General features: G+C 71.1%; 51 protein-coding genes (1 of these 51 cut by a window edge). 23 read left to right on the forward strand and 28 right to left on the reverse strand.

Going from position 1 to position 56,511, the window contains the following annotated elements:
• Nucleotides 1–215: the 5' portion of a nucleoside hydrolase gene (locus ACFT32_RS22315; protein ID WP_382491864.1), read on the reverse strand. 742 nt of this gene lie to the left of the window's left edge; the window shows 215 of its 957 coding nt (coding positions 1–215); it begins with the start codon at nt 213–215; the stop codon falls past the left edge of the window.
• A 196-nt stretch (nt 216–411) separates the two neighbouring features.
• On the opposite strand from ACFT32_RS22315, the gene ACFT32_RS22320 reads away from it, so the two are divergent.
• Nucleotides 412–969, forward strand: a complete 558-nt coding sequence (locus ACFT32_RS22320) for a pyridoxamine 5'-phosphate oxidase family protein (RefSeq protein WP_382491867.1) — start codon at nt 412–414, stop codon at nt 967–969.
• 7 nt (nt 970–976) lie between these two features.
• Here ACFT32_RS22320 and thrS read toward each other — a convergent pair whose 3' ends face one another.
• The gene (thrS, locus tag ACFT32_RS22325) at nt 977–2,206 is read right to left on the reverse strand and encodes a threonine--tRNA ligase (RefSeq protein WP_382491870.1); all 1,230 of its coding nucleotides are present in this window, start codon (nt 2,204–2,206) and stop codon (nt 977–979) included.
• 345 nt (nt 2,207–2,551) lie between these two features.
• Here thrS and ACFT32_RS22330 point away from each other — a divergent pair, with 345 nt between their 5' ends.
• The gene (locus ACFT32_RS22330) at nt 2,552–3,340 is read left to right on the forward strand and encodes a hypothetical protein (RefSeq protein ID WP_382491872.1); all 789 of its coding nucleotides are present in this window, start codon (nt 2,552–2,554) and stop codon (nt 3,338–3,340) included.
• A 44-nt stretch (nt 3,341–3,384) separates the two neighbouring features.
• Here the strand turns inward: ACFT32_RS22330 and ACFT32_RS22335 are convergent, their stop codons facing one another.
• From ACFT32_RS22335 to ACFT32_RS22350, 4 genes are all read right to left on the reverse strand, one after another.
• Complete coding sequence (locus ACFT32_RS22335) at nt 3,385–4,155, reverse strand: GAF and ANTAR domain-containing protein (RefSeq protein WP_382491874.1); 771 nt, start codon at nt 4,153–4,155, stop codon at nt 3,385–3,387.
• Between the two features lie 215 nt (nt 4,156–4,370).
• Nucleotides 4,371–5,120, reverse strand: coding sequence for a TIGR03943 family putative permease subunit (locus tag ACFT32_RS22340; protein WP_382492733.1), 750 nt, complete (start codon nt 5,118–5,120; stop codon nt 4,371–4,373).
• Complete coding sequence (locus ACFT32_RS22345) at nt 5,117–6,127, reverse strand: permease (protein ID WP_382491877.1); 1,011 nt, start codon at nt 6,125–6,127, stop codon at nt 5,117–5,119. The genes ACFT32_RS22340 and ACFT32_RS22345 overlap by 4 nt, the downstream gene beginning before the upstream one ends.
• 100 nt (nt 6,128–6,227) lie before the next feature.
• The gene (locus tag ACFT32_RS22350; RefSeq protein WP_382491879.1) at nt 6,228–7,571 is read right to left on the reverse strand and encodes a tetratricopeptide repeat protein; all 1,344 of its coding nucleotides are present in this window, start codon (nt 7,569–7,571) and stop codon (nt 6,228–6,230) included.
• Nucleotides 7,572–7,699: 128 nt separating this feature from the next.
• On the opposite strand from ACFT32_RS22350, the gene ACFT32_RS22355 reads away from it, so the two are divergent.
• Together ACFT32_RS22355 and ACFT32_RS22360 are read left to right on the forward strand one after the other, a co-directional pair.
• Nucleotides 7,700–7,852: a hypothetical protein gene (locus ACFT32_RS22355; RefSeq protein WP_382491882.1), complete on the forward strand. Its 153-nt coding sequence runs from the start codon at nt 7,700–7,702 to the stop codon at nt 7,850–7,852.
• A 130-nt stretch (nt 7,853–7,982) separates the two neighbouring features.
• Nucleotides 7,983–9,032: a YncE family protein gene (locus ACFT32_RS22360; RefSeq protein WP_382491885.1), complete on the forward strand. Its 1,050-nt coding sequence runs from the start codon at nt 7,983–7,985 to the stop codon at nt 9,030–9,032.
• Here the strand turns inward: ACFT32_RS22360 and ACFT32_RS22365 are convergent.
• Together ACFT32_RS22365 and ACFT32_RS22370 are read right to left on the reverse strand one after the other, a co-directional pair.
• Entirely contained in the window at nt 8,990–9,193 is a 204-nt protein-coding gene (locus ACFT32_RS22365) for a DUF397 domain-containing protein (protein ID WP_382491887.1), read from the reverse strand. The two genes, ACFT32_RS22360 and ACFT32_RS22365, sit on opposite strands and share 43 nt — an antisense overlap.
• A complete protein-coding gene (locus ACFT32_RS22370) occupies nt 9,153–10,001 on the reverse strand; it encodes a Scr1 family TA system antitoxin-like transcriptional regulator (RefSeq protein WP_382491889.1) in 849 nt (282 codons plus the stop codon). The genes ACFT32_RS22365 and ACFT32_RS22370 overlap by 41 nt, the downstream gene beginning before the upstream one ends.
• An 86-nt stretch (nt 10,002–10,087) precedes the next feature.
• Here ACFT32_RS22370 and ACFT32_RS22375 point away from each other — a divergent pair, with 86 nt between their 5' ends.
• Complete coding sequence (locus ACFT32_RS22375) at nt 10,088–10,531, forward strand: ATP-binding protein (protein WP_382491891.1); 444 nt, start codon at nt 10,088–10,090, stop codon at nt 10,529–10,531.
• 208 nt (nt 10,532–10,739) lie between these two features.
• On the opposite strand, the gene ACFT32_RS22380 is transcribed toward ACFT32_RS22375, so the two are convergent.
• The 5 genes from ACFT32_RS22380 to ACFT32_RS22400 all read right to left on the reverse strand — a co-directional run bounded on the left by ACFT32_RS22380 (nt 10,740) and on the right by ACFT32_RS22400 (nt 16,849).
• On the reverse strand, nt 10,740–11,171 hold the full coding sequence (locus ACFT32_RS22380) for a hypothetical protein (protein ID WP_382491893.1): 432 nt from the start codon (nt 11,169–11,171) through the stop codon (nt 10,740–10,742).
• A gap of 159 nt (nt 11,172–11,330) precedes the next feature.
• A complete protein-coding gene (locus ACFT32_RS22385) occupies nt 11,331–12,731 on the reverse strand; it encodes an extracellular solute-binding protein (protein WP_382491896.1) in 1,401 nt (466 codons plus the stop codon).
• A complete protein-coding gene (locus ACFT32_RS22390; protein WP_382491898.1) occupies nt 12,731–15,319 on the reverse strand; it encodes a substrate-binding domain-containing protein in 2,589 nt (862 codons plus the stop codon). The genes ACFT32_RS22385 and ACFT32_RS22390 overlap by 1 nt, the downstream gene beginning before the upstream one ends.
• 4 nt (nt 15,320–15,323) lie before the next feature.
• On the reverse strand, nt 15,324–15,659 hold the full coding sequence (locus ACFT32_RS22395; RefSeq protein ID WP_382491900.1) for a hypothetical protein: 336 nt from the start codon (nt 15,657–15,659) through the stop codon (nt 15,324–15,326).
• Between the two features lie 125 nt (nt 15,660–15,784).
• Entirely contained in the window at nt 15,785–16,849 is a 1,065-nt protein-coding gene (locus ACFT32_RS22400; protein ID WP_382491903.1) for a hypothetical protein, read from the reverse strand.
• Nucleotides 16,850–17,020: 171 nt separating this feature from the next.
• On the opposite strand from ACFT32_RS22400, the gene ACFT32_RS22405 reads away from it, so the two are divergent.
• Both ACFT32_RS22405 and ACFT32_RS22410 read left to right on the forward strand, forming a co-directional pair.
• Nucleotides 17,021–17,461 carry a hypothetical protein gene (locus ACFT32_RS22405; RefSeq protein WP_382491906.1) on the forward strand — a complete coding sequence of 147 codons (441 nt, stop codon included), beginning with the start codon at nt 17,021–17,023 and terminating at the stop codon, nt 17,459–17,461.
• Between the two features lie 103 nt (nt 17,462–17,564).
• Entirely contained in the window at nt 17,565–18,524 is a 960-nt protein-coding gene (locus tag ACFT32_RS22410) for a hypothetical protein (protein ID WP_382491909.1), read from the forward strand.
• Here the strand turns inward: ACFT32_RS22410 and ACFT32_RS22415 are convergent.
• Nucleotides 18,430–19,785: a PLP-dependent aminotransferase family protein gene (locus ACFT32_RS22415; protein ID WP_382491912.1), complete on the reverse strand. Its 1,356-nt coding sequence runs from the start codon at nt 19,783–19,785 to the stop codon at nt 18,430–18,432. The genes ACFT32_RS22410 and ACFT32_RS22415 overlap by 95 nt on opposite strands.
• 79 nt (nt 19,786–19,864) lie before the next feature.
• On the opposite strand from ACFT32_RS22415, the gene ACFT32_RS22420 reads away from it, so the two are divergent.
• Together ACFT32_RS22420 and ACFT32_RS22425 are read left to right on the forward strand one after the other, a co-directional pair.
• On the forward strand, nt 19,865–20,692 hold the full coding sequence (locus ACFT32_RS22420) for an alpha/beta fold hydrolase (RefSeq protein ID WP_382491914.1): 828 nt from the start codon (nt 19,865–19,867) through the stop codon (nt 20,690–20,692).
• Between the two features lie 43 nt (nt 20,693–20,735).
• Nucleotides 20,736–21,749 carry an endonuclease/exonuclease/phosphatase family protein gene (locus ACFT32_RS22425; protein ID WP_382491917.1) on the forward strand — a complete coding sequence of 338 codons (1,014 nt, stop codon included), beginning with the start codon at nt 20,736–20,738 and terminating at the stop codon, nt 21,747–21,749.
• On the opposite strand, the gene snpA is transcribed toward ACFT32_RS22425, so the two are convergent.
• Nucleotides 21,746–22,405, reverse strand: coding sequence for a snapalysin (snpA, locus tag ACFT32_RS22430; RefSeq protein ID WP_382491920.1), 660 nt, complete (start codon nt 22,403–22,405; stop codon nt 21,746–21,748). The two genes, ACFT32_RS22425 and snpA, sit on opposite strands and share 4 nt — an antisense overlap.
• A gap of 171 nt (nt 22,406–22,576) precedes the next feature.
• Between snpA and ACFT32_RS22435 the strand changes: the two genes are divergently transcribed.
• On the forward strand, nt 22,577–23,536 hold the full coding sequence (locus tag ACFT32_RS22435) for a LysR family transcriptional regulator (protein ID WP_382491922.1): 960 nt from the start codon (nt 22,577–22,579) through the stop codon (nt 23,534–23,536).
• Nucleotides 23,537–23,556: 20 nt separating this feature from the next.
• Here ACFT32_RS22435 and ACFT32_RS22440 read toward each other — a convergent pair whose 3' ends face one another.
• Nucleotides 23,557–25,659, reverse strand: a complete 2,103-nt coding sequence (locus ACFT32_RS22440; RefSeq protein ID WP_382491924.1) for a PhoX family protein — start codon at nt 25,657–25,659, stop codon at nt 23,557–23,559.
• 280 nt (nt 25,660–25,939) lie between these two features.
• Here ACFT32_RS22440 and ACFT32_RS22445 point away from each other — a divergent pair, with 280 nt between their 5' ends.
• The 4 genes from ACFT32_RS22445 (at nt 25,940) to ACFT32_RS22460 (ending at nt 31,052) form a co-directional block, all read left to right on the forward strand.
• Nucleotides 25,940–27,805: a VWA domain-containing protein gene (locus tag ACFT32_RS22445; protein WP_382491926.1), complete on the forward strand. Its 1,866-nt coding sequence runs from the start codon at nt 25,940–25,942 to the stop codon at nt 27,803–27,805.
• Nucleotides 27,806–27,916: 111 nt separating this feature from the next.
• Nucleotides 27,917–29,533, forward strand: coding sequence for a methionine--tRNA ligase (gene metG, locus ACFT32_RS22450; protein ID WP_382491928.1), 1,617 nt, complete (start codon nt 27,917–27,919; stop codon nt 29,531–29,533).
• A 133-nt stretch (nt 29,534–29,666) separates the two neighbouring features.
• A complete protein-coding gene (locus tag ACFT32_RS22455; RefSeq protein ID WP_382491931.1) occupies nt 29,667–30,032 on the forward strand; it encodes a PH domain-containing protein in 366 nt (121 codons plus the stop codon).
• Between the two features lie 105 nt (nt 30,033–30,137).
• A complete protein-coding gene (locus ACFT32_RS22460) occupies nt 30,138–31,052 on the forward strand; it encodes a hypothetical protein (RefSeq protein WP_382491933.1) in 915 nt (304 codons plus the stop codon).
• Nucleotides 31,053–31,115: 63 nt separating this feature from the next.
• On the opposite strand, the gene ACFT32_RS22465 is transcribed toward ACFT32_RS22460, so the two are convergent.
• The 3 genes from ACFT32_RS22465 to aspS all read right to left on the reverse strand — a co-directional run bounded on the left by ACFT32_RS22465 (nt 31,116) and on the right by aspS (nt 35,515).
• Nucleotides 31,116–32,471 (reverse strand): MFS transporter, encoded by a 1,356-nt coding sequence (locus tag ACFT32_RS22465; protein WP_382491935.1) that lies wholly within the window; start codon nt 32,469–32,471, stop codon nt 31,116–31,118.
• Between the two features lie 164 nt (nt 32,472–32,635).
• Nucleotides 32,636–33,628 carry an intradiol ring-cleavage dioxygenase gene (locus tag ACFT32_RS22470; RefSeq protein WP_382491938.1) on the reverse strand — a complete coding sequence of 331 codons (993 nt, stop codon included), beginning with the start codon at nt 33,626–33,628 and terminating at the stop codon, nt 32,636–32,638.
• 123 nt (nt 33,629–33,751) lie between these two features.
• Nucleotides 33,752–35,515 carry an aspartate--tRNA ligase gene (gene aspS, locus ACFT32_RS22475; protein WP_382491939.1) on the reverse strand — a complete coding sequence of 588 codons (1,764 nt, stop codon included), beginning with the start codon at nt 35,513–35,515 and terminating at the stop codon, nt 33,752–33,754.
• A 157-nt stretch (nt 35,516–35,672) separates the two neighbouring features.
• Here aspS and ACFT32_RS22480 point away from each other — a divergent pair, with 157 nt between their 5' ends.
• Nucleotides 35,673–37,811, forward strand: a complete 2,139-nt coding sequence (locus ACFT32_RS22480) for a SpoIIE family protein phosphatase (protein ID WP_382491942.1) — start codon at nt 35,673–35,675, stop codon at nt 37,809–37,811.
• Here the strand turns inward: ACFT32_RS22480 and ACFT32_RS22485 are convergent.
• The 3 genes from ACFT32_RS22485 to ACFT32_RS22495 form a co-directional block, all read right to left on the reverse strand.
• Nucleotides 37,766–38,860, reverse strand: a complete 1,095-nt coding sequence (locus ACFT32_RS22485; protein ID WP_382491945.1) for an AI-2E family transporter — start codon at nt 38,858–38,860, stop codon at nt 37,766–37,768. The two genes, ACFT32_RS22480 and ACFT32_RS22485, sit on opposite strands and share 46 nt — an antisense overlap.
• Nucleotides 38,861–39,280: 420 nt before the next feature.
• Nucleotides 39,281–40,258: a pirin family protein gene (locus ACFT32_RS22490; protein ID WP_382491946.1), complete on the reverse strand. Its 978-nt coding sequence runs from the start codon at nt 40,256–40,258 to the stop codon at nt 39,281–39,283.
• Nucleotides 40,259–40,441: 183 nt separating this feature from the next.
• The gene (locus tag ACFT32_RS22495; protein ID WP_382491948.1) at nt 40,442–41,941 is read right to left on the reverse strand and encodes an MFS transporter; all 1,500 of its coding nucleotides are present in this window, start codon (nt 41,939–41,941) and stop codon (nt 40,442–40,444) included.
• Nucleotides 41,942–42,083: 142 nt separating this feature from the next.
• Between ACFT32_RS22495 and ACFT32_RS22500 the strand changes: the two genes are divergently transcribed.
• Complete coding sequence (locus tag ACFT32_RS22500) at nt 42,084–42,833, forward strand: TetR/AcrR family transcriptional regulator C-terminal domain-containing protein (RefSeq protein ID WP_382491951.1); 750 nt, start codon at nt 42,084–42,086, stop codon at nt 42,831–42,833.
• A 6-nt stretch (nt 42,834–42,839) separates the two neighbouring features.
• Here the strand turns inward: ACFT32_RS22500 and ACFT32_RS22505 are convergent, their stop codons facing one another.
• Nucleotides 42,840–43,301 (reverse strand): SseB family protein, encoded by a 462-nt coding sequence (locus ACFT32_RS22505; RefSeq protein WP_382491954.1) that lies wholly within the window; start codon nt 43,299–43,301, stop codon nt 42,840–42,842.
• A 132-nt stretch (nt 43,302–43,433) separates the two neighbouring features.
• Here ACFT32_RS22505 and ACFT32_RS22510 point away from each other — a divergent pair, with 132 nt between their 5' ends.
• Both ACFT32_RS22510 and ACFT32_RS22515 read left to right on the forward strand, forming a co-directional pair.
• Nucleotides 43,434–44,255 carry an intradiol ring-cleavage dioxygenase gene (locus ACFT32_RS22510; RefSeq protein ID WP_382491956.1) on the forward strand — a complete coding sequence of 274 codons (822 nt, stop codon included), beginning with the start codon at nt 43,434–43,436 and terminating at the stop codon, nt 44,253–44,255.
• A gap of 134 nt (nt 44,256–44,389) precedes the next feature.
• Nucleotides 44,390–46,216 carry an acyl-CoA dehydrogenase gene (locus ACFT32_RS22515; protein ID WP_382491957.1) on the forward strand — a complete coding sequence of 609 codons (1,827 nt, stop codon included), beginning with the start codon at nt 44,390–44,392 and terminating at the stop codon, nt 46,214–46,216.
• A gap of 116 nt (nt 46,217–46,332) precedes the next feature.
• Here the strand turns inward: ACFT32_RS22515 and ACFT32_RS22520 are convergent, their stop codons facing one another.
• Complete coding sequence (locus ACFT32_RS22520; RefSeq protein ID WP_382491959.1) at nt 46,333–47,535, reverse strand: RNA-guided endonuclease InsQ/TnpB family protein; 1,203 nt, start codon at nt 47,533–47,535, stop codon at nt 46,333–46,335.
• A gap of 145 nt (nt 47,536–47,680) precedes the next feature.
• Here ACFT32_RS22520 and ACFT32_RS22525 point away from each other — a divergent pair, with 145 nt between their 5' ends.
• On the forward strand, nt 47,681–48,979 hold the full coding sequence (locus ACFT32_RS22525) for a M18 family aminopeptidase (protein ID WP_382491962.1): 1,299 nt from the start codon (nt 47,681–47,683) through the stop codon (nt 48,977–48,979).
• A gap of 87 nt (nt 48,980–49,066) precedes the next feature.
• A complete protein-coding gene (locus ACFT32_RS22530; protein WP_382491964.1) occupies nt 49,067–49,321 on the forward strand; it encodes a DUF6458 family protein in 255 nt (84 codons plus the stop codon).
• A 12-nt stretch (nt 49,322–49,333) separates the two neighbouring features.
• Here ACFT32_RS22530 and ACFT32_RS22535 read toward each other — a convergent pair whose 3' ends face one another.
• Entirely contained in the window at nt 49,334–51,151 is a 1,818-nt protein-coding gene (locus ACFT32_RS22535) for an NHL domain-containing thioredoxin family protein (RefSeq protein ID WP_382491967.1), read from the reverse strand.
• Nucleotides 51,152–51,243: 92 nt separating this feature from the next.
• Between ACFT32_RS22535 and ACFT32_RS22540 the strand changes: the two genes are divergently transcribed.
• On the forward strand, nt 51,244–51,735 hold the full coding sequence (locus tag ACFT32_RS22540; protein WP_382491970.1) for an LURP-one-related/scramblase family protein: 492 nt from the start codon (nt 51,244–51,246) through the stop codon (nt 51,733–51,735).
• An 18-nt stretch (nt 51,736–51,753) separates the two neighbouring features.
• On the opposite strand, the gene ACFT32_RS22545 is transcribed toward ACFT32_RS22540, so the two are convergent.
• Nucleotides 51,754–52,551, reverse strand: a complete 798-nt coding sequence (locus tag ACFT32_RS22545) for a carbon-nitrogen family hydrolase (protein WP_382491972.1) — start codon at nt 52,549–52,551, stop codon at nt 51,754–51,756.
• A gap of 193 nt (nt 52,552–52,744) precedes the next feature.
• Here ACFT32_RS22545 and ACFT32_RS22550 point away from each other — a divergent pair, with 193 nt between their 5' ends.
• Nucleotides 52,745–53,569, forward strand: coding sequence for a maleylpyruvate isomerase family mycothiol-dependent enzyme (locus ACFT32_RS22550; RefSeq protein ID WP_382491974.1), 825 nt, complete (start codon nt 52,745–52,747; stop codon nt 53,567–53,569).
• A 192-nt stretch (nt 53,570–53,761) separates the two neighbouring features.
• Complete coding sequence (locus tag ACFT32_RS22555; RefSeq protein WP_382491976.1) at nt 53,762–54,502, forward strand: SAM-dependent methyltransferase; 741 nt, start codon at nt 53,762–53,764, stop codon at nt 54,500–54,502.
• Nucleotides 54,503–54,508: 6 nt separating this feature from the next.
• Here ACFT32_RS22555 and ACFT32_RS22560 read toward each other — a convergent pair whose 3' ends face one another.
• Both ACFT32_RS22560 and ACFT32_RS22565 read right to left on the reverse strand, forming a co-directional pair.
• Entirely contained in the window at nt 54,509–55,804 is a 1,296-nt protein-coding gene (locus tag ACFT32_RS22560) for a nitrate/nitrite transporter (protein WP_382491987.1), read from the reverse strand.
• Nucleotides 55,801–56,451: a GntR family transcriptional regulator gene (locus tag ACFT32_RS22565; RefSeq protein WP_382491990.1), complete on the reverse strand. Its 651-nt coding sequence runs from the start codon at nt 56,449–56,451 to the stop codon at nt 55,801–55,803. Before ACFT32_RS22565 ends, ACFT32_RS22560 begins: the two co-directional genes overlap by 4 nt.
• Nucleotides 56,452–56,511 lie beyond the last annotated feature (60 nt).

Consider the following 56,511-nt stretch of genomic DNA (forward strand, 5'->3'; position numbering starts at 1 on the left):
TCGGCGCCCCGGGCCACGGGGATGTCCCCGGCACCGGCCACCTCCAGCACGGTCAGCGTGTTGCGGACGACCCCGTCCACATCCGTGTTCCCGGCCACGCAGGTGATCGCGCGCACGTCGAGCGCCGGGTGCCGCACGGCGAACAGCAGGGCTAGGGCGTCGTCGACGCCGGTGTCGCAGTCGATGATCACCGGGATGGGCTGACCGTCCGTCACGGCGAGGGCTCCTTCCACTGGTCCCGGGCTGGGCTCCGTACGAGCGACCCTACGCGCCCCTCGAACGGACGAACCGACGCCGGGGCGCACACGGGAAGGACGTAGGGAGACCGCAGGGAAGACGACAGCTGAAGCAGCAGACGCAACCGAAGCAACAGAGTCAGCAGAGTCAGCAGAGGACGACAGGAGAGACGCCATGCCGGCACCAGGTCCCGCGCAGCAGCCCGCAACCGAGCTCGACCCCCGCTACAGCTCCGCGCTCAACCCCCGCCCGGGTGCCTCGGGCGTCACCGCCACCGAGTGGGACGAGGCGCAGCGGCGGCTGGGGGCCGCCGAGATCTTCTGGGTGTCCACGGTCCGGCCCGACGGCAGGCTGCACGTCACGCCCGTCATCGCCGCCTGGCACGCCGGGGTGCTGTACTTCTCCACCGGCCGGCAGGAGCAGAAGGCGAAGAACCTCGCCCGGGACGCGCACTGCGCGCTGACCACCGGGTCGAATTCCCTCACCGAGGGCTTCGACCTGGTGGTCGAGGGCAGGGCACGGCCGGTCACCGACCCGGCGCTGCTGGAAGAGGTGATCACGGCGTACGAGGAGCAGTACGGGCCGCACATCACCTCCCCCGAGGGCACCTTCCACGGCATCGGCGACGCGTTCCGCCGGGGCGACGACATCGTGTACGCGGTCGCCCCGGACACGGCGTACGGCTTCGGGCGGGACAACGGCGTCTACTCCCATACGCGTTGGTCGTTCTGAGCCCGCCCTACGATTCGTCCGACTCGTCCCACAGGCCGGTGCCCCGGGACGCCACCCGGTCGGCGATCCGCCGCAGCAGTTCGGCGGCGGGGAGGGCGGGGGGCCGGTGGCCGTCTCGCAGGCGCGGGGCCACGAGGTCCGCCGCGGCCTCCCGCTGTCCGATCACCGCCTGGTACGGGACCAGCCGGGCCGCCCGGACGCGGGCGCCGAGGGTGCCCTGCTCGGGGCCCGCCACCTCGGCGCGCAGGCCGAGTTCGCGGGCACGGCCGGCGAGGGCGTGGGCGGCGTCCGCCTGCTCCTCCGCGACCGGCATGACGACCAGCTGCACCGGCGCCAGCCACGCCGGGAACGCGCCCCCATGGGTCTCCAGGAGGTGCGCCACCGCGCGTTCCACGCTGCCGATGATGCTGCGGTGCACCATGACCGGGCGGTGCTTCGCCCCGTCCGCGCCGATGTAGTGCAGGTCGAAGCGTTCTGGCTGGTGGAAGTCGATCTGGACGGTGGACAGGGTGGTCTCGCGGCCGGCCGGGTCGGTGATCTGTACGTCGATCTTGGGCCCGTAGAACGCCGCCTCGCCCTCGGCGGCCTCGTACGGGATGCCGGAGCCGTCCAGGACCTCCCGGAGCAGGGCGGTGGCCCGCCGCCACAGCTCCGGGTCGGCCACGTACTTGCCGCCCTCGCCGGGCAGCGAGAGACGGTGACGGGAGGCGCGGATGCCCAGATCCCCGTAGGCGCGGCCGATCAGCTCCAGCGCGGCCCGTGCCTCCTCGACGGCCTGCTCCAGGGTGCAGAAGATGTGCGCGTCGTTGAGGGTGATGGCCCGCACCCGGGTCAGCCCGCCGAGGACGCCGGACAGCTCCGAGCGGTACATGCCGCCCAACTCGGCCATGCGGAGGGGTAGTTCGCGGTAACTGTGGGAGCGGGAGCGGTAGATGAGGGCGTGGTGGGGGCAGAGGCTGGGGCGCAGCAGGACCTGTTCCGCGCCCAGGTCCATCGGCGGGAACATGTCGTCGCCGTAGTGGTCCCAGTGCCCGGAGATCTCGTACAGCTCGCGTTTGCCGAGGGCGGGCGAGTACACGTGCCGGTAGCCGGCCCGCCCTTCCGCCTCGCGGATGTACTCCTCCAGGGCGTGCCGCACGATCGCCCCGTCGGGCAGCCAGTACGGCAGCCCGGCGCCCATCAGCGGGTCGGTGTCGAAGAGGTTCAGCTCGCGGCCGAGCCGGCGGTGGTCGTGCATGGTGGGTCTCCCTCGGGGTCTTCGGGATCTTCGGGATCCGAGGCGAGCACCGCGCGACGAAGCCCCGGGGCACTCGCCCCGGGGCTTCGGACATCTGGGTCAGCTGTCAGCGCGCCGGGACACTCTCCGGCGTCGTCGTGAGAGACGGGAACGGCTGGGCGCGCTGCATGGGCGTGACGGTAACAGGGCCTCGGCGTCCGGACGACGGATTTTCCGTCCTCACCCGAACAGCCCGTCGCACTGGTGTGCCGCCCGTCGCGGTGGTGCCGTATGAGCACAGACCCATCTCGGAGAGACCGCCCGCCAGCAGGCGCCTCCAAGAGCCCCGCGCAGGAGGCACCCCCGATGACGCACCCCCCGGCCACCGCACGTGTCCTCCTCGCCTCCGCGCTGTCCGTCACCGGACTGCTGGCCACGGCCGCCTGTTCCATCGAGAACGAACCGCGGCCCCGGTGGTTCTCGGCCTCCGCCCCCGCCACGGCCGTCTCGCCCGCCGGCGAGCAGCCCGCCGGCTCCGGAGCCACGCTCACCGAGGCCCTGGTCCAGGCCGCGCTGATCACCGAGGCCGATCTGGGCGAGCCGTGGGGGCCGACCCGCGGCGCCAGGACCTGGCGGGACGGGCTGCTCAAGGCGACCACGGAGAAGCGGGACTGCCAGCGGCTGCTCGACGCCCTCTACGCCGAGGACCTCTTCGGCACCCCGAAGGGCCCGCACGCGGTGTCCGCGCTCGACGACGCCGACACCGACGCCCAGTTGCGCTATCAGGTCGCCGTCCACCGCCCGGCGGACGTCGACCGCGCCCTCGGCTGGATGAAGTCGCTGCCGCGCCTGTGCGGCCAGTTCACGGCCGCGACCACGCGCGGCGGCGTCCAGACCGTCGAGGTCAGCAAGATGCCGCTGCCTCCGGTGGGGGACGCCCGCCAGGCCCTGCGGGTGACGCTGGCCGGCGAGACGGAGGAGGGGGAGCTGACGTACCTCACCATGGATCTCGCCGCCGCGCGCGTCGGCGAGGAGGCCATCACCGTCACCAACGCCGGCCTGGACGAGGTGCACGCGGAGGTCACGCAGCAGACCGTGCAGCTCGGGGTGCAGCGGCTGACCGATCTCAGGAAGCAGGGCCGGGCGCAGATCTGACCGGATCGGCTCACCGGCCGATCGGTCCACCGGTCTCCGAGGCCTCAGTCCCGTTCGAAGCGCGTGCGGTGGGCGAGCACGTCGCGTGCCACCTCGATGGCCGTGCGCCCGCGCGCGAAGGCGTCCGCCCGCAGCCGCGCGAGCGCGTCGTCCGCGCCTACGCCGAGCTGCGCCATGATCATGCCGACGGCCTGGTAGACCTCGTCGTGGTCCGCGGCCAGCCCGTTCAGCCAGGCCTCCCCGTCCCGCGCGTCGGGCTCGTCCCCGCGCGCCAGCGCCGTCAGGGCCACCGTCATGACACCGGCCACGAGCCGGGCCACGTGCAGCTGGCGGGCGGTGAGCCCGCCCGGACTGTCGCGGTACAGGTCGAGGGTGCCCACGTACACGGCGGCGCTGCCCAGCGGCACCGCGTACACCGCGCGTACCCCGGCCGCCGTCGCCTCCTGGGCGAAGACCGGCCAGCGTCCGGCGTCGCTGCCCGCCGCCAGGTCGCAGGCGAGCACGGGCGCGCCGGTCTCCACGGCGCTCTGGCAGGGGCCGTCGCCCAGCGTCGCCTGGAGCTGCGCCAGCTGCGCGGCGCGCGCGTTGCTGGCGCTGAGCTGCACGGGCATGCCGTCGCTGCGCAGCGACACGCTCGCGCCGACCACCGGCAGCAGCTCCACCGCGACCTCGCACAGCCGCCCGGGAACCTCACCGGGCTCGGCACCCCGCACGCCCCGGGCGATCACATCGGCGGCCCGGATCCCGTCCGGGTCCAGGTCACCGCCGGTGCGGTGAGGGCCGGGATCACCGCCGGGGTCGTCCCTGGACCGCACGTCAACCGCCTCCTTCGATCACTCCGGCGTACAGCGGGGAGGGCATGGGGCAACTGGGCCTGTTCGGGCGAGCCGGTGAGCGTCGCCGGCCATGGGTGCCGCGCGCCTGGCGGGCCGGCCGGCACCACACGCCCCGTCGACCGGCACCCACGCGCTCCGGAGACCTCCCGGAATCGTGCCCCGACTACCCGGCAGAGATGGGGTGAAACTCCCGTTCAGCGCTTCTCGTACGGGTTGTCCGGCTGCGGTACCCGCCGTACGGAGGTGACGTCGAGGACCGGCGGCCAGGCGGAGTCCGTGCCCAGTTCGCCCCTGGGCTGCCAGGTGCCGGTGACCGTGACCCAGGTGTCGACGGGCGGGGCGTCGGCGCCGCGCACCTCGGCCTTGCCGGTCGTGGCGTCGGCGGCGCAGCAGGAGACGAGGAGGCGGGTGACGTACCAGGTGCCGTCGCCGTCGCGGGTGACGAAGCCGGTGAGCCGGACCGTACGTCCCTTCAGCGAGCGGCTGCTGTCGTAGAGCGCCCGGGAGCCGAACTCTCCGAGGGTGAGGTCGAGGGGGTTCCCTGAGGGCAGCGCGGGGAAGCCGCCGACGCCCTGGGCCGCCCGCTGGGCCGCCTCGCGCTCCGCGCTGTAGGAGCCGAGGGCGGGCGGCGGGAACAGCAGCAGGGCCAGGGCGGGGAGAGCGAGGAGCCAGGCGACGCGGGGGCCGGCGGGGCCGTGGGTGTGCCCGTCTTCGCGCCCCTCATGCTCCTCGCCGCCACTCTCTTCGTGCCCGTCATGCTCCCCCGAGGTCCGCACCACCACCCCCACCACCGCACCCAGCAGCACCAGCCCCACCCCCGACGCCACCAGGTACGGCCGCAACCCCGCCTGGACGTACCGCAGGTACAGCTCGCTGAAGAGGGACACCCGCAGGATCGCCGCGCCGACGAGGGCGAGCAGGACGGCCGGTCCGTAGCGCCTCACAGCAGCCACCACCCCACCAGGACGCTGCTCGCCACGGCCACCAGCCAGGTCGCGGACGAGAACCGCAGCGCGAAGGCCCGGCCGAAGGTGCCCGTCTGGAGGGCGATCAGCTTCAGGTCCACCATCGGCCCGACCACCATGAACGCCAGCCGCGCGGTGGGCGAGAAGCCGCTCAGCGACGCCGCCACGAACGCGTCGGCCTCACTGCACACGCACAGCACGACCGCCAGTACGGCGAGCAGCAGCACCGACAGCCAGGCCGACCCCGTGAACACCTCCAGCAGCGACCTCGGCACGACGATGTTGAAGGTCGCCGCGGCCGCCGCCCCGAGCACCAGAAAACCGCCCGCGTGCAGGAAGTCGTACTGAAGCCCGGAGACGAAGGCACGCGGTCCGCCACCCGGCGTATGACCACCGCCGTTCCGCTTCGGCGGCCGCAGCCACTCCTCCCGCCCGAACCGCGCCCACAGCCAGCCCATCACCACGGCCGTGGCGAGCGAGGCGACCAGCCGCCCGAGGACCATCTCCGGCTGCCCCGGGAAGGCGATCGAGGTCGCCACCAGCACGACGGGGTTGATCGCGGGCGCCGACAGCAGGAAGGCGAGCGCGGCGGCCGGGGCGACACCCCGCCGCATCAGGCTGCTCGCCACCGGCACGGACGCGCACTCGCAGCCGGGCAGCACGACCCCCGCCGCGCCCGCGACCGGCACGGCGAGTGCCGTACGGCGGGGCAGGAGACGGGTGAAGAACCGCTCGGGCACGAACGCGCCGATCGCCGCCGACACGACCGTGCCGAGCAGCAGGAAGGGCACGCCCTGGACGGCGATCGCGGTGAACACCGTCCACCAGGCCGCGACCGGCGGGGTGTAGAGATCGAGCGCGAGCAGGGGCCCGAGCACCGACCCCACCGTCACTATGGCGATCAGCGCGGCACCGCCGAGGACGGTGTACACGAGGGCGCGCAGGCCCAGCCGTATGCCGTCGGCCACCGTCCGTTGGTTCTCCACGCGCCCGCCCCGTCGTTCACATCCCGGGAGGGAGGCTAACCCGCACGGCTGTGCGAAGCCCCTGTTTCCTCACAGAGGAGCCTGTGCGGCAGGGGGCTCCTCACAACGGAGGCTGGGCGGGAGGAGGCCCGAGAGTAGTCGTACCCGGGGCCGTACGGTGTCCGAGGCCCGTCCGGTACGCATCCAGGGCCGCCTCCACCCGACCCGTCCGCCGCAGCAGATCGCCCAGCAGCCGGCACAGGTCGGCCAGGTCTCCGGCCGCGCCCGCCCGCTCCAGCAGGCTCAGGGCACGGACGTAGTGCTCCTCGGCGACCTCGGTCCGGCGGGCGTCCTCGGCGATGATGCCGAGCAGCCGGTGCGCGGCGGCGGAGTGGACGGCGCCGCGCTCGGAGGACAGGTCGTCGAGCACCCCGTGCAGCAGGGCGGCGGCCTCGTCGGACTTGCCGCGCCGGTGGAGCACATCGGCCAGCTCGACGGCGACCTGGCTGCTGTAGAGGGCGGCGCGCTTGGCCGTCAGCATGCCGAGGGCCTCCCTCAGCTCACCCTCCGCCCGCTCGAGTTGCCCGTCCTGGGCGTACACATAGCCGCGCATCCAATGGCAGTTGGCGAGTTCGGTGCGGATCTGCAGGCCCCGGTACAGCTCGGCGGCCTTGGCCAGTGAGGCGTCGGCCTCGGCGAGACGCCCCTCGGCGACCAGGGTGCGGGCGACGGACCGGTGCATACGGGCGACCAGGGCCGGATCGCCGGACTGCGGGGCGAGCGCGAGCGCGAACTCGGCGGCCTGGGCCGCTCGCGCGTGCGCACCCATGTCCATATAGGGCCCGATGACGCTGGCGTAGAGCAGCAGCAGGGCGTCCGGGTCGTGCAGGCCACCACGGTTCAGCTCATCGAGGGCGGACTCCAGCAGATAGACGGCATACCGGAGCTCCCCGGCGAGGTAGTGCGCCACGGCCCGGCCGCGCAGGGCCGGGACCCGGGCGGGCAGCGGCGCCCCGGCCAGACAGGCCTCGGCCCGCTCGAAGTACTGCCGCCCCGCCACCAGCTCGCCGGTCTCCAGGGCGCACTCGCCGAGCCCCAGCAGCGCGGCGGCCTGTTCCGCGGCCAGCCCCTGTGTCTCGGCCTCGGCGAGCAGCTCGGCGTACTGCTCCGCCGCCGGCTCGGCCTCGCCTACGGCGAAGGTGCGCTGGGCCTCGGTCAGCCGCAGCCGCAGCTCGGTCACGAGCCGCGCCGAACGCCCGGTGGCCAGCTCGTCGAAGGCGACGCCGAGCCGCTCGGCGAGATGCCGCAGAGCGTCGTCGGAGGGCCGCACCCTTCCCGACTCCAGGGTGGAGACATAGGCCGGTGTGTACACGGGTTCCGCCAATTGCCGCTGCGTCAGTCCCCGTTCGACACGCAACCGCTGCACCCGGCGTCCGATCGTCCCCGGATCATCACGCTCCCCCACGCCAACTCCCCCTGCCCCTCTTGCCGTTCGCCATGAACAGCCCCTAGGTTAAACGGAGTGTTAAGCCGAATTGTCGAACATGCTTAATACGCTGCCGCCGTAGCCACCGCCCCAGTTGCGAGGTCGCCGTGCTGGAACGCACACGCACCGCCGAGCGCTACACCAGAGGTCTCACCGCGGCGGTCATCGCCGTCGCGACACTGCTGCTCGCGGCGAACGCGGGGCCGGCGAGAGCGGACGAACCCCGGCAGGACCAGCGGACCGTCGCCGACGCCCGCTGACGGTCCCACCGCGCTCACCTCTCCCACGGCACTTTCGCGCCACCGTCCTGCTTCCCGGCCCACGTCTGTCAGTGGGGTGATCTAGCCTGCGCAGGCTGACCACTTCTTTCGTCCGGGAGGTTCGAAAACCGTGCACAGACGTACTCTCACGGCCGCGACGGCGCTCGCGGTCCTCTTAGGCGCCGGGTCGGCGGCGGCAGCGGACTCCAGCGAGATTCTGCCCCTCAAGTCGACCGGCGACATGGTCGTCGACGGAGCCCACCATCGCGTGTTCATCAGCGATCCGACGGCCGGCCAGGTCGTCGTCACTGACTACGCGGGCACGGTCGTCGACACCGTGAGCTCGCTGCCCGGCGTCCACGGCCTGGAGCTGTCGCCCGACTCGGGCACCCTGTACGCGGCCGTGCACGACGCCGACGCCCTCGTGGCGATCGACACGGCGACCGGGACCGAGTCCCGCCGCTACTCCACGGGCGCGGGCGCCGGACCGGCCTACGTCGCCCTGGCCGGCGGCAAGCTGTGGTTCAGCTACGGCTCCTCCGGCGACGGCAACATAGGCTCGCTCGACCCGAGCGCCACCGACCCGGCCGTCACCCTGGACCAGGACACCCACCGCACCTTCTACGAGGCCCCGATCCTGGACGCCTCCGCGGGCGCCCCGGGCACGCTCGTCGCGGGCGCGCCGGATCAGAGCCCGGTCGAACTCGCCGTGTACGACGTCTCCTCCGGCGCGGCGAGCCGTACGGCCCAGGCCTTCGACCCGGGCAGCACCGGCGGCGGCAACCTCCAGGATCTCGCGGTCACCCCGGACGGCCAGGACGTCGTCACGGCCAGCGGCGCGCCGTACTACCAGGCGGTCTACAAGGTCACGGACCTGTCCGCGAACGGCCAGTACGTCACCAACACCTACCCGAACGCGGTGGACATCGCCCCGAACGGCGACGTCGCGGCGGGCACCTTCTCTTGGTACGACCCGGACGTGCACGTCTTCAAGCCGGGTGTCTCGACACCGCTGCGGCAGTACGACTTCCCCAACACCGGCACCAGCAGCGGCGCGGACACCCTCGCACCGGCGGGCCTGGCCTGGGCACCGGACGCGAGCAAGCTGTTCGCGATCTCGGAGAACGACAGCGAGGTCTACTCGCTGCGGATCTTCGACGCGGCGACGAAGACGGAGTAGGCCTCCGGGGAGACGGTGAGTATGCCGGCCTCGGGGTTCTTGGAGTCGCGCACAGCGACGCCGGTTCCGAGGTCGGCGACCTCGACGCATTCGCCGCCGCTGCTCCCGCTGTACGACGACCTACGCCAGTGCGCGCGCGTCAGATCCAGGCTGCTCCCCATAGCGTTCCTCCATCACGCGAGCGATCAGGGCCGCCGATTCCCTCTCGGAGAGGGCGTCGGCCTGAAGGCGAGCGTAACCGACCGAACGCTCCCTGATTACGTCAGGATTGGCCGTCATGTGGCCCTGGTCGTAGCTCTCGCTGTAGTGGATGTCCGGGTCGTCGTCGAACCGGAGAAGGGTGAACGAGCCCATCATCGCCGCATGCTGGCCCGCTGTGAACGGCAGGATCTGGAGATGCGTCCACGGCTGCCCGAAGAGGCCCAACAGGTGCTCGAGTTGGTCGCGCATGACCTCTCGGCCACCGATCTGCCGGTACAACGCGGCCTCGTCCAGCACCGTCCACAACACCGGCGGCTGCTCACGCCGCAGAACGAGCTGGCGATCCATTCGCGCCGCCACCATCTCGTCCAGCTTGTCCGTCTGATCGATGCCGAGAACAGCCCGCGCGTACGCCTCCGTCTGAAGAAGCCCGTACACCAACTGACACTGATACGTGGAGATGTACGACGCACGCGTCTCCAACTCCACGAACGGTTGGAACCACGCCGGCAACTGGCTCCGCAACACCAACCCCACGAGCCTCGAAAACCCCCCGTCCGTCATCAACGCCGCATCCGCCCGCTCCGCGAACTCCCTGGTCGGGACCTTGTGGGCCGTTTCGATCTGGCCGACAAGGGAGCCCGTGCAAAAGATGCAGTCCCCGAGTTCCTTCTGGGACAGCCCCGCGCTCTCGCGGTAGCGGCGGAGCTCGGAGCCGAAGTAGTCCAGCGGTGAGGCGGTGGGGTCGAGGCGGCGGATGTTGGGCATGGAGTGGTCACCCCCAGGTACGAACGCGGCACGGCGTTCATTTCGGTCTGTAGCCGAGCGTAATCACCCGACTCCACCCTGGTGGCATGAATCACGCAACCCATCAGCCCTGGCCAGGACTTGACTCCCCGGGCTCCCGATACGGCACCGACTTCACCCTGGGTGAGCACTCCGCCCGGCATCTGCGCCGGATCCTCAGTGTGTATCTCATCGCCTGGGAGATGGCCGAACTGTGCGACCCGGCCGGCCTCGCCCTCACCGAGCTCGTCGCCAACGTCGTACGCCACACGCCCGACCGGCGCGCCGCTGTGCTGATGACGCGGTGGCCGGACGGGCGTGGGGTGCGGGTGGAGGTCACGGACTCGTGCCCGCGACCGCCGCTGTCCACAGCTGTGGACGAACTCGCCGAAGACGGGCGAGGCGTGCTGATCGTCGACGCGGTCACGGACCGGTGGGGGTGGGATCCACTGCCCGACCGGCCCGGAAAAACCGTCTGGTTCGAATGTGATGTGAAGCCGAAGAATGAATAGCGCGACTAGCTGGAATTCCCGCGTGCGCGAGAATCACGAATATAGCGCCACCCGAAGTAGAAAACTCCGAGAGCCCCTGCCGCCGCGCCGACCCCGCACATCACCGTCGCCCACACGGCCATGTCCCGTGTGACCCACAGCAGGCTCACCACGACCAGCGCTATGGAGAACAGCAGGCGTTCTCCATAGCCCGGGCCGCGACGGCCGGTCAGTCCCCGGTCGCCGTGCACTTGTACGTCACGCCCTTCATCCTGATGTCGCGGTACCCCACCTTCACGGTCGGGTTGGTGGGAGCGACATCCGTTCCGCCGCCACCGCCGGTGTCCTTCTTGCGGCAGTAGTAGCCGAGCGCGTCGAGCTTCTTGATGTCGCTCATGGCCTGGTACTTCTTGTAGGACTTGATCATGGCCGCTCGCTTCTGCGCGGGTGTGGCCTCCTTCGCCTTCGTGTAGGCGTAGCACCCGATGCTGGCGCCGATCCCGACCCACGAGGCACCCTTGGCCAGGGCCTTGGTGAGGCCCGCCGCGCCGCTGCCGATCCCCAGGACCGCGCAGATCTCGTCCGCTCCGGCGCGAAGTTCCGGCTGGGCCGGAGCCGCCCCCGCCGTCTGCGCTCCGGCGGCACACAGCGCGCCGGTCATGGCGAAGGCTATTACGGAAGAAATTCCCTTGCTTCGTACGCTCACGAAGTCCATCCCCGTTCCCCGTTTACTTCAATTGCATGGTCAGTGCGAAATTGAGGCTACCCACGGGGACACACGTACGCAATGGAGGAGTTGTGAACATCATTGGGAGGAGATTCAACCGGGTAAAAATTCCCTCAACGCCTCGTCAAGGCTTTTCGCTATCTCCGCGTCACCCGGCGGACGTTCCCCCGGTCTCCGCGGAGGGTCGTAGAGGGCGTCGAGTTCGGTGATGAGGGTGCGGTTCACCGCGCCGTACAGCGGCGTGACCGGCCGGTGCACCGCTTCGCGGAGGGCCGGGTACAGGATGTCGCGGGAGTAGCTGGTGCCGTCGGCGAAACGGTCGGGGGGCGTACGGACCGTGCTCTCGCCGGTGGGGGACGCCGAGGGCGACTCGGAGTACGCGCGGGCGTGCCGGCAGTCGGGGGCGGTGCCGGAGTCCTGGTAGGCGGAGGCGCGGGTCGCCGCGAACCCGGCGCGCAGCAGGCAGCGTTCACTGTCCGGGTCGGTGAGGAACGCGATGAGTTCCTCGGCCTTCGCGGCCCGTTGCCCGGACATGGACGAGGTGACGGCGAGGTTCTGGCCGCCGAGCACCGCCTTGCCGGGCAGCCGGGTCACCCCGAGCTTGCCCTTGAAGGTCTCGTAGAGGGTGGGATAGACGTACGGCCAGTGCCGCAGGAAGGTGGTCCGGCCCTCCGCGAAGGCGCTCAGCGATTCGGCCTCGCGGGACTGGGAGGCCTCCTTGAGCGTGTAGGGCTTCGCCGTACGCTCGCGCAGTTCGCTCACGCCCGCCGTCAGCTGCTGCTCGGTCGCGACGTACTCGCCGTCCCGGTCGGTCAGCTCGAAGTCCGGTACGGCCGAGGCGAACGCCTCGATCGCGTTGACGGTACGGCCCTCGTACGCGGCGAGCTGGGTGGTCCAGCCCGCGTTCCCGTCCTCGGGGTCGACGGCGTCGATCAGCTCCCGCAGTTCGTCCCAGGTGACCCCGTCGCTGAGCTCGGTCCGGGAGGCACTGGCCTTCCGCAGGTGGTCCTTGCGGTAGTAGAGCAGGCCCGCGTCGCTGTTGAAGGGGACCGCGTACCGCTCGCCGTCCCAGTACGACGTGCTGTTCACGGACGGGACGATGTCCTCGGGGGACTTGACGGCCGCGTCCGTCAGCGGGCGGATCATGCCGGATTCGGCGAACTCCGGGATCCAGGTCACGTCGAGGTTCACGACGTCGTAGTCGGCGCCGCCGGACTGGAGGGCGCCGAGCAGCTGGCTGCGCTGCTGGTCGGCGGAGCCGGGCAGTTCCACCAGGCGGGCCCGGTAGCCGTGGCTGCCCTCCTTGGCGTTCCAGGCGTCGATGAGCTGCTGGCGGATGCCGTTCTTGCCGGTGACGTCCTGGCCGCTGGCCACCACGATCCGGGTGGAGGCGTCGGCGCCCTGCGGCTGTTCCCGCGGCTCGCCTCCGGTGCAGGAAGCGAGGGCGAGCAGCGACAGCAGGGACAGCGCGGCGGCGGGCAGGCGGCGGGCCATCATTCCTCTCCCGTTCCGATGCGGGCGACCTCGTCGTGCAGGGCGGGGACCAGGTCGTCTCCGGCGTCCAGGCAACGGCCCCGGCCGGCCTCGGCGATGAGCGTGCCGGGGCGGCCGCTGTCGCAGGCCCCGCTGTTCAGGGTCACCATCGCCACGGGCACGCCCGCGGTCCCGGCCCGGTCGACCACCTGTTTGAGCCGGTCGCCGGTCAGGCGGGTGTCGTCCTCGCCGTCGGTGAGGTACACGATGAGCTGCGGCCTCTCGTCCTTGGCGCCGCGCTCCCGCATGAACGTCAGCGCGTCCAGCAGGGCGGCGGACGGATCGGCCTCCGCGTCCCGCACCTTGCCGGTGTCGAGGGCCTCCTCGGCGCGCTTGCGGGAGTGCGTGCCGAAGGGCAGCAGCTCGGTGTGCGTACGGCCGTCGAGGCCGTGCACGGCCCATACCCCGTACTCGTCCTCCCCGCCGAGTCCGGGCAGGGTCTGCTTCAGGATGCCGGGGCCGCCGCTGGGGCCGTCCCACAGACCGGCCATCGAGCCGGAGCTGTCGAGCAGGAAGAGGACCCGGCCGTGTCCGTGCGCGTTGCCGTACCGCGCCAGTGCCCCGTCCAGATCCGACGCGCCGGCGGAGTCCCCCGCGCGGACGGTGTCGGTCAGACCGGCGGAATCCGCCGACCCGGCGTCGAGCAGGGCGTGGTCACCGCTCGCGGACCTGAAGCCCTGCTCGCCGAGCGCCGCCCGGCCTTCCGCACCGGTCAGCCAGGTGCGGAAGCGGTTCGCCTCCTCGTCGCGCGAGTTCGCGTCCAGGTCGCCGTGATCCCAGCGCACCCGCACGAACGTCGGCTCCAGGCCGGGTACGTCGTCGGGGTAGGCGGCGGTGCGCGGGACGCGTGTGGCCGGGTGGCAGCCGACCCCGCTTCTGAGCAGGAACTCCGGGACCAGGGCCGCTCCGCGGTCGTCCACGGCGTCGTCGTCGGGCAGCGTGCACAGCAGCTCGACCGCCGAGCGCTCGGGCCGCTCGGGCCGGGTGATGAGCCGCTCGGCACCGCGCACATCGTCCCCGTCGCCGTACAGGCCCACGGTCGCCAGCAGCGCCGAGCCGGTGAGGCCGGGGTCGGGGCGGTGCACTTCGGCGGCGCCGGGCAGCGCCTCCAGGGCGTCGACCAGCTCCGCCAGCGACCGCCCGGTGGGCTTCCCGAGGGCACGGGCGGGGTCCTGCGGCAGGGCCAGCACGACCGGTGAGTACGCGAACGGCTCGGCGTCCGGCTCCAGCCGGGCGAAGACCCGGTCCTCCTGCGCGGCGGTGACGCGGCCGACGTCGGCGCCGGTCGCGGGGATCCACACGTCCGGCTGCGGGCCGATGTCCCGCTGCGGGTTGTCGTCCTCGCGCGGCTGCTGCCAGGCGTCGGTCCGCTTGCCCAGCGCGTTGACCACGGTGGCGGCCCCGGCGCTGTAGACGGTGACGCCGCCGCGCCGGCAGCCGTCGTCCGTGGTGTTCGTGTCCGAGGCGAAGTAGGCGTCCGCGGCGGCCTGCATCGCCGGTTCCAGGTCGGGATCGGTCAGCACGCGCAGCTCCAGGGACGGTGCGCAGGCCCCGGAATCGCCGATGAAGGCGAAGATCCCGTAGCCGCCGGCACCGGTGGCGAGCAGGGCCAGCAGGACGGTGAGCAGGGTCCGGCCGAGCCGGTCGGCGAGGGCCCGGACGCCGTCGGCCGCGCGTCTGAGCAGGCGTGACCGGAGGGGGCGGGGAGGGGGGCCGGGCGTCGGCGGCGGGGGAGGTACCGGAGGTGCAGGCACGGGTGCAGGCTCGTACACGGGCGCACGCGAGGGCACCGGCCGCGCCGCCAGCAGGATGTCCGCGTCCGGGTCCCACGGCGGAGCCAGTGCCTGCGGTATCTGCGGGTCGTCCTCCTCCGCCCGGTAACCCGCCTCGTCCATCCGCTGCTTCAGCGTGGGATACAGCTCGGAGAGCCACACCTCCCCGTCCTCGTCGAGGACTTGCGCCAGCTCGCGGGTGAACGGCGTCGCGACGTCGGCGTCCCCGCCCAGGATGCAGCGGTTGGGCTGGACGCTCATCAGGAGGAGGACCTTCTCCTTGTTCCCCTCCGGATCGGGGAAGCGGTGCCAGATCCCCGCGGCGTGGCCCGCGTAGCAGCAGTCCAGGATCACCAGCACCTTCTCGGCGCGGCTCTCGGCGACGCAGATCTCCCCCAGCACCTGGGCGAAGCTCACGGCCCCGGGCAGCTCGCCCGCGACCACCTGCGCGGTGCGCATCTGGAGGTGCAGCTCGCCGCCGGAGGTGTTCACGACGGCATGCCCGGCGAAGTAGAGCAGCAGCAGGCCCTCGGCCTCGCGCACGGCGCCTCGCAGCTCGCCCCTGAAGTCCTCCTCGGACGGTGAGGCCAGCACCCTGACCTCGCCCGCGCCGAACACCCCGCTCCGGTTCAGGGCGTGCTGAAGTGTCTTCCGGTTGTGTCGCACGGCGGGGAGCTGGCCGGTCACGCCCTGTGGATCCGGCGCTGTGTGGTCGTATTCGGACACGCCGACGAGCAGCGCCCGGTTGGCTCGGCCGCGCGGGTCGAAGCGGCTCACCGGGCTACTCGCCGTCGGAGCCCAGCGGACGGATCTCCGAATCGGGTTCGCCGCCCTGGAGCCTGCGGCGGTTGTTCTTCCAGGTCTTCACCGCGCGGTTGGTGTACTCGGTCAGCGCGACGACCGTCGCCAGGTCACCGAGCAGTTGGAGGACCAGCTCCATGTCCGGCCCCAGACGCCCCTTGGGCGCGTCCGTGCTGGTCCGTTCCTCGATCCGCAGCTGCCCGGCGGAGAGCAACTGCTCCAGCGGCTCGTCCCGTTCCAGCCACGCCCGCAGGGCTCTGACATCGTCCACGGTCGCGCCGTCACCCAGCCGGACGCGTACGCCTAAGACAGCCACTTCGTCCCCCTCTGTCATACCCGACATCATGACACCGGGTCAGGCCCCGCGGGCAGACCTTTGACGCGAACCGCACCTGCGATCGCACGCCCTTTTCACGCCACGCACACCCGGCGCACGGGTGCTCAGCCCTGGGTCTGGAGCTGGCGCAGTTGCCGCTGGACGTGATCGAGCGCCCCCTCGCGCCGCCCGGGCACCCGCCCCCGCAACGCGGCGAGCCCGGCCCCCAGGTCACGCGCCTGCGCGGAGTCGGATATCTGGCCCCACTGGTGGTGGGCCCGGTCGACGGCCGACTCGACGGCGGGCGCGTCCACCGCCTGCCCGGCGTTCAGCCGGGCGGTGGCCACCGCCAGCCAGGTGCGGCAGCTGCGGGCCGCGTCCCCGGCGAACATCGCCAGGTCGGCCCGGACCTCGGCCCAGTGCAGGGCCTCTTCGGAGGCGGGTCCGTGCGCGGCCACGGCGGCCTGCTCGTGCCGGGCGGCGAGCGCGTCGGCGTCCTGGTGCCGGCCGGCCTGGACGGCGGTGGTGATGGCGGTGTGCGGGTCGCCGCTGCTCACCGGCCCCTGTGCGCTGATCACGATGTCCCGGCCGGCGCTCTCCTGCGCGATCCGGGCCAGCGCCTGCTGGTGCAACTGCTCCGGCGGCGGGCGGAACCCGCTGCGCAGGATCGTCGCCACGGCCTTCATGTACGCCGGTGCCGCGACCGAGCGACGGGACGGCGGTGGTGCGATGCGCCCGTGGACGGCGGTGGCGCGGCCCGCGTCCAGGGGGGTGCTCCGCAGCAGCTCCCAGGTCTCGGCGTCCGCGTGCAGGTCGAGCACGAGCGTGGTCGCCCCGGCGGGTCTGAGCCGCAGCTCCTCCCGGAACCAGTGCCAGGGGAAGGCCGTGTAGCGCAGGGTCGGGGCGGTGGTGCGGGCCAGCGCGAGATGCGGCAGGCGCTGTTTGCGGTCGAGCTGGAGCTGTCCGGTGACGTACACGGTGAGCGGGCCGGGGGCCGTGGCGGCGGCGCGGAGCCGGGTGAGGACGGCCTGCGGCTCCAGCGGGTCGGCGAGTTCGACGACGTTCGCGGTGTCCGTGCCGGACAGCACGGCGGGCGGCACGGCGGCCAGGACGGGGAGCACGGAGGCGGCGTCCACCAGGCGCCCCTTGCCCAGCGGCGAGGCCGCCAGCAGCAGCACGGTTCCGGGCATCTCTTCCCCTCCCCCGGTCGATCACGTACGGCAGCACCGTAACCTCTGCGGCTGCAAAGGGGGCGATCAGGACCGCAAACGTCCGCCTTCGGGTGGTTCGCCCCCCGACTTGCCAGCGGCCCCCCGCAGGTGTGCCCTGGTAGGCAGGGGCAGGGAGAGAGGAGCACTCTCATGGCTCATGCGGCACCCGCCTCACGCGAGGTGGCCCTGAGGCGCCGGACACCCGATGTCTTCAGCCCGCGCGCCCACGCTATGGCGAAGGTCGCGGTGCCCGTCGTCCTCGGTCTCGTCTACGGCTACTGGGCCGCGGCCAACCGGCGCGACGGCGGGCCCATCACGGGCTGGAACCTGCTGTTCGGCTTCGTCACCGCGCTCGTGTTCGCCGTGCTGTTCGCCGCCGTGTGGCAACTCGGCCCGATGCTGCGACGCGAACTGCACGCGGCGCTCTGGTTCGCCTTCACGGGCTGCGCGACCGGCTTCCTCATCAGCCAGTCCGGCGTGTCCGTGCTGTGGTCCATGTGGCTGGGCATGGCGGTCGGGGCGGGCGTCCTCCTGACCATGTTCTACCGCTACTACACGCACGAGGACGCCACGGGCCGCCGCATCGGCTGACCGGGTCCGGTCGTCCCGTGGGTGCGCCCGTTCGGCTTGACATGTGCGGCCGATTGCAGTCACATCGCGCGCGCGGCGGGCCCGTGACGGCTTGCCTGGGAGGGTGCCCGAGCGCTACCGGGCGCCCGTACCCGAGCAGGCGCCCCCACGACTGCGGAACGCCCTGTCGGCCGTTCTGCTGGCCCTCGCGTGCCTGCTCGTGCCGTTCGGGGCGCTCGCGTCCTGGGCGGCGCACGGGCTGACCGACACCGGCCGCTACGTCCGTACGATGGCGCCGCTCGCCGCCGACCCGGATGTGCAGCGCGCGGTCGCGGACGCCGTCGGGGACGGCATCATGCGGGAGGCCGGGCACGAGCTCGACACCGGCTCCCTGCGCGGCGCGGTCGGGCCCTTCGTGCACGACGCGGCGCGTTCCTTCACCCGTACCGAGGCGTTCCGCGCCGCCTGGGACGCGGCGAACGAGGCCCTCCACGCCGCCGTGGTGGACGCCCTGCGCGACGACGGGGCGCACGCGGCCGCCGTCACCGTCGACCTCGCCCCGGTCGTCGCCCGGGTCAAACGCCAACTCGCCGACGACCACGTGTCGTTCGCCCACCGCATCCCGGTCACACACGCCCGGGTCCCGGTGCTCCCGGCCGGGGACGTGGACCGACTGCGCAGGGGATACGACGTGCTGGACACCGCCGCCTTCTGGCTGCCGCTCACCGCAGCCGTCCTGGCCGTCGCCGGGATCGCCGTCGCCGCGTACCGCCGCCGTGCGGTCACCGCCCTCGGCCTCGGCACGGCGCTCGGCGGCGGGCTGCTGGTCCTCGCCGTGGCGATCGGCCGCCGCCTCACCCTCGCCGACCTGCCCGACGCGCTCCAGCGCCCGGCGGCGGGCGCGGTCTACGACGCCCTCACGACCACCCTGCGCACCGTGTCCTGGCTGCTGTTCGTCCTCGGCCTCACCGTGGCGCTCGGATCGTGGCTCACAGGCCGGTGCCTCGCCGCGCGGCGACGCGGGCGAGGGTCCGCAGCGCCCGCCGCAGATCCCCCTCCGGAACCGACGCGAGCCCGAGCCTGACGGCGTCGGGCGTGTGGCCGGGGGCGACGGCGAAGGCGGGGCCGGGCGTGACGGCGATGCCGTGCGCCGCGGCGGCGGCCGTGAAGGTGTCGGCGCGCCACGGCGCGGGCAGCTCCCACCAGGCGAAGTAGGCGCGCGGGTCGGACCGTACGGCGAAGCCGGCGAGTTCCTCGGCGAGGATCCGCTGCCGCCGCGCCGCGTCCGCCCGCTTGGCCTCCACCAGCCGCGCCACCGTCCCCTCCGCGGCCCAGCGCACCGCCGCCTCCAGCGCGAACCGCCCCGCGCTCCAGCCGCCCGACCGCACGGCCTCGGCCACGGCACCGACCCGCTGCGGGGGCACGACGAGGAACCCGACGGTGAGCCCGGGGGCGACCCGCTTGGAGAGCCCGTCGACGACATGGGCGAGGGCCGGGGCATGGGCGGCGAGGGGGTCCCCTGCCCCGTGCCGCTCACCCGACCCGTGCAGGAAGGACCAGATGCGGTCCTCCACGATCGGGAGGTTCAAGTGGTGGATCAGCTGGGCGAGTTGCAGCCGCCGTGTCCGGCTCGTCGTCTGGGACGTCGGATTGTGCAGCGTCGGCTGCACATAGAGGGCGGACAGGGGTGCCGTGCGGTGCGCGGCCGCGACGGCCTCCGGGAGCAGCCCGGCCGGGTCACCGGCCAGCGGCACCAGCGTGATGCCCAGCCGGGCCGCGATCTCCTTGACCAGCGGATACGTCAGCTGCTCCACACCGACCCGGCCGCCGGGCCGGACCAGGGAGGCCAGGACGGCGGCGATGGCCTGGCGGGCGTTGCCGGCGAACAGCAGCCGGTCCGGGGCGGGGCGCCAGCCGGGCGTGGCGAGGAGGGCGGCCGCGGCCTCACGCGCTCGCGGGGTGCCGGTGGCGGCGGCCGGAAGCAGGGCCTCTGCCAGCACGTCGGGGCGCAGCAGCGGCTCGAGGACGGGAGCGAGCAGCTCCGGCTGGCCGGGCGCGCTGGGGTAGCTGAGCTCCAGGTTGACGGGGGCGTCGGCCGCGCCGGGCTCGGTGAGCGCCTGCCCCGCCGGGAGGGTCGGGCCGGCGCGTACGAAGGTGCCGCGCCCCACCTCGCCGACGACCAGCCCGCGCCGGACGAGTTCGCTGTACACCCGGCCGGCCGTCGACGGCGCGATCCCGCGGCGCCGCGCGAACGCCCGCTGCGGCGGCAGCCGTTGACCGGGCCGGAGCCGTCCGGTGGCGATGTCGTCGGCGATCCTGTCGGCGATACGCCGGTAGTCACCCATCGGTCGGCCTCCCCCTTGGATTGCACCGAGAGCAAAGATCTTATTGCACCGAGTAGTTGGGCGGCCTAGGGTCGTCCTCATGGCACCCTTCCTCGCATACGAGGACAAAGGCCCCGACTCCTCCCGGCAGCCGCTTGTCCCCAAGGTTCCCCTGGTTCTCGTCCACGGCCACCCCTTCGACCGCACGATGTGGGCCCCGCAGCTCGAGACGTTCTCGGTGGACCGCCGGGTCATCGCCCCCGACCTGCGCGGCTACGGCGCCTCTCCGGTCACTCCCGCCCTCACGGACTTCTCCGGATTCGCCCGGGACATCGAGGCCCTGCTGGACGAGCTGAAGGTGGAGTCGTTCGTCCTGGCGGGCCTGTCGATGGGCGGCCAGATCGCGATGGACTGCTACCGCCTGTTCCCCGAGCGGGTCAGCGGACTGGTCCTCGCGGACACCTTCCCGTCGGCGGAGACCCCGGAGGGCGTCCGCACCCGTGACGCCATGGCGGACCGTCTCCTGGCGGAGGGCATGCGCGGCTACGCCGACGAGGTCCTGGAGCGGATGGTCGCCCCGTACGCCCCCGACGGGGTCAAGGCCCACGTCCACCGCATGATGACCGCCACCGCCCCCGAGGGCGCCGCAGCCGCCCTGCGCGCCCGCGCCCGGCGCCCCGGCTACGACGACCTGCTGCCCCGTGTCTCCGTCCCGGCCCTGGTCGTCGTGGGAGCGGACGACTCCTTCACACCGGTCTCCGACGCCCTGGCCATGCACATGGCCCTCCCGGACTCGGCGCTGCACATCGTCGACGGCGCGGCCCACATGCCGAACCTGGAACGCCCGGACGTGTTCGACCGGGCGCTGGGGGAATTCCTGGCCCGGGTCGACGCCCGGCAACCTTCCTCCGCGCCACCCCGTCTTTGAGGGAGGATGCGGGCGAACCACCCCGCGAACGGAAGGCCGGCCTGTGAACACCGCCGCTGCCGAGTGGACCGCCACGGACGACGGGCCGGAGGACCGCCCGCCCGGACGGGGGTGCGGCGCCTGGTTCGCCGGGCTGCTGCTCGCGGGAGTGAGCGTGGTCGTCGGCTTCCGGACCGCCGACAGCGACGGCGGCACACCCGTCCCGCAGCTCCTCGCCTTCCTCCCCTGGCTGCTCGCGCCCACCGGCCTGGCGCTGCTGCTCACCCTGCGCTCCCGCTGGTGGCTGGGAACCGTCTGGGGAGTCGCCGTGCTCGGCCTGCTGGCCTGGTTCATCGAGCCGTACGGCAAGGTCGACGACCCGGCGGGCCGCCCGGTCGCCGACCTGCGCGTGCTGACCTCGAACGTCGAGTTCGGGCAGGGCACCGGCTCCCTGGTCGCCGCCGTCCGCCGCGAGAAACCGGACATCGTCTTCGTGCAGGAGTGCGACTACGACTGTGACGCCCGGCTGAAGAAGGACCTCTCGCAGGACTTCCCGCACCGCAGTGCCGTCGAGGGCGGCGGCTCCGAGGGCTCCGTCATCCTCAGCCGCTTCCCGCTCCGGCGCACCGACGGCGTCCCCGGCACCATGGGCATGCCCGGGGCGGTCGCCGACGTGGACGGGCACGCCGTACGGCTCCAGCTCGCCCACCCGATGCCCCCGCTGCCCGGGCAGGTGGACCTCTGGAAACGGGAGCTCGGGGCCCTGCGCGCCGCGGCCGCCACGGACCGCGCTGACCCGCTCGTCCTGGCCGGCGACTTCAACGCCTCCCAGGACCACGCCGCCTTCCGCCGCATCCTCGACACCGGCCTGCGCGACGCCTCCCGCCTGGACGGCGCCGACCGCACGGCCACCTGGCCGGCCCTGACCGCGCCGACGCTCGGCGCCCAGATCGACCATGTGCTGGTGTCGCGGGACTTCGCGGCCCGCGACACCCGTGTGCTGAAGTTGGCCGACACGGACCACCGGTCGGTGATCACTGAACTGACGCTGCATCAGCGCCCTGGGAGCCAGTCCTAACGGCCGGACTTCTCCAGGGCCTTGTCCATCGCCGCCGCGAGGCCGTTGGCCCACAGCTGGTTCACCCGGGCCCGCTCGTTGGCGTCCGGGTTGGCGTTGGTGCAGGACGTGCCGGGCCCGCCACCGGACATCAGCTCGCTGCACGGACCCGAGTAGTGGTCGGGCAGACCGAGGACGTGGCCGGTCTCGTGCGCGGTGACCCGCGTGGAGTCGTACTGCTGGTTCTGCCGGTAGTCGAGGAAGATGTAGCCGTTGCCGTGCCCGTCGGTCGAGGCGTACGAGCCTCGGGAGTCGTTCCCCTCTCTGTAGCTGAAGTCGGCGGACGACGCGGAGCCCGACTGGAGCTTCACGTTCGACACCGCGCCGTTCCATATCTGGGTGCTGCGCGCTATCTGGGAGCTGAACGTCGGCGCGCGGGACGCGTCGTAGACGACGGTGACGGCCGCGGTGGCACTGGGGTTGGCGGCACGCTTCTCGGCGACGGACTTCAGGACGGCCTGGAAGAAGGCCTTGCCGGCATCCGAATCGGCGGACTTGGCGACGTACCCGGCGTGCGGGGCCGCGGCCGGAGCGGCAGCGGCGGGAACCGCTGTACCGAAGCCGACCGTCGCAAGGCCGAGACCGAGAACCGCCAGCGCTGACATGGACTTTCGCATCGAGACTCCTTGGTGGGGGTGAGTCGTCACCGGTGAGTCTCGATGCCTGTGCGGCGCCTGTGATGATGGCAGCCGGGGATAGGACAGTACTATTGGCTGCCCAATTCACATGCTTTAGCGGTGAATTATGTGGCTGGTTATAGGCGCGGTTCCGCTTTAGCCTCACGGAGCATGGAGCTCGAGGTGAGGCACCTCCGCGCGCTGTGCGCCATCGCCGACACCGGCAGTCTGCACCGCGCCGCCCGGCACCTGGGCGTTGCCCAGCCGTCGTTGAGCACACAACTGCGCCGCATCGAGCAGGAGCTGGGCGGCCCGCTGTTCCTGCGTGCCCGCACCGGCTGCCGCCCCACCCCGCTGGGCCGGCTGGTCCTGAGCCGCGCCCGTCCGCTGCTGACCGAGATGCGTCTGCTGGTGGTCGAGGCGAGGGCGGCGGCCGCCGGCGGCACCGAGCTCCGTATCGGCTCGACGGCGAGCAAGGCCCTGGCGGGCTGGCTGCGCCGCCTGCGCGCCCACGGCCAGAATCCCACCCTCCATATGAACGTCTCCGCGAACGCCCTGCTCCGCATGGTCGTGGACGGCCAGCTCGACGTCGCCTTCGTGCACGAGGTGGAGGGCTGCCCGCTGCGCATCCCCGCCGAACTCCGGCAGCGCGTCCTGGTCGAACGCGAGCCGCAGTGCGTGTCGCTGCCCGTCGACCATCCGGCGGCCGGAAACCCCGAGGTCGACCTGAGCGACCTGGCCGGCGACCGCTGGATGATCGACCCTACGGTCGACGGCGAATGGGACGCCGTCCAGCGGATGTTCCGGGCCGCCGACGTCAGCCCTCACGTGCTGCACGGCGACTACCACACGGCCGACGCCCTGGTCGCGACCGGCGAGGTGGTCACCGTGTGCCAGCCGACCCGCACCCCCCGCCCCGACATGGCGGTACGCCGCATCAAGGGCGACCCTCTCGGCGTACGGCTGCTCGTCGCGGCGCGTACGGAGACGGCCCTGGCCCGCGTCTACCCCGCGCTGGAGGAGGCGTACGGGGAGGTGGCGCGACAGGCACCGGCATACCGGGAATGGCCGGCCCGGGAATGGCCGGCACCCGACGGACCGCACAGACCGCCGAGCCCGGCCCTCCCCTGACCTCTCGAACCTTCGGCGACTCAGACGCCGATGTCGCACCCGTCCGCGCGCCACACGGCCACGACCGCGGGCCGGACATACTTCCCGGGCCCGTCGGGCCAGGTGCTGGCCGGCTTCTCCACGGTCGCGCCGTCGATCTCGCCCGGGTGCTGCACGGCGACGAGGACGCGCCGGTCCTGGATGATCGGCCCGCAGGTCTCGGCGCCCTTCGGCACGGTCAGGAACTGCTTGAGCTCACCTCGCCGCTCACCCCGGGTCGCCACACCGAACAGGCCGTCGTGCGAGCCGAGCTGGGCGCCGTCGGTGGACAGCCACAGGTTGCCGTAGGGGTCGAAGGCGACGTTGTCCGGGCAGGAGATGGAGCTGACGCCGTCCTTCGGGAACCCGGCGAAGTACGTCGCAGGGTCGTCCGGGTCACCGGCGACCAGGAACAGCGACCAGGCGAACTTCGTGCTCTCCGGCCGGTTCCAGCGCTCGGTGAGCTCCAGCACGTGCCCGTGCTTGTTGGCGTGGCGCGGGTTGGCCTCGTCCGCCTTGGCGTTGGAGCCGACACCGCGGTTGGAGTTGTTCGTCAGAGCGACGTACACCTTGCCGGTCACCGGGTTGGGCTCGATGTCCTCGGGCCGGTCCATCTTGGTGGCGCCCACCTTGTCACCGGCGAGCCGCGTGAAGACGAACACCTCCTCCGCGGTCATGCCGTCCACATGCGAGACGGCACCCTTCGCGGTGGCGGTGGCCAGCGGAATCCACTGCCCGCTCCCGTCGAACTCACCGTCGCCGGGCAGCTTGCCCGTGCCGTCGATCTCGATGGCGGGGGAGTCGCCGGTGAGCTTGGCGACGTACAGCGTCCCCTCGTCGAGCAGCGAGAGGTTGTGCTCGCGCACGGCACGCGAGGACCCGTGGCGCATCCGCTTGCTGCCGACGAACTTGTAGAAGTAGTCGAACCGCTCGTCGTCACCGGTGTAGACGACGGGCCGGCCGTCCTGCGTGAGCCGCACGGTCGCGGCCTCGTGCTTGAACCGCCCGAGCGCGGTGTGCTTGCGGGGCGTCGAGTCGGGGTCGTACGGGTCGAACTCGACGACGTACCCGAACCGGTGCACCTCGTTGGGCTCCTGGGCGACATCGAACCGCTTGTCGAACCGCTCCCACTTCCGCTCGGTGGCCCCGGTCCCGATCCCGTACCGCTTGTCGGTGTCCCGGCCGGCATTGCCGAAGTACTGGTTGAAGTTCTCCTCGCCGTGCAGGGTCGTGCCCCACGGGGTGACACCGCCCGAGCAGTTGTTGAGGGTGCCGAACACCTTGGTGCCGGTCGGGTCCGCGGAGGTCCGCACGAGCTTCGACCCGGCGACGGGCCCGGTCAGCCGGAACTCGGTGGTGACGGTGACGCGCCGGTTGAGCTGATGCCGCGAGACAGCGGTCAGCTTGCCCGTCTTCCGGTCCCCCTCCACGACAACGGCGGACAGCCCGTGCGCGGCCCAGGCGATCTCGGCCTGCTCACGGGTGGGGTTGGCGGCGTCGTACCCGCGGAACATGAGCACCTCGTCCGTGTACTCATGGTTGGCGACGAGAAGCTGCCGGTTCCGCTCCCCGGGCAGCGGCAGCAGGGCGAGAAAGTCGCAGTTGTACCCGAACTGCCCGGCCTGGGCCTTGGCGGTCTGCTTCTCCGGGTCGAAGGCGGGCGCCCCGCGCAGGATGGGCTCGCCCCAGCGGATCACGACGTTCTGCCCGTACCCGTCCGGCACGGTCACGGCGTCGGTGGTGTTGGGCGCGACGGGCGCGAAGCGCAGCCCGCGCGCGCCCTTGTGTTTACGCCGGGCGGCCGCGGCGGCGTCCGCTGCGGACGCCGATGCCGGTGCCTGGGCCGGTGCCGCCCCGGCAGGCTGGGCCTGCCCGAGGCCCACGGCCCCCGCACCCGCCGCGGCCACGGTCACCACGGCCGCGGCCCGCATCATCGACCGGCGGCCGATCGCACCGGCGATCACATCACCGACGTACTCGTTGGAGCTGGTGTTGGGCACCTCGTGGAAGCAGGCGTCACCACACCGGAAACGACAGGTCATGGCGGACCGGCCGCCAGGGTGCGAACCGGACGGCGTTCCGATCAACGGCAGCAGCTTTCGCACTTTGCTCTCTCCTTGGATGCCCTTGGTGTCAGCGTGACCGTAGGAGCACATATGTGCGGGAGCCGGGCGCCTGGATGAACACGAGGTGAACCTGCGGCAGCCGTACGGCAGTTGCAGCGATTCAGCAGGGCGTCATGTCGGCAGTCCGGATGTCCCCCTTGACAGCGAGGGCCCCGCACACCCGACCCTGCCCAAGATCACACAGGAGGGCCGCTAACCTTACGTGTCCGTCCTGGCCAGGGATTGACGGGCTTCAACTCACGCGAAGGGTTGCGCGCACATGGGCATTCTCACTCTCTTGCGGAACGCGTTCGGACGGTCACGCAAGTCACGGACCGCCGAGGCGGAGGGTGCGGCGCGGCCGACCACGACGGAGGAACCGACGGCAACGCCGTCGCACGACACCTCGACCCCCCAGGTCCAGGTCCCCGCCCAAGAGCCCCCCACCGCCTCCGGCGAACGCCACACCCCCTCCCCCACGGCAAGCGTCCCCGAACCCCGCACGTCGTCTCCCGACGAGCACGACCTGGTCTCGGCGGCGTTCGACCATGTGGCGGCGGTACCTCGTCCTACGCGGTCTGCGGAGACGGAGGAGGCGGAGGCGGCTGCGGTTGCCGAGGAGCCGGCTGCGGTTGCCGAGGATTCGTCGGCGACTGTCGAGAAGCCGACGGCGGTTGTCGAGGAGCCGACGGTCGCGGAGAAGGCTGGGGTCGTGGAACCGGCGGTCGCCGAGGAGCCGGCGGTTGCGGAGGAGCCGGCAGTCGTCGAGAAGCCGGCGGTCGTCGAGGAGCCCGAGGGCACCGAGAAGGCGGCCGTGGCCGAGGAGCCGGCAGTCGTCGGGGAGCCGGCGGTTGCGGAGGAGCCCGAGGGCACCGAGAAGCCGGTCGTTGCGGAAGAGCCGGCGGTCGCCGAGAAGCCGGCGGTCGTCGAGGAACCGGCGGAGGCCGAGAAGCCGGCAGTCGTCGAGGAACCGGCGGTCGCGAAGGAGCCCGAGGGCACCGAGAAGCCGGTCGTTGCGGAAGAGCAGGCTGCTGCCGATGAGGCGGGAGCCGCAGCGCCGACCGCTGCCGAGACGGCTCCGGAAGCGAAGCCTGAGGCAAGCGAGGAGGCCGAGGCCGCTACCGACGCAGAGCCTGAGGCCGCCGCCGACACCCAGGCCGCCGTCGAGCCCGAGGCGGTGTCCGACGCGAAGACAGAGGACAAGCCCGAGCCCGCCGCGGCCCAGCCGGAGCCGGAAGCGGAGCCGAAGGCCGAGGCGGAGCCGAAGGCTGAGCCGAAGGCTGAGCCGAAGGCGGCAGCCGAGGCGCCCGCACAGCCGGAGGCCGACGCACCCGCACCCGCCGACGGCGACTCCGCCCCACAGGGGCCACCCGCACCCGACAACGAAAGCGGCACGGGTGGTGCGGGTGGGAACGACTCGGCCGAAGGCGAAGCCGAGGCCGAGGCCGACACCGAAACGGACGCCGACGCAACCCCCGCCCTCCCCCTCACCCGCGTAAAGTCCCGCGCCCCCGGCCTCACCACCGCCTACAAGGCCGCCACCACCACCCTCAAGCAACACAACCTCACCGGCACCCGAGCCAAGGTCTACCTCGTCCTCGACCGCTCCGCCTCCATGCGCCCGTACTACAAGGACGGCTCCGCCCAGGCCCTCGCGGAACAGACCCTCGCCCTCGCCGCCCACCTCGACCCCGAGGCCACGGTCCAGGTCGTCTTCTTCTCCACCGAACTCGACGGAACCGGCGAGATCACCCTCACCGACCACGAGAACAAGATCGACACCCTGCACGCCGGCCTCGGCCGCATGGGCCGCACCAGCTACCACGCCGCGGTCGAAGCAGTCCTCGCCCACCACAGCGCCCACAGCAAGGACGCAGCGACCGACACCCCGGCCCTGGTGATCTTCCAGACGGACGGCGCCCCCGACGCCAAGACCCCCGCCAACCAGGCCCTCACCGGCGCGGCCGAGTCCCACCCCACCGTCTTCTTCTCCTTCGTCGCATTCGGCGACCCGGAGAACAAGGCCTTCGACTACCTCCGCAAGCTCAAGACTCCCAACACGTCCCACTTCCTCGCCGGCGAAACCCCCCGCGAGCTCACGGACAAGGAGCTCTACGAGGGCGTACTGGCGAACTGGCGCCCGTAAGCCCACAGGCAGCACCACACACCCTCCGGGGGGTGGACACGGCACGGCGCCCCTGTCCACCCCCCGAAACACGTGTGAGTCGATCTTCGACGGACCAGTAGGATTTCGACCATGGCGGCCACTGGATCCGAGAAGCAGGGGGCGAAGGCGTACTACGTCTCGACCCCCATTTACTACGTCAACGACGCTCCTCACCTGGGCCACGCCTACACGACCGTCGCAGGCGACGTGCTCTCCCGCTGGCACCGTCAGCGCGGCGAGAAGGTGTGGTACCTCACCGGCACGGACGAGCACGGTCAGAAGATCATGCGCACCGCGGAGGCGAACGACGTCAGCCCGCAGCAGTGGGCGGACAAGCTGGTCGAGGAGGCGTGGAAGCCCCTCTGGGAGCACCTGGAGATCGCGAACGACGACTTCATCCGCACCACGCAGAAGCGGCACACGGACCGCGTCCAGGAATTCGTCCAGGACCTGTACGACAAGGACGAGATCTACAAGGGCGGCTACGAGGGCCCGTACTGCGTCGGCTGCGAGGAGTACAAGCTCCCCGGCGAGCTCCTCGACGGCGAGGGCGAATACGCAGGTCAGAAGCTCTGCCCGATCCACAAGAAGCCCGTGGAGAGCCTCAGCGAGGAGAACTACTTCTTCAAGCTGAGCGAGTACGGCGACAAGCTCCTCGCCCACTACGAGGCGAACCCCGGCTTCATCCAGCCGGAGTCCGCGCGCAACGAGGTCGTGAACTTCGTACGCCGGGGCCTGCAGGACCTCTCCATCTCCCGTTCCACGTTCGACTGGGGCGTCCCGGTCCCGTGGGACGACAAGCATGTGATCTACGTGTGGGTCGACGCCCTGCTGAACTACGCCACGGCGGTCGGCTACAACGAGAACCAGGCGAAGTTCGAGGAGACCTTCCCGGCCGACGTCCACCTGGTCGGCAAGGACATCCTCCGCTTCCACGCGGTGATCTGGCCCGCGATGCTGATGGCACAGGGGCTGCCCCTGCCCGGCAGGATCGCGGCCAACGGCTGGCTGATGGTCGGCGGCGAGAAGATGTCGAAGTCGAACCTGACCGGCATCAAGCCGCAGGACCTGACCTCGCACTTCGGCGTGGACGCGTACCGCTGGTACTTCCTGCGCGCGATCGCCTTCGGCCAGGACGGCTCCTTCTCCTGGGAGGACTTCTCCGCCCGCTACACCAGCGAGCTGGCGAACGACTACGGCAACCTGGCGTCCCGTGTCGCGGCGATGGTCGGCAAGTACTTCGGCGGTGAGCTGCCGGAGTCCACGGCCGACGGCGAGGCCGAGAAGGCGATCCACGAGGGCCTCGCGAAGGCCGTCACGGAGGCGGACCGCCGGATCGGCGAGGACCTGGACTTCCAGGGCGGCATCCTGGCGATCTTCGACTTCGTCAAGCAGGTCAACGGCTACATCACGGAGCAGGAGCCGTGGAAGGTCGCGAAGGACACCTCTGACGAGGGCAAGGCCCGCCTGGCCACCATCCTCTACACCGCCGCCGAGTCCCTCCGGGCCATCGCGGTCCTGCTCAACCCGGTCATGCCGGAGACGTCGCAGAAGCTCTGGGACTCACTCGGCGCCGAGGCCTCCCTCGGGGCGCTCGCGGACCAGAAGGTCCAGGAGTCCGGCGAGTGGGGCAAGCTGACGGCCGGCGCGACGGTCACGAAGGGCGCGGTCCTCTTCCCGCGCTTGGAGGAGAAGCCGACGGCGTAACGGTCGTAACACGCTCGCTACAGCGCGGGGCCCGGGAGAACGAACACCTTCTCCCGGGCCCCGCGCTTTGCGAAGATCGCACAAAGCACGGCACCCGGCCATCCGGCCGCCGCCACTCACCACGGGGGTTTCCATGGCACTCTTCGGCAACGCGCACACCGTAGACCCGGCCTCGGCCCAGCAGGACTACGCCCGCCTCCTCGGCCACGGCGAACAGGTCCACGCCGCGTTCCTCCTCATCCGCGACACCATCCTCTTCACCGACCGCCGCCTGATCCTGATCGACAAGCAGGGCATCACCGGCAAGAAGGTCGAGTACCACTCCGTCCCGTACCGCAGCATCACCCACTTCGCGGTCGAAACGGCCGGCACCTTCGACCTCGACGCGGAACTGAAGATCTGGCTCTCCGGCTCCCAACTCCCGATCCAGAAGACCTTCACCAAGGGCGTCGACATCTACGAGGTCCAGGCGATCCTGACCCAGTTCGTAGCGCGCTAGCCCGCCCGGGAGTGCGGCGGAACAGAACGTTTCTTCCGCTCTCGAATGAGTGAACTCAGCCCATTTTCCGGATCCGCCGCTTCTCGATGGACCTAGCTTGCGCACATGGTCACATCAACCCATGAGACCTCCCACCGGATTTTCCAGGACCATCCGGAGGTTCTCACTCCCGTCTTCGAAGCGCTGGGACTACCACCGCCCGCGAAGGCGACCATCGAGGCGCTCACCCCTGACGCCACCGAGATCAAGCCGCTGGAGCGCCGTGTGGACACGGTGCTGCGTATCGAGCCGTCGGAGGGGGACGGCTTTCTGATCGCCATCGAGGCCCAGACCGACCGGGCTACTGGCAAGGGGACCAGTTGGGCGTACTACGTCGCACACCTGCACGCGAAGTTCGGAATGCCCGTGCTGCTCGTCGCGGTCTGCAAGAACCGGCGGACCGCGTCCTGGGCAGCCGGGCCCTTCGAGAGCCGCGTGGGCACCTGGACGACCCAGGCCACGCGTCCCTTCGTGCTGGGCCCGGACAACGTCGCGGAGATCACCGACGAGGGCATGGTGGCCCGGGCACCGGCCATGGCCACGCTCTCGGCCATCGTGCATAGCGAAAGCGAAAACGCCGCCGCCATACTGGACATGCTGGCTCGCGGAATGCGGTCCTTCGACAAGGCCACAGCGAAGTACTGGTGCGAATGGCTTGAGATCGGGCTGGAGAACACTCCGGTCCGGGATACCTGGAGAGAGCTGGAGAAAATGGTCGGCACTTACTTCCCGGGCAGGGGAACCCTCTTCGAAGAGACGTATCTGGAGGGCAAGGCTGAAGGCAAAGCTGAAGGCAAGGCTGAAGGCAAGGCTGAAGGCAAAGCCGAGTCCGTCCTGAGCGTGCTGGAGAAGCGAGGCATCGACATCCCCGAGGCCACCCGCGACCGCATCACCTCCTGCACCGACCTCGACACCCTCACGCTCTGGTTCGACCGCTCCCTGACAGCCGGCAAGGCAGAGGACCTCTTCACCGAGGAGTGATCGCACCCCAAGACGCCGGGGCCCGCTCCCAACCCATGGAGCGGGCCCCGGAGGCTGCTGTGGTCAGCGGGCCTCGCCCACCGCCGGCTTCGCCGTCACCGTCGTCGCGCGGTCCCCGGCGCCGCCCTGGGGGCCCCGGTTGGTATGCCGTACGAACGCCACGCCCAGCACCGCCAGGATCGACGCCGCCGAGAGCGTGTACAGCCCCCCGTTCGTGCTGCCCGTCGTGTCCTTGAGGTAGCCGAACAGAGTGGGGGACACGAAGCCGCCGAGGTTGCCGATGGAGTTGACCAGGGCCAGTCCCGGCGCGGCGATCTTCAGGTCGAGGCCCGACTGGGCCATCGGCCAGAACAGCGTGGCAGCGCACTTGCCGCCGACCGCGGCCAGCGTGAGGGCGACGAGGCCGAACCAGGGCGAGCCGAGGGTGGCGAGGAACGTGCCGATGGCGGACAGGACCAGGGCGATCGCCAGATAGGGACGGCGGTCCGGCGCCCGGTCGGTGAAGTGGCTCATCGTGTACATCGCGATCACCGCACAGATCCACGGGATCGCCGACAGCAGGCCGATCTGGAAGGGAGACAGCCCGCCGATCTCCTCCACCAGGCTCGGCAGCCAGAACGTGATCGCGTAGCCGGTGAGCGCCATCGCGAAGAACACCGCGGTCAGGACCGCCACCTGCGGGTGGAAGAGCAGCTTCATCCGCGACACCGACGGCGCACGGTCCCGCGCCTCCTTGTCCCGGGCCACCGCATCGCTCAGCGCGTCCTTCTCCTCCTGCGTGAGCCACTTGGCGTCCTGGATCCGGGAGACCAGGAAGAACCCGGCGATGAAGCCGACCAGGATGGAGAAGGCCCCTTCGAGGGCGAACATCCAGCGCCAGCCCGCGATGCCGCCCGCGCCGTGCAGTTCCAGGAGCGCGCCCGTGATCGGGCCCGTGACGATGTACGCCGTCGCCGAGCCGCCCAGGAAGATCGCGCTGGCCCGGCCCCGGCTGGAGTCCGGCAGCCACTGGGTGAAGTACAGGAGCACACCGGGGAAGAAGCCGGCCTCAGCGACACCGAGCAGGAACCGCAGCGAGTAGAACATCCACACGTTGTGGATGAAGCACATCGCCACGATCACCGCGCCCCAGGTGATCATGATCCGGGTCAGCCAGACCCTGGCACCGAGCCGCTCCAGCAGCATGTTGCTCGGCACTTCGAACAGGGCGTACCCGATGAAGAACAGGCCCGCTCCGAGGCCGTAGGCGGTGGCGCTGACTCCGACGTCGGCCCGCAGTTCGTTCTGGACGAAGCCCACGTTCGTCCGGTCCATCTGGTTGACCAGCAGCATCAGGACCAGGATCGGCAGCATGCGGCGCAGGAACTTGCTCACCGCTCGCTGCTCGACCTCGGGTATGGCGGTCGCGGCTTCTGACATCGTTGTCTCCCTCGATGTGCACATACGTGAACAGCAATCACGTACGCGTTCTCGAAGGGACCTTATGGAGGCCCGCCTTCCGGGTCAACGGATTGAGCAGAAGTACATATATGTGAATGTGGGGCGGGCTGCGTGTAGACACCCGCCCCCATGCACGCCTTCCGTCAGCTCGCGGCGGCCGACGCGGACGCCGATGCCGACGCGGACGCCGATGCCGACGCGCCCGGCTGGACCGCGTCATCCGTGCCTTCGTGTGTCGCCTCGGGGTCGACGCCCATGGTGAGGGTGGCGACGACGCCCTTGGCGATGGCGTTCTTCCGGTACTTGAGCTTGAGCAGCCCGCCCTCGGTCCCGTTGCCGGGGTAGATGGTGTCCTCGTCGAGGGTGGTGCGGGTCGTGGTGTTGGTGGAGTACGGCTCGGCCTCGGCGGAGGCCAGCACGGACTCCTCGTCGAAGAACAGCTGGCCGGTGTGGCAGGTGGTGCCGCCCTCGTAACCGGAGTCGGTCCAGGTGCCGTTGACGTGCACCTTGGTGTGGATATGCACACAGCGACCCTGGTACCAGCCGGGGAAGACCGTGCGGAACTCGACCAAGCCTCGCTTGTCCGTCCGCCAGGTGCCGCGCAGATAGCGCTCGTCGTCGGTGGGCTCCTGATGGCCCCCGCCTCCGCCGCCACCGTCCGGCGGCGGACCCGTGGGCGTACCGGTCGGCGTACCGGAGGGCGGCGTACCGCCCCCACCGCCCCCGCCGCCGCTGCCCATGTCCTCGTAACCCGAGTACACGCCCAGCGCGTTGCAGTGCCAGATGTCCACGGCGGCGTTCGCGAGCGGCTTGCAGGTCTCGGAGTCGATCACCTTCAGACGCAGGGTGAGCGGGATGCCCTCCTGGTCCTCGGTGACGTCCCGGCGGAGCTTGTCCGCGTCGATGTAGTAGGGGCCCTCGGTGGTCTCGGAGGTCAGCTTGTAGCAGACCTCGCCGGCGCTCGCGGCGGCCTTCGTCCCCTTGGCGGCCTTCGGCTCCTCCCCGGCGAACGCGCCCGCCGCGAACGTACCGCCGACGCCCGCCGCCACCACCGCGCCGGCGCCCGCGGCGACGACCTTACGGCGTGTCAGATCCCGTTTGTGTTTCGGCCCTTGGGCCGTTTCCTGTCCCGTCATGGGAAGCGAAGCTAGGGAGCGCGTCTGTCAGGAGCCTGGGTAAGAGCTGGGTAAATGCCCTGGGTACGAAAGTGGCTCGGAACCGGCGTCGGTTCCGAGCCACCCACGAGTTCGCCAGAGGTACTACTTCGGCTGCGGCTTGCGCACCGACAGGTGCAGCTCCCTCAGCCGCGCCTCCTCCAGCTCCGTCGGCGCGCCCATCATCAGGTCCTGGGCGTTGCCGTTGAGCGGGAAGGAGATGGTCTCGCGGATGTTGGGCTCGTCGGCGAGCAGCATGACGATGCGGTCGACGCCCGGGGCGATGCCGCCGTGCGGCGGGGCGCCGAAGCGGAAGGCGCGCAGCATGCCGGCGAACTTCTCCTCGACCGTCTCGCGGTCGTACCCGGCGATCTCGAAGGCCTTGAGCATGATCTCCGGCTCGTGGTTCCGGATCGCGCCGGAGGACAGCTCGACGCCGTTGCAGACGATGTCGTACTGCCAGCCCAGGATGTCCAGCGGGTCCTGGGTCTCCAGGGCCTCCAGACCGCCCTGCGGCATGGAGAACGGGTTGTGCGAGAAGTCGATCGCGCCGGTCTCCTCGTCCTTCTCGTACATCGGGAAGTCGACGATCCAGCAGAAGCGGAAGACGTTCTCCTCGAAGTGCCCGGCACGCTTGGCGGCCTCGACCCGCACCGCGCCCATGATCTTCGAGACCTCGTCGAACTCGCCCGCGCCGAAGAACACGGCATGGCCGGCGGCCAGGGACAGGCGCTTGGTCAGCTCGGCGACGTTCTCCTCGGTGAGGAACTTCGCGATCGGGCCGGACAGCGAGCCGTCCTCGGCGACACGGACCCAGGCCAGGCCCTTGGCGCCCTGCGAGACGGCGTAGTCACCGAGCTGGTCGAAGAACTTGCGGGGCTGCGCCGAGACGTCCGGCACCGCCAGGGCCCGCACATGCTTGCCGGCGAACGCCTTGAACTCCGAGCCCTCGAAGATGTCGGTGATGTCGGTGAGTTCGAGCTGGGCGCGCAGGTCCGGCTTGTCGGAGCCGTACTTGAGCATCGCCTCGCGGAACGGGATCCGCGGGAACGGCGAGGTGACGTGGCGTCCGCCGCCGAACTCCTCGAACAGCTCGGTCATCAGCTTCTCGACCGGCTGGAAGACGTCCTCCTGCTCGACGAAGCTCATCTCGACGTCGAGCTGGTAGAACTCGCCCGGCGAGCGGTCGGCGCGCGCGTCCTCGTCGCGGAAGCAGGGCGCGATCTGGAAGTAGCGGTCGAAGCCGGAGATCATCAGCAGCTGCTTGAACTGCTGGGGCGCCTGGGGAAGGGCGTAGAACTTGCCCGGGTGCAGACGGGACGGGACGACGAAGTCGCGGGCGCCCTCGGGGGAGGTCGCGGACAGGATCGGCGTCGCCATCTCGTTGAAGCCCAGCGCCGTCATCTTGTGCCGGATCGCCGAGATGACCGCCGTGCGCAGCATGATGTTGCGGTGCATGCGCTCGCGGCGCAGGTCCAGGAAGCGGTACTCCAGGCGCCGCTCCTCGTTGACCCCGTCCTCGGCGTTGATGGTGAAGGGCAGCGGGGCGGCCGCGCCGAGCAGCTCGACATCGCCGACCTCGACCTCGACCTCACCGGTCGGCAGCTCGGAGTTGATGTTCTCGGCGCCGCGGGAGACGACCTTGCCGTCGATACGGACGGTCGACTCCTTGGAGAGCTTGTCGAGAGCCTCGTAGGAGGGGGTGCCGGGACGGGCGACGAGCTGCGTGATGCCGTAGTGATCCCGCAGATCGATGAAGAGGATGCCGCCCAGGTCGCGCCGATTGTGCAGCCAGCCACTCAGCCGGACGTCGGTGCCGACGTCAGAGGAGCGGAGCTCGCCGCAGGTGTGGGACCTGTACCGATGCATCGTCGTTCATCCAGTCTTCGCTGATCGGGGTCTGTGTTTCACGTGAAACTGGTCCCCAGCGTACCGGGCAGGGCAAGATCGGCTCTCCACAGTTAACGATCGAGCACACTTCAGTCATCGGTGGCAGTCTTCGATCCCCTCTTCTTAAAGTAGGGCAATGCGCACTGGCGAGCCCCTGCCCGCCGTGGGGGAGGCCCTCGCCGCCCTCGCGACCGGCCTCTGGCACTGGGACACCGCTACCGGGCTGGTCACGGTCGACGCCGAGGCGGCACGGCTGCTCGGGCTGCCCGCCGAGCAGGTCAGCCTCACCGAGGCCCAGGCCCGGGCCCGGCTGCACCCGGTCGACTGGAACGAGATCACCGGCGTGGTGCAGCTCGCCGTCGCCGAGGGCACCCTCGCCGAGGTGCGGATCCGCGTCATGGACGAGCAGGGCCGGATCGTCCGGATCGTCCGCAGCCGCTCCAAGCCGTCCTTCGACCGGGTCCACAAGGCGTACCGGCTGATCGGCACCCTCCAGGAGGTGACGGAGCCGACGCCGGGCACCGCGGCCGGGCGCAGCGCGGTCACCGGTGACTGGCGGCGCTCACGGGAGGCGTTCCTGCTGGACGCGGGCCGGGCGCTGGCCGAGGCGCGCTCCACGCAGGAGGTGCTGCGGGTCACGGCCAATCTGTCGATGCCGGGGTTCTCGCCGGACGGGCTGGCGGTGTTCGGCGTGGCGGGCGACCGGCTGACGATCATCGGCCACCACGGGCAACAGCAGGGCGCCGAGAGCCCGTTCTCGGAGATGCCGCTGGACACGGACTATCCGGCCGCCGAGGCGGCGCGCACGGGCCGGGCCGTGTATCTGTCCTCCCCCGAGCAGTACAAGGCCCGTTATCCGCTGACCTGGCCGCTCGCCGAGCGCTTCGGCCGCCGGTCCTGGGCCTTCCTGCCACTGACCGTGGCCGGCCGCACGATGGGCGCGTGGATGGCCGCCTTCACCTACCCGGTCGCCTTCACGCCGGACGAGCGGTCCGTGCTGGCGACGGTGGCGCGGATGCTGGCGCAGGCGCTGACCCGGGCGGGCGTGGCCGAGAGCGAACGGGCGCTGACCGACGGGCTCCAGCGCACGATGCTGCCGAGGCTCGGTTCGCAGCGCATCCCGGGCATGAGCGTCGCCGCCCGCTATGTCCCCACCGGCGGGGGACTCCAGGTCGGCGGCGACTGGTACGACGTGATCCCGTTGCCGAGCGGACGGTTCGCGCTGGTCATCGGCGATGTCCAGGGTCATGACGTACACGCGGCGGGCCTGATGGGCCAGCTGCGGATCGCCCTGCGGGCCTACGCCTCGGAGGGGCACCGGCCGGACGCGGTGCTGTCCCGCGCCGCCCGCTTCCTGCACGGCATCAGCGACGAGGACCCGTCCGACCCGCGCTTCGCGACCTGCGTGTACGTCGAGGTCGACCCGGCGACGGGGGTGCTGGACATCGCGCGTGCCGGGCACCCGGACCCGGCGTTCCGGATGGCCGACGGCACGGTGCTGACGCGGCCGACGTCGGGCGGCCTGCCGCTGGGCATCGACCCGGACGCCGACTACCCCACGACCCGGCTGGCGCTGGAACCCGGCGAGACCATGCTGATCTGCACGGACGGCCTGATCGAGACCGGCGGCCACGACCTGGACACCGGCTGGCGGCGGCTGCGCGTGCTCCTGGAGGAGCACAAGGGCGATCTGGAGGAACTCGCCGACACCCTGGTGCAGGCCGTGCACGGGCCGTCCTCGCACCACACCACCGGCCCGCTGACCGACCGCCGCGAGGACGACATCGCCATGCTGCTGCTCAGCCGCGAGGGCGAGGGCTGCGGGTGCGGCGACACCATGACGGCGGCGCGCCCGGTGCGGCGTACGGTGCTGACGGTCGCGCAGGCCGAGCCCGAGCGGGTCGGGGCGGCCCGGCAGCAGTTGCGCGAGCTGCTGCACGACTGGGCCTCGCCGGACCAGCTCGACTCGGCGGTACTGCTGCTGTCCGAGCTGCTGACGAACGTCCTCGTGCACACGGACTCCGACGCGCTGCTCGTCGCCGAGATCACCGGCGCGGTGGGGGAGCGGCGGCTGCGGATCGAGGTCACGGACGGCGGTGACGACCTGCCGCACAAGCGCAGACCAGGGGAGCTGGCGTCCTCCGGCCGCGGTCTGGTGCTGATCGAACTGCTCGCGCACGCCTGGGGGGTGGACCCCCGGGGCGAGGGCAAGAGCATCTGGTTCGAGCTCTACGAGTCCGTGGACGGCCCGGGCGACGGCTCCTGGTCGCCGTAGCGGGTGCGCAACTCCTGGAGGACGCCGAAGGCGGCGGCGGTGAGCGGCACGGCTAGCAGCATGCCGAGCACCCCGGCGACGGACGCGCCGGCCGTGATCGTCACCATCACCACCGCCGGATGCATCTGCACGGTCCGGCTCTGGATCGCCGGCTGGAGCACATGCCCCTCCAGCACCTGCACCGCGAGTACGACCCCCAGCACCCACAGCGCGATGACGAACCCCCGGTCGGCGAGCGCGACCAGCACGGCCACGGCGCCGGAGATGAAGGCGCCGAGGTAGGGGATGTAGGCCCCGACGAAGACCAGCGCGCCCAGTCCCGCCGCGCCCGGCACGTCCAGGACGAGCAGCCCCACGGTGATGCAGAGGGCGTCGATGAGCGCGATGAACGTCGTGCCGCGCATGAACCCCTCGACGGCGTGGAAGGCCCGCCGGGCCATGGCCTCCAGGGTGTCGGCCGAACCCCGGGGAGCCAGGGCCCGCAGGGTCGCGGTGGCCTTGTCGGAGTCGCGCAGGAAGAAGAAGACGAGCAGCAGCGCGAGCACGGCGATGGCGAGGGACTCGCCGACGACACTGACCCCGCTGATCACACCGGAGGCGGCGGTGCCGCCGAACTTGCCCAGCAGCTCCCGCGCGTTGGAGGCGAGGTCGTCCAGCGAGGTCCCGGCGGCCCCGAAGTGCTCGGAGACACCGCGCGCGGCCTGTCTGAGCGAGGCGACGATCTCGTCCCCCGTGTCGATCAGCGCGGCGACCACGATGTACACGGCCCCGCCCACCACGGCGACCACGGCGACACACGTGAGCCCGGCCGCGACCGACCGCTGCACCCCGGCCTTCACCAGCCGCCGGTGCAACGGCCCGAGCAGCGCCGTCCCCAGCAGCGCGAGCAGCACGGGCACGACAGCGGTCCGGAACTCGTCACACAGCCGGATCCCGACGTAGACGACCCCGGAGACGAGCAGGAGCAGCGCGCACCAGGCGGCCAGGCGCCGGAGGGGGTCCGGGAGCAGCGTCCCGGCCCCGGCCGCGTTCGGATCGGAGTCCTGCACCCCTCTACCCGACCACGCCCCGAACGCCCCGTCCCGCCGGAACAACCCGGCCGGGTGACGGGGTGTCAGCGCCGTCGGCCCGGATCGCCGGTTCAGGTTGCGACGCCGCCTGCACAGACACGCGACCTGGGCCCGCCGACGCCACCGGGACGCCGAGGCCCGCCACCGCTGCCGACAGCGACAGCGACAGCGACAGCGACAGCGACAGCGACAGCGCGACTTCCGCGTCTGAGGCGGCCCGAACGGGCAGACCCACCATCGGGCCACCGGGCCACCGGGCCACCGGGCCGCCCCGCCCCCCGGCCATCCGGCCATCCGGCCATCCGGCCGAGAAGACCCACCGTTGGGCCCGGACCGCCCGGCGCCAGCGCCGGAGGGGGGCGCCGCGCGTGCGGCGCCCCCCTCCGGGTGGTGTCGGTGTCAGTCCTGCGGGCCGGCCTCGGACATCCCGTGCACGGCCGGCACCGTGCCCAGCCGGCCCTTCTGGAAGTCCTCGAAGGCCTGCATGAGCTCGTCCTTGGTGTTCATCACGAACGGGCCGTAGTGGACCATGGGTTCGCGGATCGGCTGTCCGCCGAGCAGAACGACCTCCATGTCCGGCGTGTTCGAGTCCTGCTTCTCGTCCGCGCGGACGGTCAGCGAGGAACCCGTGCCGAAGACGGCCGTCTGGCCCGTGTGGACCGGGCGGCGGTCGGCGCCGACGCTGCCCCGGCCGGCCAGGACGTACGCCAGCCCGTTGAAGTCCTCGCGCCACGGCAGCGTGAGCTCCGCACCCGGCGCCAGCGTCGCGTGGACCATCGTGATCGGGGTGTGCGTGATGCCGGGGCCCGCGTGCCCGTCCAGCTCACCGGCGATGACCCGCAGCAGCGCGCCGCCGTCGGGGGTGGAGAGCAGCTGGACCGAGCCGCCGCGGATGTCCTGGTAGCGCGGGGCCATCATCTTGTCCTTGGCCGGGAGGTTCACCCACAGCTGGAGGCCGTGGAAGAGCCCGCCGGACATGACGAGATGCTCCGGTGGGGCCTCGATGTGCAGCAGGCCCGAGCCCGCGGTCATCCACTGGGTGTCGCCGTTGGTGATGGTGCCGCCGCCACCCTGGCTGTCCTGGTGGTCGAAGATCCCGTCGATGATGTACGTGACGGTCTCGAAGCCGCGGTGCGGGTGCCAGGGCGTGCCCTTCGGCTCACCCGGCGCGTACTCCACCTCGCCCATCTGGTCCATCATGATGAACGGGTCGAGATGACGGTAATTGATCCCCGCGAAAGCCCGGCGCACCGGGAAGCCCTCGCCCTCGAAACCGCTCGGAGCGGTCGTGACGGCGAGCACGGGACGTGCCACGGCGTCGGTCGGCGCGGTCACGCGGGGCAGCGTCAACGGGTTCTCGACGGTCACTGCAGGCATGTCGGTTCCTCCTCGTGTACGCCCAGTTTAGTTGAGCGTTGAACTTTCTGCCACCCCAAACAGAGAAAACCGGGAGGACATTCCCAGCGGAGGACGGCCCGAACCCCGGAAGACCGACATGACGCCGACATCACGGAAGGCCGGCACCCCGAACAGGGGTGCCGGCCTTCGTCCGTGCCGGTGTCAGGCAGCCAGCCGGTGCTCCTCGTTCTCGATCCCGGAGGGCTCGGCCTTGCGGTCCCGCATCACCAGCGTGGCCACCACGGCCGCCGCCAGGACACCGATCGCGCTGATCGTGAAGGTCGTCGACATCGAGGCGGTGAAGGCCTCGCGAGCCGCCCGGACCAGTCCCGCGTCGCCGCCGGCGACGGCCAGGGCCCCGCCGATGGACTCCTTGGCCTGCCCGGGAGCGCCGGCCGGCATCGCGTCGGCGTAGCCGCTGGAGAGCAGGGAGCCGAGGATCGCGATACCGAGGGCGGTGCCGGACTGCTGGATGGTGTCGTTGAGGGCCGAGCCGACGCCCGCCTTGTCCTCGGGGATGGTGCCCATCAGCGCGGCCACCGCGGCCGGCATCGCGAGGCCCGCACCCAGACCGAGGACCCCCAGCGCCACGGCCGGGACTGTGAACCCGCTGTCGGCGTCGAGCGTGGTCAGCAGCCCGAAGGAGGCGGCCATGAGCAGCATCCCGGCGAGGATGACGATCCGGTTCCCGGCCTTCACGGCGAGCTGGGCCCCGGCGGCGTTGCCGGCCAGCGCGGCGACGGCCAGCGGCAGGAAGGCGAGGCCCGCCTTGACGGCGGAGTAGCCGAGCACGAACTGGAGGTACTGGGTCAGGACCAGCAGCAGGCCGGCGTTGCCGATCTGGACGAGCGACAGGGAGAGCGAGCCACCGCTGAAGTTGCGGTTCTTGAAGAGGACCAGCGGGACCATCGGCGAGCGGGTGACGTTCTCCCAGATCACGAAGCCGGCCAGGGCGACCACCGCGACGGCCAGGACGAGCAGGGAACGGCCCTCGAACGCGCCGTGCTGCGGAATCTCGATGATCCACCACACCAGGGCCGTCATACCCACCGCGGACAGCACCGCGCCCAGCGGGTCCGGCTTCTGCCAGGGCGCCTTGGACTCCGGCATCAGCAGCACACCGGCCAGCAGCGCCAGGGCGACGATCGGCACGTTGATCAGGAAGATCGCCTGCCAGGCGAAGTGGTCGATCAGCACACCGCCGAGGACCGGGCTGCCGACCAGCCCCAGCATCGACACCGAGCCCCAGGCCGCCATCGCCTTGGGCCGCTCGTCCTCGTCGAAGACGGTGATCAGGATGGACAGCGTCGACGGCATGATCAGCGCCCCGCCGACCCCCATCACGATCCGCACCGCGATCAGCTCACCCGGTGTGGAGCAGAACACCGCCCCCATGGAGGCCGCCCCGAAGAGCATCAGGCCGATCAGCATCACCTTCCGGCGCCCGAACCGGTCCCCCAGGCTTCCCGAGGTCAGCAGCAGTCCGGCGAAGACCAGGATGTAGGAGTCGAGGATCCACTGCATGCTCTGGGCGCTCGCCCCGATGTCCTCGGTCAGCGTGGGCACCGCCACCGTCAGCGCCATGTTGTCGACGACCAGCACGAGCGTGCTGAGGCAGAGCACCACCAGGATCCACCAGCGGCGTGGATTACGAGCGTCCATGTCTGTTTCCCCTCCCGCGAACACCGTTCCTTCGATGCGAACACTGTACGCACAGCGGAACAGTGTGCGCAACCCTTGAGTTCTGTACGCTGAATGCGCACGCTGTTCGCAAAGCCAGCACCGAGCGCCAGGAGGAGTGTCGATGCCCAAGAGCACGAAGACGACGGAGACGACGGCGAAGAACCCGATCCCGTCCGTGTGGACCCGCGAGCAGCGCCGCCCCGACCAGCCCGCGCTCAGCCGCGACGCGATCGTGCGGGAGGCGATCGCGATGCTCGACGCCGACGGCATCGAGGCGCTCAGCATGCGCAAGCTAGGCGCCCGCCTGAACGCCGGCGCGACCTCCCTGTACCGGCACGTCGCCACCAAGGACGAGCTGATGGAGCTCGCGGTGGACGAGGTCGCCGCCGAGATCCACGTTCCGCCGGCCGGCGGCCCCGACTGGCGCGCGGCGGTGACCGAGGCCGCAGGATCCTTCCGTACGACGGCGCTACGGCACCCCTGGCTGACTTTGGTCCTGGGCCAGGCCGGGCTCGCCTACCTCGGGCCCAACTACATGACCTTCTCCGAGCGACTCGCGGCGCTGTTCACCGCGGCGGGGTTCCCCGAGCCGAGCCGAGCGATCGACGCGGTCTTCTCGTACGTCATCGGCATGAGCACCACGGAGGCGGCCTGGCTCACCACGGTCGCCCGCTCCGGCGAGACCGAGCCGGAGTTCGTCGCGCGGCTGCTGCCCGCGGCCCGTGAGGCCTCCGCCGGCTACGACCACCTGGCGGCCGCCGATGCCAGGACCGCGGACCAGGCCATCGATCCCGCCCGGATCCGGGACGACAAGTTCGCCTACGGCCTGGAGGTCGTCCTGGACGGCCTGGCACTGCGCCTGCCGAAATAAGGCAGGTCAGCCGCCATACATCCGGCGCATCGCGAACTCGACCATCTGCTCGACGGCCTTCGCGTCGAACACCATCCGGTGCTCGCCCTCCATGTCGAGGACGAACCCGTAGCCGGTCGGCAGCAGGTCCAGCACCTCGGAACCGGTGATCACGAAGTACTTGGACTCCTTGCCCGCGTACCGGCGCAGCTCCTTGAGCGTGCTGAACATCGGGATCACCGGCTGCTGGGTGTTGTGCAGCGCGAGGAAGCCGGGGTTGTCGCCGCGCGGGCAGTAGACCTTCGACGTGGCGAAGGCCTGCTGGAAGTCCTCGGCGGCCATCTGCCCGGTCGTGAACGCGCGCACCGCGTCCGTGAGGGAGGGCGGGGACGGCTCGGGGTACAGCGGCGGCTGCTGCCCGTATCCGCCGGACATCGGCTGCTGCGGAGGGGCGTACTGCGCACCCGCTGTCTGGTCGTAGCCGTACATGGGCGCAAGCGTACCGAGAGCGGCCGGGCGCACGGGCCGGTACGGCAGTCCTGGCGAACCGACAGCGACTCGACAGTGACTTGACAGCCGCGGCTATGGATTGCCGCGGCCGCCGCTCATAGCGTCGGTGCCATGAACGGACACCAGGCCGAAGGCCCGCACGAACACGACAGAGGCCTCTCCTACGACCTCCCCGTCCTCGCCCGCCGCCGGATGATCCGGCTGGTGGCGGGCGCGGGCCTGATTCCGCTGGTGGGCTGCACGTCAGAGCGGGAGACCTCCGCGTCGCCCTCCTCGTCACCCTCCTCCTCGTCGCCGTCCGGGTGCGCGGCGATCCCGGAGGAGACGGCCGGTCCGTTCCCCGGCGACGGCTCGAACGGTGTGAACGTCCTGAAGGAGAGCGGGGTCGTCCGCAGCGACATCACGCGCAGCTTCGGCGACTCCGCGGGCGGCACCGCCGAGGGCATACCCCTGACGATCACGCTGACGGTGGTGGACGCGGCCTCCGGCTGCGACGCCCCGAAGCGGGGCGCCGCCGTCTACCTGTGGCACTGCGACCGGGACGGCGCCTACTCCCTGTACTCCGAGGGCGTCACCGAGGAGAACTACCTGCGCGGCGTCCAGGAGACCGACGACGCGGGCCGGGTCACTTTCAGGAGCGTCTTCCCAGGCTGCTACCAGGGCCGCTGGCCGCACCTCCACTTCGAGGTCTACGACAGCCTGGCCGACGCCACGGCGGCCACATCGATCACGAACACCTCGCAGCTCGCCTTCCCGAAGGACGTCTGCGACACGGTGTACGCCACGGACGGCTACGGCGAGAGTGTCCGGAACCTGAGCGGCCTCTCGCTGGAGAGCGACGGCATCTTCAGCGACGGCTACGACCGTCAGCTGGCCACGATGACCGGGAGTGCGGGGGACGGCTACACCGCGACACTGACCGTTCCGGTGTGACCTGTCACAGATGACAGGTTGGGGTTGCTTCTTATTACCGACGGGTAGCATCATCGTAGCTACTTGTTGGTACGTGAACTAGCGCGAGGATCCAGTGCCTCGCCGATCTCTCTACGGAGCCGGGAGCCGTCGCCATGGGGCACTACAAGTCGAATCTCCGCGACATCGAGTTCAACCTCTTCGAAGTACTCGGGCGGGACAAGCTGTACGGCACCGGTCCGTTCGAGGAGATGGACGTCGAGACCGCGAAGAGCATCCTGGAGGAGCTGACCCGCCTCTCGGAGAACGAGCTGGCCGAGTCCTTCATCGACGCCGACCGCAACCCGCCGGTCTTCGACCCGGAGACCAACACCGCGCCGGTCCCGGCGTCCTTCAAGAAGAGCTACCAGGCCTTCATGGACTCCGAGTACTGGCGCCTGGGCCTCCCCGAGGAGATCGGCGGCACCACCTCGCCCCGCTCCCTGATCTGGGCGTACGCCGAGCTGATCCTGGGCGCCAACCCGGCCGTCTGGATGTACTCCTCGGGCCCCGCCTTCGCGGGCATCCTCTTCGAGGAGGGCAACGAGGTCCAGAAGCACATAGCCAAGGTCGCCACGGAGAAGCAGTGGGGCTCCACGATGGTGCTCACCGAGCCCGACGCGGGCTCCGACGTGGGCGCCGGCCGCACCAAGGCCGTGCAGCAGGAGGACGGCTCCTGGCACATCGAGGGCGTGAAGCGCTTCATCACGTCCGGTGAGCACGACATGTCGGAGAACATCCTCCACTACGTGCTGGCCCGCCCCGAGGGCGCCGGCCCCGGCACCAAGGGCCTGTCCCTCTTCCTCGTCCCGAAGTACCTCTTCGACTTCGAGACCGGCGAGCTGGGCGAGCGCAACGGCGCCTACGCCACGAACGTCGAGCACAAGATGGGCCTGAAGGCCTCCAACACCTGCGAGATGACCTTCGGCGACCAGCACCCCGCCAAGGGCTGGCTGATCGGCGACAAGCACGACGGCATCCGCCAGATGTTCCGCATCATCGAGTTCGCCCGCATGATGGTCGGCACGAAGGCGATCTCCACGCTGTCCACGGGCTACCTGAACGCGCTGGAGTACGCCAAGGAGCGCGTCCAGGGCCCGGACCTCGCGAACTTCATGGACAAGACCGCGCCCAAGGTCACCGTCACCCACCACCCCGACGTGCGCCGCTCGCTGATGACGCAGAAGGCGTACGCGGAGGGCATGCGGGCGCTGGTCCTCTACACGGCTTCCGTCCAGGACGAGATCCAGGTCAAGGAGGCCGCGGGCGAGAACGCCTCCGACCTGGAGGCCCTGAACGACCTGCTCCTGCCCATCGTCAAGGGCTACGGCTCCGAGAAGGGCTACGAGCAGCTCGCCCAGTCGCTCCAGACCTTCGGCGGCTCCGGCTTCCTGCAGGAGTACCCGATCGAGCAGTACATCCGGGACTCCAAGATCGACACCCTCTACGAGGGCACCACGGCGATCCAGGGCCAGGACTTCTTCTTCCGGAAGATCGTCCGCAACCAGGGCGCCGCGCTGAACTCCCTCGCCGAGGACATCAAGAAGTTCCTGGCGCTCGGTGAGGGCGGCGAGGAGCTGGCCGGTGCCCGCGAGCACCTCGCGAAGGCCGCCGTCGAGCTGGAGGCGATCGTCGGCCTGATGCTGACCGACCTCGCGGCCACCGAGCAGGACGTCAAGAACATCTACAAGGTGGGCCTGAACACCACCCGCCTGCTGATGGCCTCCGGTGACGTCGTCGTCGGCTACCTGCTGCTCAAGGGCGCGGCGGTCGCCGCCGAGAAGCTGGAGACGGCCTCCGCCAAGGACAAGTCCTTCTACACCGGCAAGATCGCCGCGGCGAGGTTCTTCGCGGCCAACGTCCTGCCGGGCGTCACCGGCGCGCGCAAGCTCGCCGAGGGTGTCGAGCTGGACCTGATGGAGCTGGACGAGGCCGCGTTCTAGTCGCCCACGTCATCTGTCCGAGGCCCGCTTCCGTCAGACCGGAAGCGGGCCTCGTCGTCCGTCGGTGGGTGTGTCGTTAAGGTGAACCCTTGGCTTCTCCCTCTCCTGGAGGGTTCTCACGGCTTGCGCTGTGAAGGTTTCTGCTTCGTCGCCGACTGCCCGCTCGGAGTACTCCGTTGAGGTCTTACACCGGCTCCACAGACTGTCACCGCCAGCCCGGCGGCCAGAAGGTTCTTCGCCGCGTTCGCGTCCCGGTCGTGGGTCGTTCCGCAGCCGTCGCACGTCCAGGTGCGCACGTGCAGCGGCATGCTCCGGGCGAGCGCGCCGCAGGCGGAGCACAGCCTGGACGAGGGGAAGAAGCGGTCCACCGCGATCACTTCCCGCCCGTACCAGGCGGCCTTGTACTCCAGAAGGCTTCGGAACTCGGCCCAGGCGGCATCCGAGATGGCGCGGGCCAGGCTCCGGTTCTTGACCATGGTGCGCACGGTCAGGTCCTCGATCACGATCGTTTGGTTCTCACGCACGAGTCGAGTGGTCAGCTTGTGCAGGTGGTCGCGGCGCCGGTCGGCGATCCTGGCGTGGACCTTCGCGACCTTCCTGCGGGCCTTGGCCCGGTTGTTCGACCCCGCTGCCTTGCGGGACAGCTCCCGCTGGGCCTTGGCCAGGCGGGCACGGTCGCGGCGCTCATGACGGAGGTTGGCGATCTTCTCCCCGGTGGAGAGGGTCAACAGATGATCAAGGCCCACATCCACACCGACGGCCTGATCCGTTGCGGGGAGCGGTGTGACGGACGGGTCCTCCACCAGCAGGGACACGAACCAGCGTCCGGCCGCGTCCTGAGAGACGATCACAGTGGACGGTTCCGCGTCCTCGGGCATCGGCCTGGACCAGACGATGTCCAGCGGTTCCGTCATCTTCGCCAGGGTCAGCTTCCCCTGCCGGAAGCGGAATCCGGACGTGGTGTACTCGGCGGACTTCCGGGACTTCTTCCGCGACTTGAAGCGCGGGTACTTCGCTCGCCTGGCGAAGAAGTTCGTGAACGCCGTCTGAAGATGCCGCAAGCACTGCTGCAACGGCACGGACGAAACATCGTTCAGGAAGGCCAGTTCCTCTGTCTTCTTCCACGCGGTCAGCAGGGCCGAGGTCTGGTTGTAGTTCACGCGCTCCTGACGCGCCCACGCCTCGGTGCGGGCCGCGAGGGCCATGTTGTAGACCTTCCGCACACAGCCGAACGTGCGCGACAGCTCGGCTGCCTGCGCATCAGTCGGATAGAAGCGGTACTTGAACGCCCGCTTCACGCACACTGTGGGCACGCTCACAAACTAGCACCCCAGTAAGTAAAGACCCACCTGCGGTACGGAGTACCATGATTCGCCCCGACGGCACGTCACAGCTCCCTGCCTGTTCCGCAGGAGTCCGATTTCTCCTCCGCCTGAAGGCGGGGGTCTCCTCGGAGGCATCTGAATGAGCGAACCAGCCCGCTTCGACCGCGGCCACACCGACGACCTCATGACCTTCCTGGCGGCGAGCCCGTCGCCGTACCACGCCGTGGCGACCGCCGCCGAGCGGCTGGAGAAGGCGGGCTTCCGGCAGGTCGCGGAGACGGACGCCTGGGACGGTACGCACGGCGGCAAGTACGTGCTGCGCGGCGGCGCGATCGTCGCCTGGTACGTGCCGGAGGGCGCCACGCCCCACACGCCGTTCCGGATCGTCGGCGCCCACACCGACTCCCCCAACCTGCGCGTCAAGCCGCTGCCCGACAGCGGGGCGCACGGCTGGCGCCAGGTGGCCGTGGAGATCTACGGCGGACCGCTGCTCAACTCCTGGCTGGACCGCGACCTGGGCCTCGCCGGCCGGCTGACCCTGCGCGACGGCTCGACGCGCCTGGTCAACATCGACCGGCCGCTGCTGCGCGTCCCGCAGCTCGCCATCCACCTGGACCGCTCGGTGACGGCGGACGGGCTCAAGCTCGACAAGCAACGGCACCTGCAGCCGGTCTGGGGCCTGGGCAACGATGTGCGCGACGGCGACCTGATCGCCTTCCTGGAGGAGACGGCCGGCCTCCCCGCGGGCGAGGTCACCGGCTGGGACCTGATGACGCACTCCGTGGAACCGCCCGCCTACCTGGGCCGCGACCGCGAACTGCTGGCGGGCCCGCGCATGGACAACCTGCTCTCGGTGCACGCCGGCACGGCGGCTCTCGCGGCCGTGGCCTCCGGTGCGTCGAAGCCGGTCTCCATCCCGGTCCTGGCCGCCTTCGACCACGAGGAGAACGGCTCCCAGTCCGACACGGGCGCGGACGGGCCGCTGCTCGGCAACGTGCTGGAGCGTTCGGTGTTCGCGCGCGGCGGCTCCCTCGAGGACCGGGCCCGCGCCTTCGCCGGCACGGTCTGTCTGTCCTCCGACACGGGTCACGCCGTCCACCCCAACTACGCGGAGCGGCACGACCCGACGCACCACCCGCGCGTCAACGGCGGCCCGATCCTCAAGGTCAACGTCAACAACCGCTACGCCACGGACGGTTCGGGACGCGCCGAGTTCGCGGCGGCCTGCGAGCAGGCGGGCGTGCCCTTCCAGTCCTTCGTCTCCAACAACTCCATGCCCTGCGGCACCACGATCGGCCCGATCACCGCCGCCCGGCACGGCATCAGGACCGTCGACATCGGCGTGGCCATCCTGTCGATGCACAGCGCCCGCGAACTGTGCGGCGCCGACGACCCGTTCCTCCTGGCGAACGCGCTCACCGCGTTCCTGGAGAGGTAGAACGGGCCGTCACCGCATGGGTGTTCCCCACCGGGGTACCCGGGGTGCGGACCGGAAGGACCGGACCGTACAGGGAGGCGACACAACATGGGCCTCGGCGGATGCATCATCCTCATCGCCGTGGGAGCCATCCTCACGTTCGCGACCGACTGGGACATGCAGGGGGTCAACCTCGACCTGGTCGGCATCATCCTGATGATCGTCGGACTGATCGGTGTCACCACGTTCAGCAGTATCGCCAGGCGCCGCCGCGTGGTGGTGCCCCCGACGACGCCCGGCGTCGTCCAGGACCCGGCGGTGCACCACCGCCGCGACGGCTACAGCGACGGGTACGGGGTGTGACGCGCCGACACATCAGGCATCCATCCCGGCCAGCACCAGCGGCAGCCGGTCCGCCCCCGTCTCGGTGAGGCGGACGGGTACGCCCCAGTCCTGCTGGTGGACGTGACAGGCGGGATACTCGTTCGACGGGTCGTCGTCGCAGGAGGCGGCCATCGCGGAGACGTGCAGTACACCCTCCTCAACGGCAGGGTCGAGTTCGAGGGCGCGGGAGAGGTCTGTTCCCGCGCCCTCGCCGCTGCGCAGCAGCTCCGGCGGGGTGGCCGAGACGAGAAGGCGTGTCGAGGGACCGTAGCGGGTGTCCAGCTTCTGGCCCGCCGGGGCCTGGAAGATCACGTCCAGTTGGAGCCGCCCGGCGGTGACCTCGGTGGCCTCCCGCCTCGTGCGGTGGGCCACGTCCGGCACCCGCACCGCTTCCTCGGGCAGCCGCAGCCGGGTCAGCCGGTGCCGGGCCGACTCCACGACCACGATGTCGTCGCCGGCGAGCACCGCGTCGCTGGGCTCGCGCAAGTCCGTGGCCAGGGTCGTCACCTCGCCGGTCGCCGGGTCGTAGCGGCGCAGGGCGTGGTTGTACGTGTCGCTGACCGCGACCGAACCGTCCGGCAGCGCGGTGACACCCAACGGGTGCTGCAGCAGGGCCTGCTCCGCCGCGCCGTCCCGGTGCCCGAAGTCGAACAGGCCGGTGCCGACGGCCGTGTGGACGGAACCGTCCGGCTCCACCCAGCGCAGGGCCGATGTCTCGGAGTCGGCGAGCCAGAGCCGCTCCGGTGTCGCGGCCAGCCCGGACGGCTGTGCGAACCAGGCCTCGCCGCCCGGCCCGTCGACCAGCCCCTCGTTGGTCGTACCGGCCGTGACGGCCACCGTCCCCTCGACCGGGTCGTACGCCCACAGCTGGTGCACACCGGCCATGGCGATCCATACTTTCCCCTGCCACCAGGCGACGTCCCAGGGGGAGGAGAGGTCGACCTCGCGGGCCGGGCCCGAGGCGGGTGAGCCCTGCCACCACTGCCGGCCCGTGCCGGCGAGGGTGGTGACCTCGCCGGTGGCGAGGTCCAGCCGCCGCAGCGCGTGATTGACGGTGTCGGCGACGACCACGGAGCCGTCGTCGAGGAGCGCGAGCCCCTGCGGCTCGTTGAGGGCGGCCTCGTCGGCGGAGCCGTCAACGAACCCACGCGCACCCGAACCGATCCTGCGCACCACGCTCTCCCCGTCCTCGGCGAGCTCCACCAGCTGATGGCGGGTGGTGTCGCTGACCAGGAAGTTCCCCGACGGCAGCGGCACGGCCTTCCCCGGGAACCGCAGCACCGTCGGCTCCGGCTCCGGCGCCACATACGGCCCGTCCCCGCGCCGCAGCGTCCCCTTCGCCGCGTGCTCGGTCTCCAGCTCCGCCACCAGCCGCTCGATGGCGTGCACATGCCCCTCACCGGCATGCTGCGCGACCACGTATCCCTCGGGGTCGATCACCACGAGCGTCGGCCAGGCCCGCACGGCGTACTGCTTCCAGGTCGCGAGCTCCGGGTCGTCGAGCACCGGATGCTCCACCCCGTACCGCTCCACCGCGTCCACCACGGCCTGATGCTCGGCCTCGTGCACGAACTTCGGCGAGTGCACCCCGATCACGACGACCGTGTCCCGATGCTTCTCCTCGAGCTCCCGGAGCTCGTCCAGAACGTGCAGGCAGTTCACGCAACAAAACGTCCAGAAGTCCAGGATGACGATGCGTCCCCGCAGGTCGGCGAGGGTGTACTGCTGCCCGCCCGTGTTCAGCCAGCCGCCCTTGCCGATCAGCTCGGGGGCGCGGACGCGGGCGCGTCGGGGTGCGGAGTGATCCATCCCTCCAGGGTGCCATCCGTCACTGACAGCCGACTCAGCCCGTCGGCCTATCGGCGGCGTTTCAAAACGGGCCGCGGGGAAGCCCTGGTTTCATGAGATTCCTCGTGTACGACCGGCTCCTCGGCTTCGGTGACGACTACTGGATCGAGGACGAGCGCGGCAGCAAGGTGTTCCTCGTCGACGGCAAGGCGCTGCGGGTGCGGGACACCTGGGAGCTGAAGGACGCCCAGGGGCGCGTCCTCGTCGACATCCACCAGAAGATGCTCGCCCTGCGCGACACGATGGTGCTCCAGCGGGCCGGGGAGCCGCTGGCGACCATCCGCAGGAAACGGCTGTCCCTGTTGCGCAACCACTACCGGGTGTCCCTGGCCGACGGCAACGAACTGGACGTCAGCGGCAAGATCCTCGACCGGGAGTTCGCCGTCGAGTACGACGGGGAGCTGCTCGCGGTGATCTCCCGGCGCTGGCTGACCCTGCGGGACACCTACGGCGTGGACGTCGTCCGCGAGGACGCCGATCCGGCGCTGCTGATCGCCGTGGCGGTGTGCGTCATCCACCTGGCGGAGAAGGAGCGGGAGGACTGAGAGCGGGCCCCCCGGCTGTCAGGGCCTGCGCGGGGGCTCCAGTCCCAGCAGCCGGTCCTTCAGCGCCGGGAACTGCTCCCGCGTCGTCGCGATCTTCCCCGGGTCGAACTCCACCGTGAGGACCTCCTCGTCGGCGCCGGCCCGGGCCAGCACCTCGCCCCAGGGGTCGACCACGATCGAGTGACCGGCCTGCGGAACTCCGGCGTGCGTCCCGGCCGTTCCACACGCGACGACGAACGACTGGTTCTCGACGGCCCGCGCCTGGGCCAGCAGCGTCCAGTGGGACCGGCGGCGCTCCGGCCAGCCCGCCGACACCACGAGCGTCTCGGCACCGGCGTCGACGAGACCGCGGAAGAGTTCGGGGAAACGGAGGTCGTAGCAGGTGGACAGGCCCAGGACGGTCTCGGGCAGACGCACCGTCACCAGCTCCGCACCCGCGCCCATCAGCACGGCCTCGCCCTTGTCGAAGCCGAAGCGGTGGATCTTGCGGTAGGCGGCGGCCAGATCGCCGGAGGGGGAGAAGACGAGGGAGGTGTTGTAGAGCGGTCCGTCCGGGTCACGCTCGGGGATCGAGCCGGCGTGCAGCCACACGCCCGCGTCGCTCGCGGCCTTCGCCATCGCCTCGTACGTCGGCCCTTCGAGCGGCTCGGCCTCGCGCCCGAACTCCTCGTAGGCGAACGCACCCGTGGTCCACAGCTCCGGCAGGACGACGAGATCGGCACCGGCCTGGTCCCGGACGAGCGACGCCATCCGCCGTCGGCGCGATTCGACCGATTCGCCCTCATCTACGGCGATCTGGATCACAGAGGCGCGCACACTACCACCGTCCTGGCATTCGACCCGTCCACGTGGGCTTCCCCCCGGGCCTACGATCGTCACACGAAAGCACTGCCGGGGTGCCTCACAGCAGCGTAACTTAGCTGCCAAGACACCCGCCGACAGCCGCCACCTCCCACTGGCAACGCCGCCACCACCTGCCCGTGCACCGACCGCCGAGGGGTCCCGTTCCGTGAGTCTGCATCCCACCCTCCAGCCCTACGCCGACGCCTGGACCCACTCCATCGATGCGATATCCGAGCTGCTCCAGCCGCTCGCGGAGGCCGAGTGGAACCGGCGGACGCCGTGCCCCGGGTGGTCGGTGCGGGACGTGGTCTCCCATGTCATCGGCCTGGACTGCGAGATGCTCGGCGACCCGCGCCCCATCCACACACTGCCGCGCGACCTCTTCCACGTGACGAACGACCACCAGCGCTACATGGAGATGCAGGTCGACGTCCGCCGCCACCACACGGCCCCGGAGATGACCTCCGAGCTGGAGTACGTGATCATCCGCCGCAACCGCCAGCTGCGGAACGAGTCGCGTGACCCGGGCACCAAGGTGCGCGGCCCGCTCGGCACGGAGCTGACCCTCGAGGAGTCCATGCGCCGGCACGCCTTCGACGTGTGGATGCACGAGCAGGACCTGCGCACCGCCCTCGGCCGGCCCGGCAACCTCGACTCCCCCGGCGCGCACGTCGCCCGTGACGTGCTGCTCTCCGAACTCCCGCGCGTGGTCGCCGAGAACGCCCAGGCGCCGCGCAGCTCGGCCGTCGTCTTCGATGTGCACGGCCCCATCGAGTTCCTGCGCACGATCCGCGTCGACATCCAGGGCCGAGGCACCCTCGAAACGGCCCCCGCCCTCGGCCCCGCCGCGACCCTCACCCTCGACTGGGAGACCTACGTCCGCCTGGCCTGCGGCCGCGTGACGCCGGAGGCGGTGTCCGACCGCCTCAAGACAGAGGGCGACCCGGACCTGACGGCGGCGATCCTGCGCAACTTCACGGTGACGCAGTAGGCCCGCCCTAGCTGCGGGCAATCGTGCCGCTGGGGCGGCACGGGTGGGCGGTGGGGGTCCCCCCGCTCGAGCGAAGCCGAGAGTGGGGGGACCCCGCTCCGCCGGGCTGCGCACCCACCCGGCCCCAGCCCCGACTCCCCGGGCCGGAAAACCCCATGCCGCAGTCCCGCCACCCCCCGTAGCGTCCCGCCCATGACCACCACGCCACCCCGCCACACCCGACTCACCTTCCACGGCCCGCTGTCCGAAACACGGGCCGACCGACTCGTCACACGCCTGGCCGCCAACACCCCCACCACCGTCCTCGACATCGGCTGCGGCTGGGCCGAACTCATGCTCCGCATCCTGACCACCGCCCCCGAAGCCACCGGCACCGGCATAGACATCGACACGGAAGCCCTGGCCCGGGGCCGCCGGTCCGCCACGGCACGCGGCCTGGCCGACCGGGTCCGTCTCGTCGAGGGGTCCGCCACCGAGACCCCCCTCGACCCCGCCGACCTCGTCCTGTGCCTGGGCGCGAGCCAAGCCCTCGGCGACCGGCTCCCCGAGGCCCTGAAGGAACTCCGCCGGCTCGTCGCCGACGGCGGTCGTGTCCTGCTCGGCGAAGGGTTCTGGCAGCGCACCCCGACCGAGGCCGAACTGTCCGGGATGTGGCCGGACGCCTCCGTCACCGACCACCACGGCCTCGCGACCCTCGTGGACCTGGCGATCGAGGCCGGGTTCAGGCCGGAGTGGACGGAGACCGCGAGCCTCGACGAGTGGGAGGAGTTCGAGTCGGCGTATCTCGCGGACGTCGAGGTGTGGCTCGCCGGGCACCCCGGGCACCCGCTCGCGGCCGAGACCAGGGAGCGCGCGGACCGGCACCGTGCCCGGTGGCTGACGTACCGCGGCGTCCTGGGACTGGCCTATCTCACCCTCGTACCGGCCGCCTGACCCACGTCATGCCGGGACGTGCACCGTCTCGACCCGGCTCGCCACCAGGCGTTCCCGCTCGCGCCGGATGGCACGCTTGCGCAGGCGCAGGATCTGGGTGACCCCGAGGGCCTGGAGCACGAACACCGCCGAGAAAGCCACGGTGTAGTCGTCGCCGGTGGCGTCCAGCAGGACACCGACGGCGAACAGCGTGGTCATGGAGGCCACGAAGCCGCCCATGTTGGTGATGCCGGAGGCCGTGCCCTGCCGCTCGGGCGGGTTCGCCGGGCGGGCGAAGTCGAAGCCGATCATCGACGCGGGCCCGCACGCCCCGAGGACCGTGCACAGCACGATCAGCAGCCACATCGGGGCGTGCTCGCCGGGGTAGGCCAGCGTCGCCGCCCACAGGGCCGCCGTCGTGCCGACCGTGCCGAGCGCGATGGGCAGCCGCGCCTCGTGGTGCCGGGCGACGATCTGGCCGTAGACCATGCCGACACCCATGTTCGACAGCACGACGAGCGTGAGGAGTTCACCGGCGGTGGCGCGGGACAGCCCCTGTGCCTGGACCAGGAACGGCAGGCCCCACAGCAGCAGGAAGACCATCGCCGGGAACTGGGTGGTGAAGTGCACCCACATCCCGAGCCGTGTCCCCGGCTCCCGCCAGGAGGCGGCGATCTGGCGTCGTACGTAGGCCGCGCCCTGGTGCGGGAGCGGATCCGGCTCGTGGCCCTCCGGGTGGTCCTTCAGGAACAGCAGCACCAGCACGAACACCACGGCTCCGGCGACCGCGCTGCCCGCGAAGGCCGCGGTCCAGCCGATGCCGTGCAGCAGCCGGGCCAGGACGAGCGTGGAGACGAGGTTGCCCGCCATGCCCACCAGGCCCGCGAACTGGGCGACGAGCGGCCCGCGCCGGGCCGGGAACCACCGGGTGCCCAGCCGCAGCACGCTGATGAAGGTCAGTGCGTCGCCGCAGCCGAGCAGCGCCCGGGAGGCGAGAGCCATGCCGTACGACGGGGAGAACGCGAAGCCGAGCTGCCCGGCGGTGAACAGCACCGCGCCGAGCGCCAGCACCTTCTTGGTGCCGAGCCGGTCGACGAGCAGGCCGACGGGTATCTGCATGCCGGCGTAGACCAGCAGCTGGAGGATGGAGAAGGTGGACAGGGCCGAGGCGTTGACGTGGAAGCGGTCGGCGGCGTCGAGGCCGGCCACGCCCAGGGACGTGCGGAAGATGACCGCGACGAAGTAGACCGAGACGCCCGTGCCCCAGACGGCCAGGGCCCGGCGGCCGCCCGGTGGATCGCCCGGCAGTATGCCGGCACTCATCGGACCTCCCCCCGGGCCAGGTGCGAGAACCAGCCGACGTGCCGGTGGACGAGCCCGACGGCCGCCTCGGCGTCCCCGGAGCGCAGCGCTTGAAGGATCTCCTCGTGTTCGGTGAGGGTCTTGGCGATCCGGTCGGGGTGGGAGTGCAGGACGGCGACGCCCATGCGCAGCTGGCGGTCGCGCAGCTGGTCGTAGAGGCGGGAGAGGATCTCGTTGCCGCCGCTGCGGACGATCTCGGCGTGGAAGCAGCGGTCGGTGACGGCGGCCGCGGCCAGGTCTCCGGCGGCGGCCTGCTCCTTCTGCCGGGCGAGGAGCGCTTCGAGGCGCTCGATGAGCCCGGGGGGCGCGGGCACGGCCTTGCGCGCCGCGTGCTCCTCGACGAGCAGCCGGGTCTCCACGACGTCGGCGATCTCCTGCGCGGAGACGGGCAGCACGAGGGCGCCCTTCTTCGGGTAGAGCCTGATCAGCCCTTCGACCTCCAGCCGGAGCAGCGCCTCGCGCACCGGCGTGCGGGAGACGCCGACGGCCTCGGCGAGTTCGCCCTCGGTGAGCAGGGTCCCGCCCTCGTAGCGGCGCTCCAGGACGCCCTGCTTGACGTGGGTGTACACACGGTCGGCGGCGGGAGGGTGCTTCACGGCCAGGGTCATGCCGACAGCATAGATACATCAGGTACGCATGGATGTATCCGTCCAGGATGCGGACTCACG

The sequence above is a fragment of the Streptomyces sp. NPDC057002 genome, assembly GCF_042673825.1.
In the GTDB taxonomy this organism is placed as follows: Bacteria; Actinomycetota; Actinomycetes; order Streptomycetales; family Streptomycetaceae; genus Streptomyces.

Bases quoted from the DNA above. Each gene is read 5' to 3' on its own strand.
- ACFT32_RS22465 (WP_382491935.1), bottom strand. From the start codon at position 32,471: ATGTCAGAAGCCGCGACCGCCATACCCGAGGTCGAGCAGCGAGCGGTG.
- ACFT32_RS22365 (WP_382491887.1), bottom strand. From the start codon at position 9,193: ATGGGGAGCAGCCTGGATCTGACGCGCGCGCACTGGCGTAGGTCGTCG.
- aspS (WP_382491939.1), bottom strand. From the start codon at position 35,515: ATGCATCGGTACAGGTCCCACACCTGCGGCGAGCTCCGCTCCTCTGAC.
- snpA (WP_382491920.1), bottom strand. From the start codon at position 22,405: ATGCGAAAGTCCATGTCAGCGCTGGCGGTTCTCGGTCTCGGCCTTGCG.
- ACFT32_RS22375 (WP_382491891.1), top strand. From the start codon at position 10,088: ATGAATCACGCAACCCATCAGCCCTGGCCAGGACTTGACTCCCCGGGC.
- ACFT32_RS22505 (WP_382491954.1), bottom strand. From the start codon at position 43,301: ATGTACGGCTACGACCAGACAGCGGGTGCGCAGTACGCCCCTCCGCAG.
- ACFT32_RS22510 (WP_382491956.1), top strand. From the start codon at position 43,434: ATGAACGGACACCAGGCCGAAGGCCCGCACGAACACGACAGAGGCCTC.
- ACFT32_RS22515 (WP_382491957.1), top strand. From the start codon at position 44,390: ATGGGGCACTACAAGTCGAATCTCCGCGACATCGAGTTCAACCTCTTC.
- ACFT32_RS22420 (WP_382491914.1), top strand. From the start codon at position 19,865: ATGGCACCCTTCCTCGCATACGAGGACAAAGGCCCCGACTCCTCCCGG.
- ACFT32_RS22540 (WP_382491970.1), top strand. From the start codon at position 51,244: ATGAGATTCCTCGTGTACGACCGGCTCCTCGGCTTCGGTGACGACTAC.
- ACFT32_RS22400 (WP_382491903.1), bottom strand. From the start codon at position 16,849: ATGCCCGGAACCGTGCTGCTGCTGGCGGCCTCGCCGCTGGGCAAGGGG.
- ACFT32_RS22470 (WP_382491938.1), bottom strand. From the start codon at position 33,628: ATGACGGGACAGGAAACGGCCCAAGGGCCGAAACACAAACGGGATCTG.
- ACFT32_RS22435 (WP_382491922.1), top strand. From the start codon at position 22,577: ATGGAGCTCGAGGTGAGGCACCTCCGCGCGCTGTGCGCCATCGCCGAC.
- ACFT32_RS22565 (WP_382491990.1), bottom strand. From the start codon at position 56,451: ATGACCCTGGCCGTGAAGCACCCTCCCGCCGCCGACCGTGTGTACACC.
- ACFT32_RS22525 (WP_382491962.1), top strand. From the start codon at position 47,681: ATGAGCGAACCAGCCCGCTTCGACCGCGGCCACACCGACGACCTCATG.
- ACFT32_RS22385 (WP_382491896.1), bottom strand. From the start codon at position 12,731: ATGGCCCGCCGCCTGCCCGCCGCCGCGCTGTCCCTGCTGTCGCTGCTC.
- ACFT32_RS22445 (WP_382491926.1), top strand. From the start codon at position 25,940: ATGGGCATTCTCACTCTCTTGCGGAACGCGTTCGGACGGTCACGCAAG.
- ACFT32_RS22460 (WP_382491933.1), top strand. From the start codon at position 30,138: ATGGTCACATCAACCCATGAGACCTCCCACCGGATTTTCCAGGACCAT.
- ACFT32_RS22480 (WP_382491942.1), top strand. From the start codon at position 35,673: ATGCGCACTGGCGAGCCCCTGCCCGCCGTGGGGGAGGCCCTCGCCGCC.
- ACFT32_RS22320 (WP_382491867.1), top strand. From the start codon at position 412: ATGCCGGCACCAGGTCCCGCGCAGCAGCCCGCAACCGAGCTCGACCCC.
- ACFT32_RS22330 (WP_382491872.1), top strand. From the start codon at position 2,552: ATGACGCACCCCCCGGCCACCGCACGTGTCCTCCTCGCCTCCGCGCTG.
- ACFT32_RS22490 (WP_382491946.1), bottom strand. From the start codon at position 40,258: ATGCCTGCAGTGACCGTCGAGAACCCGTTGACGCTGCCCCGCGTGACC.
- ACFT32_RS22555 (WP_382491976.1), top strand. From the start codon at position 53,762: ATGACCACCACGCCACCCCGCCACACCCGACTCACCTTCCACGGCCCG.
- ACFT32_RS22370 (WP_382491889.1), bottom strand. From the start codon at position 10,001: ATGCCCAACATCCGCCGCCTCGACCCCACCGCCTCACCGCTGGACTAC.
- ACFT32_RS22495 (WP_382491948.1), bottom strand. From the start codon at position 41,941: ATGGACGCTCGTAATCCACGCCGCTGGTGGATCCTGGTGGTGCTCTGC.
- ACFT32_RS22455 (WP_382491931.1), top strand. From the start codon at position 29,667: ATGGCACTCTTCGGCAACGCGCACACCGTAGACCCGGCCTCGGCCCAG.
- ACFT32_RS22535 (WP_382491967.1), bottom strand. From the start codon at position 51,151: ATGGATCACTCCGCACCCCGACGCGCCCGCGTCCGCGCCCCCGAGCTG.
- ACFT32_RS22530 (WP_382491964.1), top strand. From the start codon at position 49,067: ATGGGCCTCGGCGGATGCATCATCCTCATCGCCGTGGGAGCCATCCTC.
- thrS (WP_382491870.1), bottom strand. From the start codon at position 2,206: ATGCACGACCACCGCCGGCTCGGCCGCGAGCTGAACCTCTTCGACACC.
- metG (WP_382491928.1), top strand. From the start codon at position 27,917: ATGGCGGCCACTGGATCCGAGAAGCAGGGGGCGAAGGCGTACTACGTC.
- ACFT32_RS22560 (WP_382491987.1), bottom strand. From the start codon at position 55,804: ATGAGTGCCGGCATACTGCCGGGCGATCCACCGGGCGGCCGCCGGGCC.
- ACFT32_RS22500 (WP_382491951.1), top strand. From the start codon at position 42,084: ATGCCCAAGAGCACGAAGACGACGGAGACGACGGCGAAGAACCCGATC.
- ACFT32_RS22405 (WP_382491906.1), top strand. From the start codon at position 17,021: ATGGCTCATGCGGCACCCGCCTCACGCGAGGTGGCCCTGAGGCGCCGG.
- ACFT32_RS22415 (WP_382491912.1), bottom strand. From the start codon at position 19,785: ATGGGTGACTACCGGCGTATCGCCGACAGGATCGCCGACGACATCGCC.
- ACFT32_RS22380 (WP_382491893.1), bottom strand. From the start codon at position 11,171: ATGACCGGCGCGCTGTGTGCCGCCGGAGCGCAGACGGCGGGGGCGGCT.